Source organism: Virgibacillus halodenitrificans JCM 12304 (assembly GCF_001310895.1).
Taxonomy (GTDB): Bacteria; Bacillota; Bacilli; order Bacillales; family Amphibacillaceae; genus Virgibacillus_Q; species Virgibacillus_Q halodenitrificans.
Genome location: NZ_BAZS01000029.1, coordinates 1 through 56005, shown reverse-complemented (window position 1 = coordinate 56005; position 56005 = coordinate 1). Strand labels below are relative to the sequence as shown.

Annotated in this window: 54 protein-coding genes, 4 pseudogenes and 1 other annotated feature; of the genes and pseudogenes, 16 read left to right on the top strand and 42 right to left on the bottom strand. The window is 37.0% G+C overall.

Going from position 1 to position 56005, the window contains the following annotated elements; translation table 11 throughout:
* Positions 1-122 precede the first annotated feature (122 nt).
* A complete protein-coding gene (gene cshA, locus JCM12304_RS14525) occupies positions 123-1595 on the bottom strand; it encodes a degradosome RNA helicase CshA (protein ID WP_060681180.1) in 1473 nt (490 codons plus the stop codon).
* Positions 1596-2059: 464 nt separating this feature from the next.
* Here cshA and JCM12304_RS14520 point away from each other — a divergent pair, with 464 nt between their 5' ends.
* On the top strand, positions 2060-2974 hold the full coding sequence (locus JCM12304_RS14520) for a DMT family transporter (protein WP_019379226.1): 915 nt from the start codon (positions 2060-2062) through the stop codon (positions 2972-2974).
* Positions 2975-3041: 67 nt separating this feature from the next.
* A complete protein-coding gene (locus JCM12304_RS14515; protein WP_060681178.1) occupies positions 3042-3899 on the top strand; it encodes a DegV family protein in 858 nt (285 codons plus the stop codon).
* A gap of 12 nt (positions 3900-3911) precedes the next feature.
* On the opposite strand, the gene JCM12304_RS14510 is transcribed toward JCM12304_RS14515, so the two are convergent.
* From JCM12304_RS14510 to JCM12304_RS14470, 9 genes are all read right to left on the bottom strand, one after another.
* On the bottom strand, positions 3912-4628 hold the full coding sequence (locus JCM12304_RS14510; RefSeq protein WP_060681176.1) for an alpha/beta hydrolase: 717 nt from the start codon (positions 4626-4628) through the stop codon (positions 3912-3914).
* A gap of 114 nt (positions 4629-4742) precedes the next feature.
* Complete coding sequence (locus tag JCM12304_RS14505; RefSeq protein WP_218185789.1) at positions 4743-5243, bottom strand: YppG family protein; 501 nt, start codon at positions 5241-5243, stop codon at positions 4743-4745.
* Between the two features lie 48 nt (positions 5244-5291).
* Complete coding sequence (locus JCM12304_RS14500; protein ID WP_060681172.1) at positions 5292-5576, bottom strand: glutaredoxin family protein; 285 nt, start codon at positions 5574-5576, stop codon at positions 5292-5294.
* Positions 5577-5724: 148 nt separating this feature from the next.
* Positions 5725-6354, bottom strand: a complete 630-nt coding sequence (locus JCM12304_RS14495; RefSeq protein ID WP_019379231.1) for an SDR family oxidoreductase — start codon at positions 6352-6354, stop codon at positions 5725-5727.
* Between the two features lie 215 nt (positions 6355-6569).
* Entirely contained in the window at positions 6570-7052 is a 483-nt protein-coding gene (locus tag JCM12304_RS14490) for a MarR family winged helix-turn-helix transcriptional regulator (protein ID WP_172675297.1), read from the bottom strand.
* Positions 7053-7476: 424 nt separating this feature from the next.
* Positions 7477-8370, bottom strand: a complete 894-nt coding sequence (locus JCM12304_RS14485; RefSeq protein ID WP_060681170.1) for a YegS/Rv2252/BmrU family lipid kinase — start codon at positions 8368-8370, stop codon at positions 7477-7479.
* 312 nt (positions 8371-8682) lie between these two features.
* Entirely contained in the window at positions 8683-9342 is a 660-nt protein-coding gene (locus JCM12304_RS14480) for a PepSY domain-containing protein (protein ID WP_060681167.1), read from the bottom strand.
* Positions 9343-9433: 91 nt separating this feature from the next.
* Positions 9434-10774, bottom strand: a complete 1341-nt coding sequence (locus tag JCM12304_RS14475; protein ID WP_060681165.1) for a HAMP domain-containing sensor histidine kinase — start codon at positions 10772-10774, stop codon at positions 9434-9436.
* A complete protein-coding gene (locus tag JCM12304_RS14470) occupies positions 10771-11463 on the bottom strand; it encodes a response regulator transcription factor (RefSeq protein ID WP_060681162.1) in 693 nt (230 codons plus the stop codon). The genes JCM12304_RS14475 and JCM12304_RS14470 overlap by 4 nt, the downstream gene beginning before the upstream one ends.
* Before the next feature lie 120 nt (positions 11464-11583).
* On the opposite strand from JCM12304_RS14470, the gene JCM12304_RS14465 reads away from it, so the two are divergent.
* Positions 11584-12216, top strand: a complete 633-nt coding sequence (locus tag JCM12304_RS14465) for a VOC family protein (protein ID WP_019379238.1) — start codon at positions 11584-11586, stop codon at positions 12214-12216.
* Positions 12217-12735: 519 nt separating this feature from the next.
* Here JCM12304_RS14465 and JCM12304_RS14460 read toward each other — a convergent pair.
* From JCM12304_RS14460 to JCM12304_RS14440, 5 genes and pseudogenes are all read right to left on the bottom strand, one after another.
* Entirely contained in the window at positions 12736-13056 is a 321-nt protein-coding gene (locus tag JCM12304_RS14460) for a thioredoxin family protein (protein ID WP_019379240.1), read from the bottom strand.
* Between the two features lie 63 nt (positions 13057-13119).
* Positions 13120-13940 (bottom strand): annotated as a pseudogene (locus JCM12304_RS14455) (DUF368 domain-containing protein).
* Positions 13941-13969: 29 nt separating this feature from the next.
* Entirely contained in the window at positions 13970-15124 is a 1155-nt protein-coding gene (locus JCM12304_RS14450) for a CapA family protein (RefSeq protein WP_060681160.1), read from the bottom strand.
* Between the two features lie 20 nt (positions 15125-15144).
* Positions 15145-16443: a DUF2254 domain-containing protein gene (locus JCM12304_RS14445; protein ID WP_060681158.1), complete on the bottom strand. Its 1299-nt coding sequence runs from the start codon at positions 16441-16443 to the stop codon at positions 15145-15147.
* A gap of 197 nt (positions 16444-16640) precedes the next feature.
* Positions 16641-17789, bottom strand: a complete 1149-nt coding sequence (locus JCM12304_RS14440) for a thiolase family protein (protein ID WP_060681156.1) — start codon at positions 17787-17789, stop codon at positions 16641-16643.
* Positions 17790-17950: 161 nt separating this feature from the next.
* On the opposite strand from JCM12304_RS14440, the gene JCM12304_RS19150 reads away from it, so the two are divergent.
* The 4 genes from JCM12304_RS19150 to JCM12304_RS20420 all read left to right on the top strand — a co-directional run bounded on the left by JCM12304_RS19150 (position 17951) and on the right by JCM12304_RS20420 (position 20639).
* The gene (locus JCM12304_RS19150; RefSeq protein ID WP_019379245.1) at positions 17951-18109 is read left to right on the top strand and encodes a YfhE family protein; all 159 of its coding nucleotides are present in this window, start codon (positions 17951-17953) and stop codon (positions 18107-18109) included.
* A 659-nt stretch (positions 18110-18768) separates the two neighbouring features.
* Positions 18769-19695, top strand: coding sequence for an ABC transporter ATP-binding protein (locus tag JCM12304_RS14435; protein WP_060681154.1), 927 nt, complete (start codon positions 18769-18771; stop codon positions 19693-19695).
* Entirely contained in the window at positions 19688-20380 is a 693-nt protein-coding gene (locus JCM12304_RS14430; RefSeq protein WP_369813173.1) for an ABC transporter permease, read from the top strand. The genes JCM12304_RS14435 and JCM12304_RS14430 overlap by 8 nt, the downstream gene beginning before the upstream one ends.
* The gene (locus JCM12304_RS20420; protein ID WP_369813172.1) at positions 20361-20639 is read left to right on the top strand and encodes a DUF2705 family protein; all 279 of its coding nucleotides are present in this window, start codon (positions 20361-20363) and stop codon (positions 20637-20639) included. The genes JCM12304_RS14430 and JCM12304_RS20420 overlap by 20 nt, the downstream gene beginning before the upstream one ends.
* A 122-nt stretch (positions 20640-20761) precedes the next feature.
* Here the strand turns inward: JCM12304_RS20420 and JCM12304_RS14425 are convergent, their stop codons facing one another.
* Complete coding sequence (locus JCM12304_RS14425) at positions 20762-21493, bottom strand: YqcI/YcgG family protein (protein WP_060681152.1); 732 nt, start codon at positions 21491-21493, stop codon at positions 20762-20764.
* Between the two features lie 125 nt (positions 21494-21618).
* On the opposite strand from JCM12304_RS14425, the gene JCM12304_RS14420 reads away from it, so the two are divergent.
* Positions 21619-22482: a dimethylarginine dimethylaminohydrolase family protein gene (locus JCM12304_RS14420; RefSeq protein WP_060681150.1), complete on the top strand. Its 864-nt coding sequence runs from the start codon at positions 21619-21621 to the stop codon at positions 22480-22482.
* Between the two features lie 97 nt (positions 22483-22579).
* Here the strand turns inward: JCM12304_RS14420 and treR are convergent, their stop codons facing one another.
* From treR to JCM12304_RS14390, 6 genes and pseudogenes are all read right to left on the bottom strand, one after another.
* Positions 22580-23302: a trehalose operon repressor gene (gene treR / locus JCM12304_RS14415; RefSeq protein ID WP_060681148.1), complete on the bottom strand. Its 723-nt coding sequence runs from the start codon at positions 23300-23302 to the stop codon at positions 22580-22582.
* A 12-nt stretch (positions 23303-23314) separates the two neighbouring features.
* A complete protein-coding gene (gene treC, locus JCM12304_RS14410; RefSeq protein WP_060681146.1) occupies positions 23315-24973 on the bottom strand; it encodes an alpha,alpha-phosphotrehalase in 1659 nt (552 codons plus the stop codon).
* A gap of 54 nt (positions 24974-25027) precedes the next feature.
* Positions 25028-26959, bottom strand: coding sequence for a PTS system trehalose-specific EIIBC component (treP, locus tag JCM12304_RS14405; protein ID WP_082388051.1), 1932 nt, complete (start codon positions 26957-26959; stop codon positions 25028-25030).
* A gap of 303 nt (positions 26960-27262) precedes the next feature.
* Positions 27263-29091, bottom strand: a pseudogene (typA, locus tag JCM12304_RS14400) (translational GTPase TypA).
* Between the two features lie 86 nt (positions 29092-29177).
* Positions 29178-30518 carry a sensor histidine kinase gene (locus JCM12304_RS14395; protein ID WP_060681143.1) on the bottom strand — a complete coding sequence of 447 codons (1341 nt, stop codon included), beginning with the start codon at positions 30516-30518 and terminating at the stop codon, positions 29178-29180.
* Positions 30519-31208 (bottom strand): response regulator transcription factor, encoded by a 690-nt coding sequence (locus tag JCM12304_RS14390; RefSeq protein ID WP_019377383.1) that lies wholly within the window; start codon positions 31206-31208, stop codon positions 30519-30521.
* A gap of 173 nt (positions 31209-31381) precedes the next feature.
* Between JCM12304_RS14390 and JCM12304_RS14385 the strand changes: the two genes are divergently transcribed.
* Positions 31382-32656 (top strand): S1C family serine protease, encoded by a 1275-nt coding sequence (locus JCM12304_RS14385; RefSeq protein ID WP_060681142.1) that lies wholly within the window; start codon positions 31382-31384, stop codon positions 32654-32656.
* A 118-nt stretch (positions 32657-32774) separates the two neighbouring features.
* On the opposite strand, the gene JCM12304_RS14380 is transcribed toward JCM12304_RS14385, so the two are convergent.
* From JCM12304_RS14380 to JCM12304_RS14370, 3 genes are all read right to left on the bottom strand, one after another.
* Positions 32775-32981, bottom strand: a complete 207-nt coding sequence (locus JCM12304_RS14380) for a zinc ribbon domain-containing protein (protein ID WP_019377386.1) — start codon at positions 32979-32981, stop codon at positions 32775-32777.
* Positions 32982-33029: 48 nt separating this feature from the next.
* Positions 33030-33707 (bottom strand): TraR/DksA C4-type zinc finger protein, encoded by a 678-nt coding sequence (locus JCM12304_RS14375; protein ID WP_060681182.1) that lies wholly within the window; start codon positions 33705-33707, stop codon positions 33030-33032.
* Between the two features lie 72 nt (positions 33708-33779).
* Positions 33780-34223: a GNAT family N-acetyltransferase gene (locus tag JCM12304_RS14370; protein ID WP_019377388.1), complete on the bottom strand. Its 444-nt coding sequence runs from the start codon at positions 34221-34223 to the stop codon at positions 33780-33782.
* Between the two features lie 94 nt (positions 34224-34317).
* On the opposite strand from JCM12304_RS14370, the pseudogene JCM12304_RS14365 reads away from it, so the two are divergent.
* Positions 34318-35203: pseudogene (locus JCM12304_RS14365) on the top strand (NAD(P)-dependent oxidoreductase).
* 22 nt (positions 35204-35225) lie between these two features.
* Here JCM12304_RS14365 and yxiS read toward each other — a convergent pair.
* The 5 genes from yxiS to JCM12304_RS14340 form a co-directional block, all read right to left on the bottom strand.
* Entirely contained in the window at positions 35226-35543 is a 318-nt protein-coding gene (gene yxiS / locus JCM12304_RS14360; protein ID WP_060681140.1) for a protein YxiS, read from the bottom strand.
* Positions 35544-35545: 2 nt separating this feature from the next.
* Complete coding sequence (locus JCM12304_RS14355) at positions 35546-36229, bottom strand: class I SAM-dependent methyltransferase (RefSeq protein ID WP_060681138.1); 684 nt, start codon at positions 36227-36229, stop codon at positions 35546-35548.
* A gap of 515 nt (positions 36230-36744) precedes the next feature.
* On the bottom strand, positions 36745-36942 hold the full coding sequence (gene cspD, locus JCM12304_RS14350) for a cold-shock protein CspD (protein ID WP_011064983.1): 198 nt from the start codon (positions 36940-36942) through the stop codon (positions 36745-36747).
* A 236-nt stretch (positions 36943-37178) separates the two neighbouring features.
* On the bottom strand, positions 37179-38303 hold the full coding sequence (locus tag JCM12304_RS14345; protein ID WP_060681135.1) for a hypothetical protein: 1125 nt from the start codon (positions 38301-38303) through the stop codon (positions 37179-37181).
* A gap of 24 nt (positions 38304-38327) precedes the next feature.
* A complete protein-coding gene (locus tag JCM12304_RS14340) occupies positions 38328-39506 on the bottom strand; it encodes a hypothetical protein (protein WP_060681134.1) in 1179 nt (392 codons plus the stop codon).
* A 229-nt stretch (positions 39507-39735) separates the two neighbouring features.
* On the opposite strand from JCM12304_RS14340, the gene trhO reads away from it, so the two are divergent.
* Entirely contained in the window at positions 39736-40704 is a 969-nt protein-coding gene (gene trhO, locus JCM12304_RS14335; RefSeq protein WP_019377394.1) for an oxygen-dependent tRNA uridine(34) hydroxylase TrhO, read from the top strand.
* Positions 40705-40813: 109 nt separating this feature from the next.
* Here the strand turns inward: trhO and ald are convergent, their stop codons facing one another.
* Positions 40814-41926, bottom strand: a complete 1113-nt coding sequence (ald, locus tag JCM12304_RS14330) for an alanine dehydrogenase (protein WP_060681131.1) — start codon at positions 41924-41926, stop codon at positions 40814-40816.
* A gap of 118 nt (positions 41927-42044) precedes the next feature.
* The gene (locus JCM12304_RS14325; protein WP_060681129.1) at positions 42045-43283 is read right to left on the bottom strand and encodes a PucR family transcriptional regulator; all 1239 of its coding nucleotides are present in this window, start codon (positions 43281-43283) and stop codon (positions 42045-42047) included.
* Positions 43284-43557: 274 nt separating this feature from the next.
* Here JCM12304_RS14325 and JCM12304_RS14320 point away from each other — a divergent pair, with 274 nt between their 5' ends.
* From JCM12304_RS14320 to JCM12304_RS14310, 3 genes and pseudogenes are all read left to right on the top strand, one after another.
* Positions 43558-44634, top strand: coding sequence for a YkvI family membrane protein (locus JCM12304_RS14320; RefSeq protein ID WP_060681127.1), 1077 nt, complete (start codon positions 43558-43560; stop codon positions 44632-44634).
* 62 nt (positions 44635-44696) lie between these two features.
* The gene (locus JCM12304_RS14315; protein ID WP_060681125.1) at positions 44697-45170 is read left to right on the top strand and encodes a glutathione peroxidase; all 474 of its coding nucleotides are present in this window, start codon (positions 44697-44699) and stop codon (positions 45168-45170) included.
* 136 nt (positions 45171-45306) lie between these two features.
* Positions 45307-46256: pseudogene (locus JCM12304_RS14310) on the top strand (AAA family ATPase).
* Between the two features lie 56 nt (positions 46257-46312).
* Here the strand turns inward: JCM12304_RS14310 and JCM12304_RS14305 are convergent.
* The 10 genes from JCM12304_RS14305 to JCM12304_RS14260 form a co-directional block, all read right to left on the bottom strand.
* Entirely contained in the window at positions 46313-47035 is a 723-nt protein-coding gene (locus JCM12304_RS14305) for an amino acid ABC transporter ATP-binding protein (RefSeq protein WP_060681122.1), read from the bottom strand.
* Positions 47028-47687 carry an amino acid ABC transporter permease gene (locus JCM12304_RS14300; protein ID WP_060681120.1) on the bottom strand — a complete coding sequence of 220 codons (660 nt, stop codon included), beginning with the start codon at positions 47685-47687 and terminating at the stop codon, positions 47028-47030. Before JCM12304_RS14300 ends, JCM12304_RS14305 begins: the two co-directional genes overlap by 8 nt.
* Before the next feature lie 31 nt (positions 47688-47718).
* Entirely contained in the window at positions 47719-48498 is a 780-nt protein-coding gene (locus tag JCM12304_RS14295) for a substrate-binding periplasmic protein (protein ID WP_060681118.1), read from the bottom strand.
* A 22-nt stretch (positions 48499-48520) separates the two neighbouring features.
* The gene (locus JCM12304_RS14290; protein WP_060681116.1) at positions 48521-49690 is read right to left on the bottom strand and encodes a M20 family metallopeptidase; all 1170 of its coding nucleotides are present in this window, start codon (positions 49688-49690) and stop codon (positions 48521-48523) included.
* Positions 49691-50178: 488 nt separating this feature from the next.
* Positions 50179-51618, bottom strand: a complete 1440-nt coding sequence (gene proS, locus JCM12304_RS14285) for a proline--tRNA ligase (RefSeq protein WP_060681114.1) — start codon at positions 51616-51618, stop codon at positions 50179-50181.
* 68 nt (positions 51619-51686) lie between these two features.
* Positions 51687-51903, bottom strand: a binding site (T-box leader).
* Positions 51904-51948: 45 nt separating this feature from the next.
* Complete coding sequence (locus JCM12304_RS14280) at positions 51949-52377, bottom strand: GNAT family N-acetyltransferase (RefSeq protein ID WP_060681112.1); 429 nt, start codon at positions 52375-52377, stop codon at positions 51949-51951.
* Between the two features lie 119 nt (positions 52378-52496).
* Positions 52497-53048 carry a cysteine hydrolase family protein gene (locus JCM12304_RS14275; protein WP_019377406.1) on the bottom strand — a complete coding sequence of 184 codons (552 nt, stop codon included), beginning with the start codon at positions 53046-53048 and terminating at the stop codon, positions 52497-52499.
* A gap of 91 nt (positions 53049-53139) precedes the next feature.
* Positions 53140-53970: a bifunctional hydroxymethylpyrimidine kinase/phosphomethylpyrimidine kinase gene (gene thiD, locus JCM12304_RS14270; RefSeq protein WP_019377407.1), complete on the bottom strand. Its 831-nt coding sequence runs from the start codon at positions 53968-53970 to the stop codon at positions 53140-53142.
* A gap of 29 nt (positions 53971-53999) precedes the next feature.
* Complete coding sequence (locus tag JCM12304_RS14265; RefSeq protein ID WP_019377408.1) at positions 54000-54497, bottom strand: DUF456 domain-containing protein; 498 nt, start codon at positions 54495-54497, stop codon at positions 54000-54002.
* Between the two features lie 2 nt (positions 54498-54499).
* Positions 54500-55117 (bottom strand): glycerol-3-phosphate acyltransferase, encoded by a 618-nt coding sequence (locus JCM12304_RS14260; RefSeq protein WP_019377409.1) that lies wholly within the window; start codon positions 55115-55117, stop codon positions 54500-54502.
* Between the two features lie 109 nt (positions 55118-55226).
* Between JCM12304_RS14260 and JCM12304_RS20150 the strand changes: the two genes are divergently transcribed.
* Both JCM12304_RS20150 and JCM12304_RS14255 read left to right on the top strand, forming a co-directional pair.
* Entirely contained in the window at positions 55227-55373 is a 147-nt protein-coding gene (locus tag JCM12304_RS20150) for a hypothetical protein (protein WP_256200842.1), read from the top strand.
* Positions 55346-55795, top strand: a complete 450-nt coding sequence (locus JCM12304_RS14255; protein WP_369813174.1) for a M15 family metallopeptidase — start codon at positions 55346-55348, stop codon at positions 55793-55795. Before JCM12304_RS20150 ends, JCM12304_RS14255 begins: the two co-directional genes overlap by 28 nt.
* Positions 55796-56005 lie beyond the last annotated feature (210 nt).

Here is a 56005-nt window from a genome sequence, read left to right as displayed (position 1 = left end):
CACCTACTAATCGCAATTCCATACAATTTCCTGCGTGGTTAAAAATGGATTACTTAAAGGAAACTCAGTTGTTCAAGTTTTTCTCTTCACGAAAAAAAGCTCCCACACGGGGAGCTTTTTAATTAATCATTGTTTCTGCGCTTTTGAAAATTTCCTTTGCGGTTTCTTCCACCTTGGTGACGTCCGCCTTGGTTACGTCCACCTTGCCCGCGTTTTCCTTGGAAACGTTTATTATTTGAGCGACGATTGTCTCTTGAGTTTTGTGCTTTTTTCACGCTAATTGGTGCTACAGAGGAAATTTTAACAGGTGTATCCCTGCGTTCCTTTGTAAGTAGTTTTAGCGCAGCAGCTATAACCGTAACAGAATCATTATCCTCCAATAGTTCAGTCGCAGTTTCATGATAGGCTTTTAAATCCTGCTTTTCAATAGTTGACAAAATCTTGTCTACAGTTACTTGCTGTTGACCTTGTTGAGCATCCTTATTGGTAGGAGGCATGAGACGCTTCATTTTGCTTTTAGTCGTCTTTTCAATTAAGTGAAGATGTGCCATTTCTCTAGGTGTAATAAATGAAATAGCTTCACCTGTCTTCCCTGCTCTACCTGTTCGACCAATACGGTGTACGTAGCTCTCAGGGTCTTGAGGGATATCAAAATTATATACGTGAGTAACGCCTGAGATATCCAAACCACGAGCTGCCACATCAGTTGCTACAAGTACATCGACACGTCCACCTTTAAATTTATTTAGTACAGACATGCGCTTACCTTGTGTTAAATCACCATGGATTCCTTCTGCGCGATATCCTCTTGCCTGTAGTCCTTCTGTAATTTCATCTACGCGCTTCTTTGTTCTACTAAAAACAATAGCAAGTTCTGGTGAATTTATATCCAAATGATTGTTTAGTGTATCGAACTTAAATTTTTCAGGAATCTCTACAAAATATTGATCAATATTTTCTACAGTCATTTCTTTCGCTTTAACTTTAATCTCTTTCGGATCCTTCATCAAGTTAGTAGCAATATCGCGAATTTCTTTTGGCATTGTTGCTGAGAATAGCAATGTTTGTCTTTCTTCCGGAATTCCTTTTAAAATGTCACGGATATCATCAATGAATCCCATATTAAGCATTTCATCTGCTTCATCCAATATAGCTGTTTGTACCATATCAATTTTTATAGTTCTTCTGCGCATATGGTCAAGTAGTCGACCAGGAGTCGCTACAACTATTTGCGGACCATCTTTTAATGCGCGAATTTGTCGGTCCATATGCTGACCGCCGTAGACTGCCAATGCTCTGATCCCTTTAAACTTAGCAAGACGGTTTACTTCTTCTGCAACCTGAATTGCTAATTCACGAGTCGGCGCTACAACCAAACCTTGAATCTTTCTTTGCTTTGGATCAATTTTTTCAATCATTGGGATACCGAATGCAGCTGTTTTCCCTGTTCCAGTCTGCGCTTGTCCAATCACATCATTCCCTTGCATTGCTAGTGGAATTGTCTCTGATTGGATCGGAGTTGCTTCCTCAAATCCCATTTTTTCTAGTGCTTTCATGATTGGGGCTGATACCCCTAGTTCTTTAAATGCTGTCACCTATTCCTCTACTCCTTTTTAAATATATTTGTTTATTTAGAGGCCTTGGAATTTTCTCATATGATAGGAAAATATAAATTTCGGCTCTTTCGATTCTGTGCAGAAAAGGCCAAATCGTTCAGCTAAAGTACCTGTCTAACAAACAAAGTACCTTTGGCTTCCCATACTTTAGTCTTTAAATATCGTTTCCCACTTTCCCTTTAAATAAAACAAAGGGAATGGACATATATAAAGTAATTTAGATCTCAATATACCTATATTCTCGTTTAAAGTATACTTATTTTTATACTTCCCTAAAGTACAAAAAAGGCTTCACCAATTAGTGGTAAGAGGCTCCATCAAAAACTCATGCATGTTACATCATATCATACATTTTAGTAGGATACTAATTACAAAAATGATTTTTTACTTTTACCGTGATAGAATAGATAAGATTACAAGAATTTTTTATGAGGAGGTTTATTATGCGTCGCCCTCCATTTAACCCATACGCTGCGGTTGTCATTGGAGTAATTTCTGTCTCCACGTCTGCCGTTTTGGTAAAATTGGCTGACCAAGCACCTGCTGCTATTATAGCTAATTACCGATTATTGTTTGCCGTGTTACTAATGGCTCCAATTATATTAATTAAATACAAAAGTGAATTCAGGCTAATTTCTAAAAAAGATTGGATATCATCCATTTTTGCAGGGGTTTTTTTGGCGTTTCATTTTATTTTGTGGTTTGAATCATTAAACTATACCTCTGTTGCCAGTTCAGTGGTCCTTGTCACTCTACAGCCCATTTTTGCATTTTTAGGGACTTATTTCTTTTTTAAAGAACGTTTTTCTCCAGGGGCTGTTATTAGTATGGTTATCGCCTTACTTGGGAGCGTCATCATAAGCTGGGGAGATTTTAAAATTAGTGGTCTGGCTTTATTCGGTGACATTCTTGCATTATTGGGTGCTATTACAGTTACAGCATACTTTTTACTAGGGCAAAGAGTCAGAAGGAACGTCTCATTAATGACATATACTTTTGTTGTGTATGGAGTTAGTTCTCTGACCCTGATAATTTATAATATCCTATTGCAAAATTCATTTACTGGTTATCCTGTTGATCATTGGTGGATTTTTATTGTCTTAGCCATTTTCCCTACATTTCTTGGGCATACCTTATTTAATTGGGCATTAAAGTGGTTAAGCACTTCGACGATATCTATGGGGATTGTGTTTGAACCTGTAGGAGCTTCTATTTTAGCCTTTTTCATTCTTGGAGAGGTTATAACATGGGCTCAATTCCTTGGTGGATCCATTGTTATTTTCGGCTTGTTCTTATTTATACTTAGCACTTCCCGAAAACCGAAAGTTACAATATCCCAGAAGGAGCAAAATCAATAGAAACAATGGGCAATTCTTAGAATTGTTGGTATACTAAAAATAAATCATAAAAGGAAATGGTGATGGCATGGACGTGCAATTAATGACAGACAGCGGTGCAGATATACCTGAAAAACTGAGTAATGATTTTGATATAAAAGTAGTCCCACTTTATTTGCATTTCAGTGATGGACAATACAAAAGCGGAGTAGATATGGATACTCCAGCATTTTATCAAAAAGTAGCGGAACTAAACGAACTTCCACGCTCAGCTGCACCAAGCCCACATGATTTTTATCATGCATATAAGAAGGTGGATCCTACAGTTCCAATTCTGATGTTAAGCCTCACAAAGGGATTAAGTAGCACTTTCGAAAATGCAGTTACGGGTAAAGACATGTTACTTGAAGAAGAACCCGAACGGAAGATTGAAGTAATAAATACAAAAACAGCTTCTTGTGGAATTGCTCTTCTACTTGGTGAAGCTCATGCCAAAATTAATGAAAATTATTCATTTGAACAGCTTGTAGAGCACATGAAAATTCGCTCAGAACAGACTACCACTTTATTCGTATTGAAAACACTTGAGAACCTTGTTATGGGTGGTAGACTGGATAAAGTCAAAGGAACAATTGCCAAGACCTTAAATATTAAATTACTTATGAAGGCAAATGAAGAAGTTGGAGACATTGAGGTCACGGAGAAAGTACGTGGTGATAAAAAGTCAATAAGAAGATTTATTGATCAAATTGGTGAATATACTAAAAATGTTGAAGACAAGATTATTTCTATGACGCATTGTAATGCAGAGGATCGGGCAAAAACTGTGCTCGAAGAAATCCGAAAGAAATATCCCTTTAAAGATGCTTATTTAACCGAATGCGGACCATTAATATCTACTTACGGTGGTGAAGGAGCATTAGTTATTTCCTTTTTTAAAGACTAAACAAGGTCTGCCTTACTGTGGCAGACCCTGTTTTGTATTTACACTCTTTATTAAAAATTGATGCACCATCTGATTTAATGTATCTTTATCTTCCCCAAGACAAATTAAATGGCGGGATCGTTCAAAAAATACTACCTCTTTTCGTGATGAAGTGATTTTCTTATCCAAATAATATGCAGTCTTATATGGAACCATTCCATCCTGCTGGCCCTGGGCAATCAAAACAGGTGTCTCTACTTTCTTTAAAAAGCGTCTGGTAAATCTGACGAGCTTTAAGAATTCAATGTTTGCTTTTAAGGGGACAGCCCCAATTTTTTTCTTATAATGCTGATACAGCTTGTTGTTATTTAATTCTCCTTTAAATCCATCTGCAATTACATCCGTTAAATCCAATGTGATTTGTTTGAACGACAAATATTTTCCTGATGTAGCAAGTAGAACCAGCTTTTCCACTTTATACTTAGCCGCGAGATAAGCAGCTATCATTCCCCCCATGGAAAAACCAATAATATAAATTTCATTGTACTTTGCTTGTAATTGGACAAATGAAGCCTCTGCCGCTTTAATCCATTTCTTATGGGAGGCATCTGTTAAATTCAGTTTCTTCCCATGTCCTGGCAGTGTCGGAACTTCTACATGCCAATTTGTATTTTTTGTTAGATAACTTGCTAAAGGTTCAACTTCATATGGTCCACCTGTAAATCCATGAATAATGAGACATCCAATCATACGAATTCTCCTCATAACCTTTATACCTTATCTTATTCCCTTGAACTAACATTCCTATGAGCTATATTACTATTTCCATCACTTTCCTAAAGCTAAATAGGTCACATGTAAATTTTACCTGAAATTCTTAATAAAAGTGCCGAATTGTTTCACTATAGGGGAAACTTGATGATAAGTATTTGCCAATTGTCCTACGGTCGAGAGCATTTTATCAAGGTCCATTTGCCCCTCATTATCCTGAAAATAATTCAGTAAACCATTTCCCTGCTGCATACCTGGTGCATTGTTCATATTGGGTGGACCTCCTGGCATACCTGATGCACTGTTCATATTGGGTGTATATCCCGACATACCTGATGCATTGTTTATATTAGGTGGAGCTGTTGTCATAGGTGATGGCCAATTTGGTGGTTGCTGAGGCTTTGCATACATGTCAAAGGGTGACTGCGGAAATTCCTGACCATAATATGGCGACTGGGGATAAAATTGAGAGTTTTGCGTGTCAGTGTATGGCGGGAACGGGTAGTCATATGGTGATTCAACCCGATGATATGGATTAAAGTTCATCTGATAATTCATACAAACACACCCCTTTACTAATCCTTCTACTACCAAGATATGCGTAGTAAACAGCTACTGTGATTCTATTTTTTGCAATTTCAATTATTGACTTGAATACGTCTTACTATGATTCAAGTCAGCATCCGCAAGACCTAATGAACTTCTGATTTTCTCCTTTTGAAAGCCTAATATTGCATATGGCTCCTTACCGATATACGTAGCAGGTGTCCCATATACCCCTTTTTCCTGAAGTTCCTTCTTATAATTACCATTCTCAGTTACGTTTCTTACTTCGTATGGTACATTCCATTCATCAAGTTGTTTCATTAATTTATTACAATCTTCATTTTCTTCACTAATATAAATAAGCACACTTTTCTCTGTCATTGTCGCCACCTCCCACTAGTTACTGATTGTCTAATTTTTAACTACCCCCTTTTTATTCTTTCTAAACTTTTTGTGTTAAATATATTACAATTATATTACAAGCAAAAACTCCAGTTCTCATTAGAGATATACTGGAGTTTTCATTTTTTTAATATGCAAGTACATCAGATAGAGGAGTAGATCCTTCAATTAAATTAAAAATTTTATTTTCTGCTCGTGGAGCTGATAAAAGATAAACAAGAACGGATGCAACATCAGCTCTCGGCACGCTCCCTCTTTCAGGAGAGCCTTCATGAACATTTACCTTCCCTGATGCAGGTTCATCCGTAAGTCGACCTGGGCGCAGGATAGTATAATTTAATCCTGAGGTTTTTAAATGTTCATCTGCACGATGCTTTGCATAAAGATAGTGCTTAATTTGCTCAGCCTGCTTAGGTTGATCTGCTCCCATAGAACTTAGCATAACAAATCTGTTTACTCCATGCTTTTTAGCAAGATCTGCTGCTTCAATAGCGCCTTCTTGATCAATAATAATTGTTTTATCTGCTCCTGTTTTAGGGCCGGAACCAGCAGCAAAAATTACAGCTTCTGTATTATAAAAGGCTTTCTCAAAATCCTTTTCCAAATCCGCCAAAACTGTTTCTACATTTTTCTCTTCAAAATACGGAATCTGATCGGTATCTCTAACCATTGCCACAGGCTGATGGTCTGACTCCTTCAATCTGTCAACGACGTGTTTCCCTACAGCTCCATTTGCTCCAATTACTAATACTCTCACTTTTAATACCTCCTTAAAAGTAACCACTCCTTCATTCTATTTCCTAAAAAAATAGAAGCAAAACATTTATCCTTAAGATAAACATCCTGCTTCCCATGGTCCGCAAGCATACCGACTAGCTTGCGATATATTATAATAGAGCTGAGACATCCCATATCCCACTATTATTTTAACCTACATTATGACCCTCCGCTGTGATATACATCACATCAAGATTATAATTTGCGTATGGATGTACCAAGCCTTTTCAAAAGATCAATTGCAGTTGCTTTTTCTTCTTCATTTAAAACACTCATCAATTCATCAATTCTACCCCAATGCTCAGGAAAAATCCGATCAAGTAAGTTTTTCCCCTTCTCCGCAATAACCGCATAAGTTACACGCCGATCGTTTGGACAAGGCTGTCTATATAAATATTCCTTTCTCTCTAATTTATTTATCACGTAGGTAATGCTTCCACTTGTTAACAGGATTTTCTGTCCTATTTTTTGCAATGGTTGTTCTCCCCGATGGTATAGTAATTCCAATACAGCAAAATCAGTAAGATTTAGTCCTTTGGATTGGATGTCCTGCTCTACTTGTTCCATAATTGCCTGATAGGCTTTAGATAGAACTACAAATAACCTTAAGGAAAGATCCTCCTTTTTTTCTTCCAACGTGCTCTCTGGCTTCAACGTTATAACCTTCTTTCCGTTCATAAAATCCTTAGAATTGTTATCACCTTTTACTTAACTATAGCACCCACAAAGGAAGATTGGAATAGAGGCTTGGAAGAAATTACTGTTCACTTCTTTCTCTAGGAGGCTTTTCCCTTCCACAACAAAAGCAACCACTTATTCCAAAGTTATATGGAGCAGTTCCACATTGAAGATTGGATGCTTTTATGTAGTGTGCTATATTAGCTGCACATAAGGCGCTCATTTTAGTTTCACTTTCATAACAATACTAGCTAGTTTTCAAAGAATATTTCTCCCCTTCATGGTAACATATGTTCGATTAATTAGCACATGTAAGTACATGTGCTCCATGTAGTAAGTTTATTCTGTTGTTCCTTCTGTGTATCTTACACACCTGTAAAATACCTTTCACAGCCATGGAGGAGAGTAGCTTTATCTTATAAGGTTATAAATTGCCAATTATTCTAATATGTCCTGCAAGTGTAGTAATATCCGCAGGTGTAGATGTATATAATTCTCCGTCCATGTCTATTTTTTTCGGTTTATTTGTTTTTATCTTCAACTCATTTACAGCAAAGTGGCTAAGCTCTTGAAAGTCTTCTGCATCCATACGTGGATTATTCATCGCTAACAATTCACGAAAAGATGCAAAATTAGAGTTTTCAATAATTAAGACATTCATCTTTCCATCCATTGGAGATAAAGTACCTACAGGGATTTCTTGTGTTCCAATATAGTTACCGTTTAACACAAAAATTAATACAGCCTCTCCATTAAACTCTCCCTCGTTCGTAGTTATTGTATAGGAAAATGACTCAGCTTGACTGAATGTTTTTACAGTGCTTAAAAAATAGCTAAGTACCCCAAGATTCTTCTTTTGCGTTTCGTCAATATTTTGGGAGGTCTCTGCAACAAGGCCGATTCCCCAAAAATTAAGGAAATAATTATCATTTGATTTTCCAATATCAATATCTATAACGCTTCCATTAACTATAGCATTAGCAGCTGCCTTTAAGTTTTGAGGTATTCCTAATGTTCTGCAAAAATCATTTGAGGTCCCGCCTGGAAGTATCGCGATAATTGGTCTTTTATCTAACGGAGCAATACTATTAATACAGGTGTGGATGGTGCCATCTCCACCTAAAATAATTAACAGATCAATTTTCTCAGCGTATTCTACACACACCCTCCGTGCTTCTTCCAAGGTTTCGGTCTGTAGTATAGTTAACTCTTTAATCGCCTGGCTTAATACAGGTACAGTTAAGGACAGTTTTCGCTCTATATCCTTTTTTCCGGCATTACCATTGTACAAAAATAGAGCTTTGTTATATGTAATCATTTTCTTGTCACCTCAATTTAATTCCTCCTATCCTACTATTCCCCAGCGCTCCCAATTGAAAACACCTAAACAGCCTATTTCATACCTCGAATACTAAATAGTTATGTAATATGATAACCTATATTTTGGGTCCTATTGGAGAGGAAGAGATAGAAATTTTACCCTGTAAAGCAGTAGAGCGAAAGTATCAGCCGATGTATACTAAAGGTTGTATTTTGAAGGCAAAAAATCCGAACTAAATTCATTATTAACTGAATCAGTTCGGATTTATATTAAAAAAAGGGTATTTTAACTCAACAACTTTTTACTTTTTTAGTTATCACGATCTATTGATAGGCCAAGAACTTCACCTGTGTAAGCATCAATATCCACATCGGCTTCATCTTCACCGTTTTCTATTTCAATCTCATAAATCATTCGATCATCATCTTCATCTAGCTCCATGCTAACAATAGTTCCTGCAAATGCATCCAACGCTATTTTTTCAGCTTTTTTCATTCCGATCAGACCATTGGACTGCTTATTTTTTTCTTTTTCTACAGGCTGCTTATCATCATTTTTCTGCTCTTTACTATCATGAGCCTGCTTATTTTCTTGAGCATGCTGTTGCTCCTTCGTGCTTTCTTGTTTTTCCTTATCCCCATCAGAAGCTTCTGTTTTCTTTTCACTTACACTTTCTTTATCCGATGTGTCTTTCTCTCTTATTTTCAACACTTCACCTGTGTTAGCGTCCAGCTTCAGGTCATATTCCCGGTTTTCATTCTCAACTTCCACCTCATAAAAAATCTTATCGAAGTTTTTTTCTAGCTCTATATCTGTAATGGTGCCTGGATATTGATCTGCTACCATTGTTTTAATATCATCAGTTGAAATTTTCGGTTCCGTTTGTGAGGCATCCGAATGATAAATACCTAAACCGAGAAAAGTTGCACCAGTAAGTGCTCCTGCAACAACAGCTATTTTACTTTTCATTTCAATCTCCTCCTTATTGTTACCATCATTATATCCAACTGAAATGAAAGTCTTATGTGAAATAAATTAGAAATTGATGAGAGTGTTCATTTTAACTAATTGGTAGCTGTATTGTAAAAACAGTTCTCCTGCCTAGAATACTTTCTACAGTTAAATTCCCTCTATGTGCTGTAATTATCGCTTTTGCTATTGGCAAACCGAGTCCTGTTCCTCCTGTTTCTCTGCTTCTGGCTTTATCAATTCTATAAAAACGATCAAACACCCTTTTTTGATCTTTTTCTGATATACCCTGGCCAAAGTCTTCCACTTGAAGAAGAATATTTTCATCTTTTTCACAAACCTTAACATGAATCGTGCTATCACTATATTTTATAGCATTATCAATTAAAATATAAATGACCTGCTTCAGTTGATCAACATTTCCATACACTGTTAATGCCTCGCCATCCTGTGAAAACTGGATATCACGGTCGTATGCTCCTTGGAAGGTTTGAATAACTGAAGAGGTTAAAGCAGCCAGTTCTACTTGTTCATAGTTAACCTCACTCTTGTTTTTAGCTAATAATAACATTTGCTCCACAAGACGCTGCATACGATCAACCTCTGAATCAATTGCTTCAATCGATTCTTTCCATAGGTCAGGATTATCCTTGCCCCGCCGCTCCAACAACTGTGCGTAACTTTTCACAATAGAAATTGGTGTTTTTAATTCATGTGAGGCATCAGAAACAAAGACTTCCTGTTTATCAAAGTTTTCTTTTAAGTGGTCGATCATATCATTAAACGTTTGCTCCATCTCATATAGCTCATCTTTACTTCTATTTTCAGTGTCAATTTTTTTCCACTCTTCTTCCCGCATATTTTCCTTCATTGTCTCAATAAGATCTTTAATCGGATTTAATAAAAATCTGCCAAGAACATTTCCAGCAAAAATCGTTGGGATAAGAATGATTAAAGAAGCAATGGCTAATACAAAAAATAAAACCTGCATGGTCTCATGAAGAGAAACCAACCGATTAGAAACTTGAAGGGTAACAATATCTCCATTTTTCCAAATAATAGGTTTGGAAACAATCGCAGTTTTTACACCATTTTTTTGTGAAACAATTTGATGTTTTTCTTTAATCGTATAGATTGGTTCAAAATTTGCATACTTCTCATCTTTTGTATGCTCGCCGATTACTTTGTCATCCTTCTTAACTAAACGAATCATTCCATGAGCAGGTAAAAAAGCTCTATAAAACTCATCGGTAACTTCTCCATTACTATTATTTAGCGCTTCTGCAATGGTATTTGTATGTTCAACCAATTGATTTAATTCTTTCTCTGCTGAAATTGTATTGAATAAAAAGTATATCGATGTATTAACGAGAAGAATCAGAAGAAGCATAAAAATACTCGAAAACAACTGGATCTTTATTCGAAGCTTCATGCTACCGTATCCTTAATACTATATCCAACACCACGTATCGTTTGAATGTAGGTAGTCTCATGTCCTTTATCTATTTTTTGTCTTAAATACCGAATATAAACATCAACTACGTTTGTATCACCAAAATAATCGAATCCCCATACATGCTCAATCAGCTGCTCTCTAGTAAGAACGATATTTTTATTTTTCACTAAGCATACAAGCAGATCAAACTCTCTTGGTGTTAGATCAATATTTCTACCCCCTCTAGTTACTTCATGTGCCTCAATATCTATTTTTAAGTCTCCTATATCTAAACTTTGGTTTTTTACTTTTTCATTCGATGGCTTACGAAGGTTTGCACGTATTCGGGCAAGTAATTCTTCAATCTGAAAAGGCTTGGTAATATAATCGTTTGCTCCAAGGTCCAATCCACTTACTTTGTCATGCACTTCATCACGTGCGGTTAGTAAAATAATTGGGGTACAGTCGTCTGTTCTTCTAACCCTTCTTAAAACCTCAAGTCCGCTTAATTCCGGAAGCATAATATCCAGTAATACCAAATCCCATTCTTGTTCTTCCATTCTTTGAAGTGCATCTTTCCCACTATCGGCAATTTCTGTATTATAATTCTCGTAGGATAACTCCACCTCAAGAACTCTGCTTAATTTGCGTTCATCTTCCACAATTAAAATCTTTGGCTTCCCCATTTTATCCACCTGCTTTTTATGTCTTCTTATCTGTACTATATCAAACTTTATATAAAAGGTATTAGCGTTTCTTTTTTCTTATTACTATAATAGAGGAAAATGAAAGGGAGTTGGAAGGATATGCTTGGAATTGATCATATCGTCATTGCTGCAAAGGATCCTGCTCAATCGGCTCAATTATTTGGGGAAACTTATAATTGCAAGATCGTTAAGGGTGGAAGACACGAAAACTGGGGAACCTTTAACTACCTAGCGTATTTCCGAAATGATTGCTATATAGAATGGCTGGGTATCTTTAATGAGGAGATTGCGGATCAATCAGACAATCCCTTAATTAAACAACTCGTTGTGGCTTTTGAGGAAAACAGAGAAGGGCCAATTCAATATGCTCTCCGTACAGAACAGATGGATCCACTTATTGAGAGGTTAACTAAGTTGGACTATTCCTTCGCTGGTCCTATTGCTGGCGAACGCGAGAAGCCGGACGGTACCAATTTGCAGTGGCGCATGTTGTTTCCGGAATCAGAGAGCGTCTTTCCCTTTATAATTGAATGGGGAAAGCAGAAAAATATACCGAACGACCGTGAATATATTAACAATACTACTATACAAGAAATACAAGATGGCTTAATTGATTTGGAGGAGTTTGAGAAAATCACTGACATATCTGTAGAAGGGAACAATATCCCCTTACGTAATGGCAAACTAACGATTACCTCCAATAATAAACTTGACTTCACTTTACAAGACTAGAATAATACCTTGGAACAATCATTATTCCATATAACTTATTGGCTGCACAGTTGGAGAGAACTGCGTACTAGTATTGGGACAATCAGCAGCGGAGCGGAGGTTATCCGCCGGAGAGCAATTTAATCGGCAGCAGAGCGAAATTATCAGCCGGAGAGCAATTTAATCGGCAGCAGAGCGAAACTATCAGCCGGAGAACAATTTAATCGGCAGCAGAGCGAGATAATCCGCCGGAGAACAAACTAATCGGCAGCAGAGCGAGATAATCCGCCGGAGAACAAACTAATCGGCAGCAGAGCGAGATAATCCGCCGGAAAATGAATTATGGCTGGAAAGCAAAGAAGTTTGCCCTAAATATTCAGGGATTAGCTATATTGGATTTTTTTAAAACGGGAATTTGTATCCCTACCAAATTACTTCGCAGCTTATCCATTTTGAGAACTAGTGTGTCCACCCTTAGGTTATCTTTTTGCATAAAAATAGCGGCTCCTCCTTCTAGGGGGAGGGCCGCTATTTTGTTTATTAACCTAATTGCTGATGCAAGAATTCTGTTACAGATTCAGGTGTTTTAGTATAGGCACTATGTTGATGTGCCTTCTTTTCACCATTTTGGAAGATTAAAATACTTGGAATCCCCATTACCTCATACTTTTGAGCAATTCCCTCAACTTCATCACTGTTAATCTGATACCATTTATAATTTTGAAACTCTTCCATTACTTCCCCAATAAACATGTCCATTCGTTTGCAGTCAGGACACCAATCTGCAAAAAACTTAATAATTACAGGTTCTTCACTCTTTATAATTTCATTAAAATTTTCTGCTGTTTTTATATGCTCCATTCTTTACACTCCTTACTCATCTATTACTTTTATTTTAAACATTTTCACACGGTTTGTCTTTTTCTATGCTTCATCCTTATATTCGACCTTACCGAGAATGTAGCTGCAAAAAGGCCTGCACCGAAAGCAACAATACTTAATAAAAGCAAATTAGTCGTTGATGGCCATCCAGGAAATACAACAACAATGGAACCAATAACTAAACCGATAATTAAAGCAAACGTTCCTGTTCTGTAATTAGTCAGGAAATAGTTTATAATTTTACTCATTACAACAATACCAAGTAAAATCCCTACACCTGTTACAGCAATAATATCTAAATGCATATTGCTTATGGCACCGATCACTGTTGGATACACCCCAAGAATTAAAAGCATGAACGATCCACTAATCCCGGGAAGAATCATTGCACTACTTGCAACAAATCCGGAAAAGAAAAGTAAAATATAATCAGAAGGCTGTAGTTTTGTCATGACTCCAACCTCACCAGCATTTAAAAACACCATGGAGCCCACTATAACAGCGCCAATTACAAGTAAAATCACATGATTCATCTTAAAGGAGTGCTTTGCATCTGCCTTATGAAACAAATAAGGTAATACCCCAATAATCAACCCCAAAAAGAAGAATTGTGTAGGGCCCGGAAAGTGTTCAAATAACCATTCGATTAATTTACTTAAAAGTAAGATTGCTGTCCCAACACCAATTGCTAAAGGAACCAAAAAGCCTAACTGTTTTTTCCAGTTTTTACTTAACACCCCATTAACTGAAGCAATCAACCTGTCGTAAATTCCAAGCAATACTGCTATCGTTCCTCCACTAACTCCTGGAATTACATCACTTGCTCCCATTAACATGCCACGATAAATATTTTTCCATTCCATTCTATTTCCTCCTGATTTGACTAGTATGCTCACTGTTCCGGAAATTGAAGCTCTTCCATCCACCGTGTCATATGATCCTTAATCTCGTTATAATGCTTTTTCGCATCAGGTAAATCCGTTTCCTTAAGCTGATACATTGGGACTACCTTGTAGTCTGATTCATTCGTAAACGTTACAAATGTCGGTAGAAATTGTGGGTTACTAATTTTCACTTTAGCCTCTTCACCCTTCTTCTCTTCCTTTGTAAGAGTTAACGTTAGTACTCCACCAATTCTTCGGTAAAATTCGTCCTGACCAGATAAAAAGTTTCCTAAGGAATAAATAACAAAACTCCTTTTTCCACCTTTCCCCTCCATCCACTCAACAGGTTGTAAAACATGGGGATGATGGCCTAGAATGATGTCTGCCCCTTGATCGGTAGCAAATTGAACTAAATCTTTTTGTCTCTCATTAGGTAACCTTTCATACTCATCTCCAAAATGAAGGCTCAGCACAACGACATCTGCTTGCTTTTCTGCTTCAGCTATTTCTGTTGCTATTTGTTGCTCGTCTATTTGATTGACTAAATAATCCTTGTTTTCCGGTTCTGTTATCCCGTTTGTACCATAGGTATATGCCAGAAAAGCTAAGGATATATCCTCATTTGTCTCATAGATTCGTAGTTTTTCTTGGTCTGCTTTGCTTTCATAAGCCCCAGTATACATCATATCTTTTTCTTTCCAATAGTTAATGGCATTGTGGATTGCTTCTTCACCATGGTCAAGGGTATGGTTATTTGCAAGCGAAACGACATCCACGCCTGCTTTCTTTAATGCCTCACCAATTTCGTATGGACTATTAAATCTTGGATAACCCGATAAGCCAATTTCTTCCCCACCAACCATTGTTTCTTGATTAGCAAATGTAACAGACGAAGCTTTTAAATAACTGTCCACACGATCTAACATAGGCATAAAATTAAATGTATCTTTTACTCTCGCATCATCATATACCCGGTCATGAATCAAGATATCTCCAACAGCAGACAACGTAATTTGTTTATTCATCTTATCTTTTTCTGAAAGATAGGTATCTTTCTTTTTGTGATTTTCAACCTGAGTATCTGGATTACTTCCTTGGCATCCTGCTAAAAACAACATCAGCAGTAATACCACTGGAAAATATATTGATTTTTTAATAGCCATCTCTTATGTCCCCACAATTTTTACGTAGTTTTTTCCATGTTACAACATGCTTTAAATTTATCATAGATATGACTTAAGTGATTACGATCCATTTCATGCAAACAATCCCAGTTAATCCCCTCAATAATGTAAAAATGAAAATCCCAAATCTTTCGTTTTATGTTTAAATCACTTACTAATGCCAAATTATATAATACTTCAATCAGACTATAAAGTATAGACACATCGTCTTTACCATAATTCATGATTTGGTAAAAACTTTTATATAGATAGTCTTCAAATTTTTTTGGGGTACGCATAATACGTAATTGACCTTCTTGGTCAGAAAAATAATTGATTTCTTTATAATGTCGTCCTATATCCGCTAGTGCTGTTCCGATACGATTAATACAATTAATTGCCGTGTGGGGATCATTCATTGCTGGTGAAATAGCTTTCAGCGAAATTTCCACGAGTTTTTGTAACATAAATTCCGCATCCTGGATATCTGTCCTCTCTTGGCCAACGACAAGCAAATGATTGATTTCTTTTTTATTAATCTTCTTATCCACTTGATACACATGCATGATAGGATATCCTTCTGGAAGAAAATCACCCGTATTTACCTGAACCTCAATGACACAATCTTTCTTTATTGCCCATTTTATGAGTTCTGTCCATTCTACATGTTGAACATATCCTGGGTTCATTGCGTATATCGTTTCCATATTGGTTTGCTTTATTTTTTTAATTTCCTCGGAATCCCACTTTTCATTTTCCGGGAAGTGACTTTCCTTAAACGTATCACGAATTACTCTTGTAGCATCTTTTCTTAATTTGCCCACAAGGTTATTCACCTGTAGCCACCTTGCAGAATGGTGAATGAAATAAATAAAGAATGCCAACGAGGTAATCGCAATAAATACCATAAAAATTGGTCCTAAAAAAGTATTTTCTTTTCCAGCCAATACTAAATTTAATAATGCATATATAAAACCAAAACAATAAACGCCAAGCACGTGATGTGTCATTTTGCTCCGCATAAAATCCTGAAGTGTTCTAGGTGAAAACTGTGTGGAGTATGTAGTTAAAACAACCATTATTACAGAAAAACTTATTGTAGTCATTGTTAAAATGGCAGTAACTAACGAACCATACAATTCCTTTGCTATGCCAGAGTTTGTTAACAGTATGGAGGGCAGGCTATCTTTGAAGCTGCCTATAATCCACTTATCAGCAAACATACTTCCTATCACAAGGAGAATAGAGGTAATACCATATAATAATGGAACAAACCAATAACTTCCTCTCACTTTCATCCAAAACTTTTTCTGGTACATGTTTATTTCTCCCTTTATATTTATTTAATTTTATCTATATGTACCCTAAAAGGATTAAAACAACGCAAAAAAAAGCCGTGGAAGGCTTTTTAAAACAGGAAATTTATTATTTGTTTATATAGGCAATGTCCTTATGAGACAGCTTGTACGGTCATATATTTATTAAGCTATATCATATTCTACAAAATTTTTTTCGCTTACTTTATTCTTTCAATAATAGTTGCATTTGCCATCCCCATTCCTTCACATATAGCAAGAAGTCCATACCTTCCTTTTATCCTTTCCAATTCATGTAGTAGAGAAACGAGTAATTTGGTGCCAGTTGCGCCAAGTGGATGACCAAGTGCAATTGCGCCACCGTTAACGTTAAGTTTAGAGATATCTGCCTGCATATCCTTAAGCCAAGCAAGTGGGACTGGTGCAAATGCCTCGTTTACTTCATATCGATCGATGTCCTGTATATCAAGCCCTGCTTTATCCAGTGCTTTTTTTGTTGCCGCAATGGGTCCTGTTAGCATTAATGTTGGGTCAGATCCTACAACCGTACGTGTAATAATTCTAGCTTTTGGCTTTACGCCTAATTTGTCTGCTTTTTCCTTAGACATTAGTAATACGGCACTGGCACCATCACTCATCTGACTTGCATTTCCAGCAGTAATTTTCCCATCCTCTTTAAACACAGGATTTAAACCAGCCAAGGCTTCTAATGTGGTTCCCTTTCTTGGCCCCTCATCCTGCTCTAAAATCGACTCACCCTCTTCTGTTTGTATCCCAACCGGAACAATTTCTCTATTATAGTATCCACTCTCTATAGCCTGTAAAGCATTTTTATGACTTCGCAAAGCAAATTCATCCAGATCCCTTCTCGATAAATTCCATTGCTCAGCTATTTTTTCCGCTGAAATACCTTGGTTAACAATTTCATATTTATCCGTAAGCTTTTTACTTGGTTTAATGCTTCCCATATTAGAAAACATAGGAGATCTTGACATACTTTCAATGCCACCAGCGATTACAACATCCATATCTCCTGATGCAATGGCTTGGGCTCCAAAGTGAACCGCCTGCTGACTCGAGCCACATTGACGATCAATGGTTACGCCTGGCACTTGAACAGGGAACCCAGCAATTAAGGATGCGGTACGAGCGACATTGCCTCCCTGTTCGTTAATTTGAGTAACACACCCCAGAATAACATCTTCCACAAATTCCTTACTGACGCCACTACGATTTACCAGTTCTTTTAGAACGATAGCAGCAAGCTCGTCTGAACGGTAGTTAGCAAATAAACCTTTTCTTTTCCCTACAGCCGTACGACAGCCCTCTATAATAACAACTTCTCTCATTTCCTCACCTCATAAGTAGTTGACATTTTATTCCCAATTATCTAAATTATACCCTTAATAGCATGTAAGCGAAAGACTTTAATAACAGATGTTTTAATTTAATTTAGACGGGAAAAGACATGTATAGAACAATAATATCCACAAAGAAAGGGTAGTTTATAATGAAGAATACTCAATATCAGCCAACAAAAAATAAACAACTCTCCGATGCACAGGAGGTACACTACGCAAAAGATTTTAAGCAAGCTGATATGGCAGGTGGTTACAGAAAACCTCGTGTAAAACAGGCGAAGAAAGAAAATCCTGATTTAATTAAATAACAATTTAAAGATTGCTTATGGAACATAAATTAATGTTTCATAAGCTTTTTTAATTCGTTTCTAAAATGTATGTTGTGGTTATTGAGTCAAAAAATAGATAAACTGCGACGTAATTTGTGGAGAATGAAGTAATTCATTTTACAGAGGAAGCACCCATTGATTTGCGTTTCAGGCGGACGCTTTCACACCTCCGGGTACAAGCGCGACATCTGTTCGTAACCTCACAGTGTCTTCTTTGCCGCCCGGCATGGCCTCAGCCGCTTCCTCCGCTCCAATCAATTGGTATGTGCTATTGATTAATTTGAGGTATTGAATAAGTAGCTCTTATCTTTAATAGCTTTGAGATATACACCTTAGCGAAGGGGAAATATGGAGACTCCTGCGGGAGGAGAGGCCTCGATGAGACCCCGGAATGCGATAGCATGAGGAGGCTCATCAGCCGCCCGCGGAAAGCGGAATATTTCCCCGTAGCGGTGATTTAGGCAGCCTCTATATTCTTAGTTAGTTCGCAGTTTCCTCCAACTATGAATGAACAAAATACGTTTGTACCCAAACATTTGCAGCAGAAGCTTTAATAGTAAGTTCCACTCCATTCATTTGAAACTTTTTAAATGACGATATCGTACAAGGTAATAATCAGAAAATGGGAGGGTTACTATATGTCAGAAGCAGCAATGGAATTAATTAATCTGGAAAAAAAGATCGGCAAGAATCATATTATTAAAGACCTGTCTTTTACCATTCATAAAGGAGAAGTATTTGGATTAATTGGACCTAATGGAGCTGGTAAAACGACAACGATACGTATGATGGTCGGATTAATGAAACCAACCGATGGCGACATACATATACTTGGAAATAGTATCAAAAGTAATTTTAAAGAGGCGATCAGAGAAGTAGGCGCCATTGTTGAAAATCCAGAGATGTACCCCTTTATGACTGGATGGCAAAATCTAATGCACTATGCTCGGATGACCCCGGGCATAACAAAAGAACGAATTAAGGAAGTTATTAAACTCGTTGGGCTGGAGAAACCGATAAACGAAAAAGTAAAAAAATACTCTTTAGGTATGCGGCAACGATTAGGTATTGCTCAGGCACTTTTGCATAGTCCATCTATACTCATCTTGGACGAGCCTACAAACGGACTGGATCCGGCTGGAATTAGGGAAATTCGTCAATACATTAGAAATCTTGCAGAGAAAGAAAATGTAGCTGTGATTATTTCAAGTCATTTGCTTTCAGAAATTGAACTGATGTGTGACAAGATAGGCGTTATAAAAAATGGACAGCTCGTAGCAATTCAGGAAGTAAATGAACCTGTTGAAACAGAGCAGGTAAAATTAATAGAAGTAAACCTGGAAGCAGAACCAATTGAAAAAGCAGCAAGCATCCTTAGAAATAAGTACGAATTCAAACCAGAACATAAGGGTAATATCCTCTCCTTTGAAACAGACAGAAAAGATGTACCTTCTATTATAAAAAAATTGGTAGAACAAGATATTTTAATTTATCAGGTAAATGTAACTAAAACAAAGCTGGAAGATAAATTCTTTGATTTGATTGGAGAGAATATCATTGAGTAATTTTTTCAAGTTGGTAAGCAATGAATTAATTAAAACATATATACAAAAATCAACCTGGGTCATGTATATTATTCTGGTGGGCATCATTATCGGCCTGGCTGCACTAACGATGAGTTTTGAAGAGACTGGAGACAAATACGACCAAGATAATTGGCGAGAAATGTTACAACAAGAAAATAAAGACTTACAAAGCGAGATGAAAGAAGAAGAGTTTATGGAAGGTATGAACACATCACTCATTGCCAAAAACAACTATTATCTTGAAAATGACATTCAGCCTGAGGGGTATGGAGCGCTGCAATTTGTAATGGAGAATCAGTTGTTACTTTCATTAGTCAGCTTGCTTACAATTATAGTTGCGGCAGGCATTGTGGCAAATGAGTACCGTTGGGGAACAATAAAACTTCTTTTAATTCGCCCTATATCCCGAACGAAGATTTTACTTTCAAAATATATCTCAGTTTTACTTTTTGCTTTCATTACACTATTATTCGTTTTACTATTCTCATGGGTTGTTGGAGCCATCTTCTTTGGTGTTAACGGATTAAACCCACACATCGTACTAGAAAAGAGTAATGGTTTTGCCTATGTTCCTGTTTTAGGAGAAATAGCTTCAGGCTATGGTTATAAACTAATTAACTTGTTTATGATGCTACATTTGCTTCATGATATCAACTATTTTTAAAAATAGTGCATTAGCAATAGGTACAGCTATCTTCCTGATGATGGCAGGAAATCAAATTGTATTGTTTTTCGCAGAACGCGAGTGGGCAAAGTACATCCTTTTTGCCAACACAGATTTAAGTCAATATACCAACCAGAATTCGCCTTGGATTGAAGGTATGACGCTCGGTTTTTCAATTACTATGTTACTTATTTATTATGTTATTTTTCTTCTTTTGTCATGGGTCTTCTTTACGAAAAGAGATGTAGCAGGAAGTTAGCCTTTACGCTTTGGGAAAGAAGATAAAAATTTACGATAAACTTAAAGAGAGACTGCAATATTCGAGTCTCTCTTTCTATTATCATCATATTTTTATTTACTTCAACCGCTGACAGCAAAAAGTTATTTATGCTGAAATGGGCATTTTCCTTTAATAGGTTCAATGTCATCACCTATAAAATATTGCTTCCACTCCCTGTGCTCCGGATTCCCATAATGACTAATGTTCGGGTGCTTTGGCAAGCCATCCCATTTTTCAACCCTTTCTCTCACCTTCTCCCTGGACATTGCTCCCCCTTTTGAAGTACCCTCCAGCTTTTCAAAGATTCTTCTTGGTTGGAATCCAATAACTAAGCTATTTCCAAGGTCACGCGTCTTACGCTGCTTATAGGCAGGAGCATTACCAAATGCAAAGTAAGGCTCTCCTGCGAAACTAAATGCCCAAAGTGGATGATCTGGATCTTTTGGATAGTCTGCCGGCCAATCGTGCTCATCATTGTTATGCAAATACTGCAATACCTTCCAAAAATAGTCCCTATAATATTCAACACTTTTTTCTTCTTTCTCCGGCTCAACGAATAGAAAAAAGCCATGGCGAATTAATCTTTTCTGATTATCAAACAAGCGGTTAAACGCTTGGAGTGCTTTTGGTAATGCCGACCAATCATTATGTGTGATATAGCCATATCTAAGCTCACCGCGCTTTTGTCCAGACATACCAAAATAGCAGGGAAAAGTAGGATCAGTAACGACTTCTTCGAAATTCCTATATTCTTCCAGTAGCCAACCAGGTAGGCTATTATCTGTATTGAAATCCTCTTTTGTTAATAAATGATTGGTATTTGTATTTTCCATTGTGCACGTTCCTCCTTGTCATTCTCTCTCCGTTTCCCTTTAGAGTTTGTAAATAAACAAAGGGAGGGGTTTGTAATTTATATTTAAGGGAAAAGCTAAATAGAATATATGATGGAGGATAGAATATGAAGAACTTAATTGATAAAAAGAATACACCACAGAAATTAAATTGTGATACAGAGTATGAACGGTTATATAGTGTCATCGTTGCACCTCCAGCGTATATGGAAATTAAGCATGCTATAAATAAAACTCAAGAGCATTATTTACAAGATAATATAGATAAGAAAAAAGCCATGGAACAGCATGACAGGTTTGTAGAAATCCTCAGTGACAATGGTTGTGAAGTCATCCAGCTTGAACCTCAAAAAGGTTTAAATGAGCAGGTTTTCACTCGGGATATCGGCTTTGTTATTGGAGAAACCTTTGTTGTTTCTAATATGAAGGAAAAGATAAGAAAACGTGAGACCAATGTACTTACAGATCGGTTAGAAAAATTAGGTATCACCTATACGAGTATAGATCAAGGCTGCATAGAAGGCGGAGATATACTCGTGGATAAAAATACAATCTGGGTTGGTAAAAGTGGAAGAACAAACGAAAAAGCTATAGATCAATTAAGTCAAAAGTTACCTAATTACGTTGTAAACACTGTCTCTCTACGTGATGATATTTTGCATTTGGATTGTGTATTTACCATACTGAATGATGATTATGCCCTTGTATATTCAGAAGCCATTGATGAGGATTCATATAATAGCTTAAAGAATAAGTTCACTCTTATTGAGACTACGACTAAAGAACAATTTAATATGGGCCCTAATGTGCTTCCCATTGGACAAAATAAAATCATTAGTCTTCCTGAAAATAAACGTTTAAACAGAAAAATGAAACAAGCAGGCTTCCAGGTTATTGAGGTTGAGTTTTCTGAGATAATCAAATCTGGAGGATCATTTCGCTGTTGTACCCTCCCAGTTAAAAGAGGATAATAATTCTGGCATAATTAAATTCAATATCATTTTGCTTCATAAAAAAGGATTAGCTTAAAATAACAGCTAATCCTTACTTGATTTTTGACTATAGTTATCAATTTTCCCCTTTTATTCTTCTTGCAAAATCAACAAAGCGAAATTTATCGGGTCGATGGCGAGATTCGGTATATTGAAAAAGAGTAGCATCCTCAAGATAAACAGAGCTGCGAATTACTACAACATTGGAGAAACCGTCCAAATCCAGTAATTCTTGATCTTCTTTTGTAGGTTCCTCCACCACAATTTCTTTATGAGCAAAACTAATAGAGAGGCTACAATCATTTTCCAAATAGTTATAGATCGAATCCTCACAGATTTCTTTTGTTAATGTCGGGACCCATGCATCATTAAAATAATCCTTATCCAAAATAACTTTTTCATCTGCTATTTCTCTTGTTCGTACTACTTCCCAAACTTTTTGTTTAGAAGTTATGGAAAGTTTTTCTCGAATCATAAGATCTGGATAACTATGATTTAAGGCAATTACATAGGTTTTAGCATGAAGCTGCAGTTGGTTAGCCAGTTCCCTGAAACTAACAATTCCTGAAACAGGAAAATCCAGTTTATTGATACCAATTACAACGGACCCTTTCCCACGCACTTTTTGAATATAACCGTTCTGGGCCAATAAATTTAATGATTTTCTTATTGTTTCTCGAGACGTATTATACATACTTCGTAATTCATTCTCCGAAGGGAGCATCGTAGAAGTTGGCCAAACGTTCGTTTGAATCTTCTTAACTAAGTCATGATAAATTATTAGATATTTCTTCTGCATTTCTGTACCTCTTTATTTTATATAATAGACAATGGATTCATAAGGCCTTAACCTCATTCTCTCGGGGTTTTTCAAGGAATCTTCATAATTGGATAGTAAAATTTCCACGTTTTCACCTGTAGATAACTCTATTTCCCAATCTACTTCTTTTTTATAGAAATTGCTTATTACTAACAGTCTCTCCCCGTTCCACTTTCTAGTATAAGCAAACAAATCAGGATCACTCGGTTTTAGTATTTGGAAGTCTCCATACGTAATAATATCATATTTCTTTCTCAGTTCAATTAAACGTTGATAATGATAAAATACAGAGTCTTTATCTTCCAATGCCTCTTCCTGATTAACTTTCTTGTGATTATCAGCAATGGGTATCCAAGGTTCACCTGAAGTGAAACCAGCGTTTGGAGCGGAAGACCATTGCATAGGTGTCCGTGCGTTATCACGTGATTTCCGTTGCAATATAGCCATTATTTCCTGCTCTGATTTCCCTTCCTCCTTCATTAGGTTATAGGCGTTATGAGATTCTACATCTCTATACTGTCTGATTGATGAAAAACTTGGATTGGTCATCCCTATTTCTTCACCCTGATAAATATACGGCGTACCCTGCATCATATGCAAAGTAGTTGCCAGCATTTTTGCAGAGGTTACCCGGTACTCATGGTCATCCCCAAACCGAGAAACTGCTCTAGGCTGGTCATGATTACACCAGAATAAGGCATTCCATCCTCCGCCTTCATACATACCTACCTGCCACTTTGACAATATCTCTTTTAATTGCAGAAAATCAAATGGGGCAATTGTCCATTTTTCACCATTAGGATAATCTACCTTTAAATGATGGAATTGGAAAGTCATATCCAATTCTTGACGTTCGGGTTTGGTATATAAAATACAATTATCAAGTGTGGTGGAAGACATTTCCCCAACTGTCATCATATTATAAGGACCGAGGACTTCCTGATGCATCTCATGCAAATATTCATGAATACGAGGTCCATCTGTGTAAAACTTTCTTCCATCGCCCACCGCATCGTTTGGGAAATCCTGATTTTTGGAAACAAGATTTATGACATCAAGACGGAAACCATCAATTCCCTTCTCTGCCCAGAATTGAATCATTTTATATATTTTTTCTCGCAGCTCTTTATTCTCCCAGTTCAAATCTGCTTGTGTTACATCAAATAAATGGAGATAGTATTGATTTGTCGTTTCATCATATTGCCATGCTGGCCCTCCAAATTTGGATTGCCAATTATTTGGCGGACCACCATTAACAGGATCTTTCCAGATATAAAAGTCACGATATGAATTTTCTTTTGACTTTGCAGCCTGTTTAAACCAATTATGTTCTGTTGAAGTATGATTAATTACCAAGTCCATAATCAGCTTTATATTTCGCTTATGTGCTTCATTTAACAGCTCTTCAAAATCCTCCATTGTTCCATACATGGGGTCAATGGAAAAATAGTCACTAATATCATATCCGTTATCTTTTTGGGGAGATTGGTAAACTGGTGTTAACCAAATCACATCAATGCCCAGTGTTTGTAAGTAATCAAGGCGCTTGATAATTCCTTGAAGATCGCCAATTCCATTTCCTGTTGTATCCTGGAAGCTCTTTGGATAGATTTGATAAACAACTGCTCTCTTCCACCAAGCTTCGTTCATAATAACACCTCATTCTTTTCATTTAACACTTTGTTATACAAGCAAAATCTAATTTTAATGTATGTTAAGTTTGCGCTTTGCAATTATATACGTAATTGTAAACGGTACGATAAACACTATCGCCATTCCTATGGCAAAGCTGAGCCATCCGCTAGGTACGATGGAAAATATACCAGGAACTCCTCCAACGCCTATGGAGGTCGCTAAGACATGATTCATCGTAATATATGCACCAGCAATAGATGAACCAATTACTGCTGCTATAAATGGATACTTGAATCGAAGGTTTACTCCAAACATAGCAGGCTCTGTAATACCAAGCCATGCAGAGATACCAGAAGTGCCAGCCAGGCCTCTTAGTTTTTCATCTTTCGCCACTAACATTACAGCAAAAGCAGCTGCACCTTGGGCAATATTAGATAAAGCTAGGATTGGCCATAGAAAGGTTGTATCCGTGCTGCCAATAAGCTGCAGATCGACTGCAAGAAATGTGTGATGCATCCCAGTAATTACAAGTGGTGCATAAAGCGCTCCATATACTAGTCCACCAAGTATTGCGTAGTTGTCAAAGATAGCGACAAGACCATCTGTGATCCAATTTCCTATCGTAAACGTAATAGGGCCAATAATTAAAAACGTTAAAAATCCTGTTATCAACAATGCTACCGGAGCTACAATAAGTAACTGCAGAGAATCCATTACCCTTTTTCTTAAGAATATCTCTATCTTAGCAAGAAGCCATGAGGCAAATAACACTGGCAGCACTTGCCCTTGATAACCAATTTTATCAATCTCAAGTCCAAATAAATTCCAGGTTGGTACACCGCCTTCTTTTAGTGCATCACCGTATGCCCAAGCATTTAATAAATCAGGATGTACTAATATTAATCCAAGTACAATGCCTAATAGTTCATTACCCCCAAAACGTTTAACTGCTGACCAACCAATTAATCCGGGCAAAAACACAAAGGCCGTATTGGCAATAATGTTAATCATGTTAGCTAAGTCAGCCCACTGTGGGTACATCTCAATTAAAGGAGGAGCTTCTTGACCAAATATACCTGGGTTAACAAGTATATTATTTATCCCCATCAGCAAACCAGCGGTAACAATTGCTGGCAATATAGGTATGAATATATCTGCTAATACTTTAATTCCGCGTTGAAGCGGATTTTGCTTCTGTCCTCCAGCTGCTTTTACTTCTTCTTTGGAGGCTTCACTAATACCAGTAGCCTCCACCATTGCTGCATATACTTTATCTACCGTTCCTTGACCAATTACTACTTGGAATTGACCATTAGTAGAGAATTTCCCTTTGACAATGTCCATGTTATCCAGGGACTTATGATCAATCTTGCTTTCATCCTTCAAAGCGAAACGTAAACGGGTAACACAATGTGTGGCTGCATGGATATTTTCTAAACCACCTACTGCTGCTACGATCTCTTCCGCTTCTTTCCCGTAAGGCATCGATTTTGTTGGCCCTTCTGGTTCTACATGTTTCTCTTTATTTGTGTTTTTCATACTAATTTTAAATAACACTGTTTCGCCTGCTATTGCCATTTGTTCGTTGCTTATTTGAAATTGCTCAAGTTCAGAAGAATTAGTAATGATCACAGGTGTAATAGCACTCGCAGCTTTTTCTTTAATAAAGCTTAGATCAAAGGTAAGAAGCTTGTCCCCTACTTTTACCTTGTCCCCCTGTTGAACATGTGCTTCAAAACCCTCGCCATTCAAAGCCACTGTTTCTAAACCAATATGAATTAAAATCTCTACCCCTGTATGACTTAAAATACCTATTGCATGCTTGGAAGGGAATACTTGAATGATTTCACCTTCAACAGGCGAAACTACTTCCCCGGCTTCGGGTAAAATCGCCAATCCTTCTCCCATCATTTTTTCTGAAAAGGTAGGATCTGGAACTTCTTCTAATGCTATAACTCTACCACTCAGTGGTGCAATAATATAATTACCCTCTTGACTCATTTAAACGACCTCCTTTGTATAAAAAGTGATTCAACTTGTATATACAAGTAACTTAAATTTATTATAACTTGTATATACAAGTTATGCAAGTGCTTACATTTAAATTTATTTTTCAGGTTCTATGCACAGAGGGGATACAAACGTTATCTCGTACATTCAAAGCAGGAGATAAATGCGAACTAGTGGAGGAAACAATCTTCTCCAGAAAAAGCTAATCAGCAGCAGCAAAAGTATTGTACGCCAAAACAGAAAAAAGCCGGTAGCACACCTCGTGTGCTACCGGCTAGAAATAAAAGCTCAGTTTTAGCTTGTTTTTGATTTTTTAGAAGCTTTTTCTCTTTCACTTTTATTAAGGATCTTTTTCCTCAAACGAACTGATTCTGGAGTTACCTCACAATATTCATCATCATTCAGGTATTCAATCGCTTCTTCCAATGACATAGAACGCGTCTTTTTAATAGTAGCTGTTTGATCCTTTGTTGATGAACGAACGTTGGTTAAATGTTTTTCTTTCGTAATATTAACCGTCAAATCATTCTCGCGGTTATGTTCCCCAACAATCATACCAGCGTATATTTCAGTACCTGGTTCTACAAAGATTACTCCACGGTCTTCCAGCTGCATGATGCCATATGTCGATGCCTTTCCATTTTCCAACCCTACTAGAACACCTTGACGACGACCGCCAACCTGACCTTTAATTAAAGGCTCGTAGGCATCAAATGAATGGTTGATAATTCCATACCCACGCGTCTGAGACATGAACTCGGTAGAATAACCGATCAGCCACGTGAAGGGACTTTAAATTCAAGACGAACTTGGCCATTTCCTTGGTTAACCATATCGAGCATTTCACCTTTACGTGCTCCAAGAGACTCCATAATTGGGCCAGTATACTCTTCAGGTACGTCAACCTGTACACGTTCAACGGGTTCGCATTTTACTCCATCAATTTCTTTTATGATTACTTGAGGCTTTGATAATTGAAGCTCGTAACCTTCTCGTCTCATGTTTTCAATCAAAATAGACAGGTGGAGTTCTCCGCGCCCTGATACAATCCATGCGTCTGGTGATTCTGTCGGTTCTACCCGCAGACTGACATCTGTTTCTAATTGCTTTAATAATCTCTCTTCTATTTTACGTGAAGTAATGTATTTACCTTCACGTCCAGCAAAAGGACTGTTATTTACAACAAAGGTCATCTGTAATGTAGGCTCATCAATCCGTAACCACGGTAAAGCTTCCGGGTGATTTTGCGGACAAATGGTTTCTCCGATATTAATATCATCCATACCAGCAATTGCCACAATATCCCCAGCTTTTGCTTCTTGAATTTCAATTCGCTTCAAGCCTATAAAGCCAAACAACTTACTTATACGGAAAGACTTTTGGGTGCCATCCTCTTTCATTACAACTACTTGTTGGCCAACACTGATTTTCCCCCGGAAGACCCTTCCTACTCCAATCCGACCTACATAATCATTATAATCCAATAATGTAATTTGGAATTGCAGTGGTTCTTCCTGATTATCTACAGGAGCAGGGATGTGTTCCATAATTGTAGTAAATACAGGATCCATCGTCTCTTCTTGTTCATCTGGTTCAAATCCAGAAGTTCCATTTAAAGCAGAAGCATAAACAACAGGGAATTCCAACTGTTCATCATCTGCACCAAGCTCAATAAATAAATCCAAAACCTCATCTATTACTTCATTCGGCCGAGCATTTGGTCTGTCAATTTTATTCAAAACTACCATCGGAGTTAATTTCTGTTCCAGGGCCTTCTTTAATACAAAGCGGGTTTGGGGCATAGTACCTTCATAAGCATCAACAACTAATGCTACTCCGTCCACCATTTTCATAATCCGTTCCACTTCACCACCAAAGTCAGCATGGCCTGGTGTATCTAATATATTAATAGCTGTATCTTTATATTTTATAGCTGTATTTTTAGCCAAAATGGTAATTCCACGTTCTCTTTCAATATCACCCGAGTCCATCGCTCGTTCATTTACTTGTTCGTTCTCACGAAATGTCCCAGAGTATTTCAACAATTGATCCACAAGTGTTGTTTTACCATGGTCTACGTGTGCGATAATAGCGATATTACGAATATCTTCTCTTAATTGCATAAAAAGTACGCTCCTCTTGTATAACGGGATGTGTAACTATAAAATTATACCACATTTTTTATAAATTAAAAGTATTTTGTCGTTACTTATCTAATTCCCGGGAAAAGTAATAATAAACTTCGCTCCTCCAAGGTAGATTTATCAACTGTGATCTTACCACCTGATCGTTCTATAATTGCCCTTGAAATCGCAAGACCCAACCCAGTTTCTCCATTCTTACCTTTTACAAAACGATGAAATATATGTGGCATCATTTCATCTGAAATCCCTTCTCCATCATCTTCTACAGTTATATAAGTAGCTCCATTCTGTTTAAATATCTGAAGGGAAATTTTAGTTTTGGCATGACGAATACCATTAACAATTAAATTTAATATGGCGCGCAGTAATTTTTCTTCATCTGCAATGAAATGGCAGTTATCTTCCGCTTGATGAGTAAAATGAATACCTCTTTCATTGACCAAAGGTAAAGCACGATCTACAATTTGCTTCAAGAATGTCTCTCCAGTTATTTTTTCTGGTTGATAAACATCCGGTTCGCTATCCAACTTTGCCAATAGTATCATCTCATTTATAATCAGCTTCAGTCTTTTCACCTCTGTAACCATTACTTCAAGGCCATTTTCTTTGTCTCCCTCATCAAATATCCCATCCTTAATCCCTTCCGCATAACCTTGAATTGTCATAAGGGGTGTTTTCAACTCATGACTCGCATTCTGAAAAAAGGTTTGTTGTGACTTCATATAATTTTTCAGTTCTTCAGCCATTTCAAAGACACTTTCTTCCACTTCTTTAATTTCACCACTCGCCTCTACTCTTTCAAGATCATCAAATTTTCTTTTCTCTACTTTCTTCAGTTGTACTTTCAACATTGTCAGAGGAGTAACCAGCTTTTTGGTTAAAAAGTAACTAAGAAGCACGGCAGCAATTCCACCGATCATAAATACAATGAACAGCCGGAAAACAAAGTTTTGCTGCACAGCCTGTAAATCATTCATCGGAGTCAATAGAATAAGCTCCAAGCCACTATTTGCCGGGTAAACTACTATTCTGGAGGTTACATATTTATTATTTTCAAACTCCCATAATGCTTCCTTGTTATCCGCGAAATTATTATTATTAAAAAAGCCCTGGGCTACGCTATTTGGCATGGTGGAGTAAAAAACAGCATTATTTTTCCGATCATATAGAAATAGTTGGAGATCTTGATCGTCCAAGAACCGACTAAATTTCTCAAGACTCTCTCTATCCCCGTAATTTTCTTCATTCAGAACCTCTATCAAAATTTCCCCTTTTTGTTTTAACTGCCTTTGTTCGTCCTGAATTAAAATATCGAGAATAAGTGAATAAATGAAATAACCTGTAACAGCCATAATTACGAGAAGTAACGCTGTAAATGCAGCATTAAGTTGATATTGAAGTTTCATTTATGTTTCCTCTCCATACCTTAGTCGGTAGCCAAATCCCCACACTGTTTCCAGAGGTAGATCAGGTAATTTTTTTCTAAGCCTTTTCACTAAATCATCCACTGCCCGATCACTTCCAAAATAATCATCACCCCAAATTTTTATTAATAACTCCTCACGGGAAAAAGCACGGTTAACATTTTCCACTAGTAATAGAAGCATATCAAATTCTTTTGTAGTCACTTCATATTCCTCGCCCTTATAAAAAATCCTTCGTTCTTCCTTATTTATTAATAATTGGTCAATCTTTACCTTTTCCTGTGTGGGCTCTTCATTATTGTTTTTCAAAAATGCTCGTTTAAATAATCTTTTCACTCTTGCCACCAATTCTCTTGGACTGAATGGCTTAGTTAAATAATCATCTCCACCTAATTCCAAGCCTAAAATTTTGTCGATCTCTTCATCTTTGGCAGAAATAATAATAATAGGAACTTCACTTTCATTCCTTATTTTCTTACAAAATTCATACCCATCCATTCCAGGCAGCATAATATCTAGTATCCACATATCTGGTGGATACGTCTCCCATATTTCCCAAGCAGCTTCTGCAGTATCGGAAATAATTACATCATAACCTTCTTTTTTTAAATAGGCGGATACGATATTTTGAATGTTTACATCATCTTCCACAACACCAATACGATTTCCCATAGTTTTGTCACCTTTTCCCACGTGTTTAGTTAATTTCATTTTACATAAGATAAAAAGAGGATGCCACTGAACACCAATTATAATTTACATATTTATTCCACATTTCAGCCAAATAATTTCCAAACGGAACAGGTAAGATAAAAATACAAATTATTTAACAAAGGGTGATTTAGATGGATTACAATAATAATAATTTTTCAGATGAAAATAAAGAAACACCTGCAGAACCAACTCCCGAAGTGAATGAATCTGAACAGCAGGAAGAAGAGTTTTCAACGGACAAGCCTAAAAAAGAAAAGAAGTCAGGATCTAAAACAGGCTTGCATTTCTTTCTTGGCGGTTTAGCCGGAGGATTAATTGCTGTAGTTTTAATTGCAGTACTGCTGTTCTCAAACATTCTCCCCCTAGCTAGTACAGCAGACGAAAATACTTCTTCTGACAGTAGCACAGCCAACGTTGTCAAAACAATGGCATCTGATGATGCTGAGGTGTCTTCTAACATTGATGAAACGTCTAAAGCAGTGGTTGGTGTTGCTAACCTGCAACAGCAAAGTGTTTGGGCAGGAAGCCAAGAAGCTGGAACTGGGTCAGGCATTGTTTATAAGAAGGAAGATGGGAAGGCTTATGTTGTAACAAATCATCATGTTGTAGAGGGTGCAGAGCAAGTAGATATTATTTTAAATGATGATGAAAGGTTAAATGCTAAAGTTTTAGGATCGGATGCTTTAACTGATTTAGCCATTTTACAAGTTGATGGGGATAAAGTCACCACGGTAGCGGATCTTGGTACCTCCAAAAATTTAAAAGTTGGTGAGACCGTATTAGCAATTGGTAATCCTCTTGGTATGGAATTCGCAAATACACTTACAAAAGGAATTATTAGTGGGTTAGATCGATCTGTCAGTATGGACACAAATGGTGATCAGCAACCAGATTGGGTAACAGAAGTTATTCAGACAGATGCCGCGATTAATCCAGGCAATAGTGGAGGCGCACTTGTAAATGCAAAGGGACAAGTTATTGGAATTAATTCTATGAAGATTGCCCAAAATGCAGTTGAAGGAATAGGGTTTGCTATCCCTATCGATGCCGCATTACCAGTCATGGAACAACTGGAGGAAAACGGTGAAATAGAACGTCCTTTAATAGGGATAAGCACTGCTTCCCTAAATCAAGTTCCTCCACAATACAGAAGTGAAATTAAGCTTCCAGAAGAGGTAGAAGGCGGTATGGTTGTAGCAAATGTTCAGGAAGGTTCTCCAGCAGCTAAAGCGGGTTTACAACAATTTGATGTTATAACCGAAATTAATGGCAATAAAATTACTACTCTTCTTGAGTTACGAAAGTTTCTCTATTCAGATGCTTCCATAGGTGAAGAAGTACAGGTGAAATTCTACCGAGATGGGAAGTTGGAAAAGACCGAAGTTACGTTAACTGCGAAAGAATAAATACCTGGATGAGTAAAATAAATTAAAAGCTGAGCCTGCAAAGAAATTTGCAGGCTCAGCTTTTTTAGCTTTACAATAATCATCAATATAGAAAACTGTATAGCCATTCAAACCTTCTTTAACCAAAGAATAAATCTAAAATATTGCTTCCTGTTGAGCTGTTTTTGTTATAGAACTCCGAATATCCACAGTTCTCGCAAAACACTACCGTAAACTGATTATGCTGCACATCAAACATTTTTGATAAACCTGTTCCAGACATGGAGACGTCTTTTGTATCAGCATCTGTGCTTCCACATTTAATACATCCTTTATTCTCACTCATATAGCTCACCTCATTAAGTAATACGGGCAGAATGGAGACAGGTTTCAATTAATATTCACTTTCATACTCATCTTCATACTTATTATGGTTAGGTGTTACTCCTGTAAATTTGCCATCAATGTCTGAAGAGAGAAAGTTCTCCAAGTCTTCTACAGCACCTTTATTTTCTTCGTTATTCGGATACATATCATCATAATCATCTTGATTGCCATAAAAATCTGAAGGTGTTTCTGATGTACCATATTGACTTACTTCCTGCCAGCTATCCTCAGCGTCATAGCCTACCTGTTCTTCATTAGAAACCTCATTTGGGTTAATATTTGGGCTGAATACTTCTTCTTCAACCGTCCTGTGTGATTCAAAAATATTATTGCTCGCATGTTCTATACATTTATCCGCTGTAGGAACTGCCTGTAAACGTTCATACGGAATATCTGCACCACATGTTGCACAAATTCCGTATGTTCCATCTTCAATAGCATGTAAAGCAGCATTAATTTCCTCTAATTCCGTTTCGGCATGCTCATTAAGCGCTGTATCTTTCTCTCTCTCATACAACTCGGTACCCATATCTGCGGGATGGTTATCATAATTTGAAAGCTCACCAACCGACTCCTTAGATAACTCCAACGTTTTCCCAAAATGATCCTGTACATGTTTTATAAGTTCATTTTGTCTAATCAATAAAGCCTTTTTGCATTGAACTAATTGCTCATTGGTGATCATCATGATCATCCTCCAATTTTAAATTAATTATGTACACATACTATGTGCAAAAACACTTGGAGCAATTCGATTTTACCCCTCCCAAATCATGTCAATGTGTGGAATGTTGTCATCCAAATATACTTCGGATATTTTCTTAAAACCAAGTTGATTATAAAAATTTTCCAAATGAGCTTGAGCCTGAATTTTTATCTTTCTCTCCTGCCATTCATTATTAATATAGTCTATTGCTTTTTGCATTATTTGTGTTGCATAACCTTTACCTCTAAATTCTTTCACTACGAGCACTCTCCCTATGGAAACTTCCTTGTACTTTGTATTTGCAGGGAGGATTCTTACATAAGCTGCAATTTGCTCATTTATTTTCAGAAAGCAATGCATGGACTGCTGATCATAATCATCCAATTCTGGATACGCACACTCCTGCTCTACTACAAATATATCTACTCTCGCTTTCATCAATTCATATAATTCTTCATTAGTTAAGTCACTAAACCCTTTCAAACACCATTCCATCGTAACCCTCCATTACTTTTTATTATGTGATAAAAGGATTAAGAACCCTTTTGTAGAAATAATAGTATAAGTTGGCTGAAAAGGGGAGGATAATATGACTTTAACAGAAAAAAAGATCGGTTTTATCGGCACGGGAGTTATGGGGAAAAGTATGGCATTAAATTTGCAACGAGCGGGTTATTTGATAAATATCTATACACGCACAAAAGAGAAGGCAAATGACCTAATTGATCACGGAGCAGTTTGGAAAGAATCCATAAAAGATCTAACAGTTGCCAGTGATATTATTATAACAATGGTTGGATATCCTTCTGATGTGGAGGAGGTCTACTTTGGTGAAAACGGGATTCTCGAACACGCAAAAGCTGGATCCTGTTTAATTGATATGACAACCTCTAAACCTTCGCTGGCAATAAATATTTTTCAACAAGCCAAGGCTAAAAGTATACAACGCACTAGATGCACCTGTGTCTGGAGGAGATATAGGCGCTCAGAAAGGGACGCTTGCCATCATGGTAGGTGGTGAGGAAGATGCATATGAAGCGCTATTACCTCTTTTCAAAACCCTAGGGGAAAATATTATTCTTCAAGGTCCCGCTGGGGCTGGGCAACACACAAAACTAGCTAACCAAATCACCATCGCCTCTAATATGATCGGCGTATGTGAAGCAATTATCTTTGCTAAAAAAGCAGGGCTTGATCCTTCACGTGTCCTTGAGAGCATTACAACTGGGGCAGCAGGAAGCTGGTCTTTGTCTAATTTAGGCCCAAGAATGATACGTGGTGACTTTGATCCCGGCTTTTACGTCAAACATTTTATTAAGGATATGACAATAGCATTGGAGTCAGCAAAGGAAATGGGTTTGGATACTCCTGGCCTCTCCCTATCCCTACAACTGTACAAGGAACTCGCAGAAAATGGTGATGGTGACAGCGGGACTCAAGCCCTCATTAAAATTTTTGAAAAGCAAAACTTGTGATCTTAACGCAAGAGCCGCATCTTTATCTATTACGCGGCTCTTGTTTTTCAATCTTTTCTATTTCCCTTTGGACAATAAAAGCCAGGTCATTGTTTCCAAACAATTGAAGTACATTCATTAACATATCTGAGGAAATCTCATCTGATTCCTCTTTGGTAACAGTTAATTCAATAGCTTCCGCTAATGCATTATTATTTTCTTGGTATGGATATGCTTCCATATATAAAGATATAGGGTCCAGTTCATGGTTTATACACCATTGTGCATAAATAAGAATCATCATTTTTTCGTCATTCTGGTAGTTATTAATTATCTGTTGCTCTTTTTCATTTCCGTTCATTATTAATCACCTGCTTTTCGTAAGATGAAAACCCACATAAAGGTTAGCGTTTGCTTTAATTCAAGTGAAAGATTTGCATAATTTTGTTCTTTCACCCCTTCTTTATAAACGCCAAAACCATCGATATACTCCAAGCCCTTATCTTGCGCAATCCTCAGAAACTCCCATGGCATCATTGTATTACAAATAGCATTCTCTCCATATAGACGAGGAAAGCTATTTTCTCTGGGGCCAGCTGTCGGGCCTAAAATTCCAACACATAAATAACCATCTTTTTTGACGACTCTCATCATTTCATTTAAAGCACTTACTGGGTATTCTGTCCACTCCAACACATTAATACCAATTGCACCATGAAAGGTATTAGCTGCAAAGGGTAATTGATTTATATCTGCCTGATAAAAGTCTGCTCTATTCTTATTGTTTTGTTTTGCTAATTCAATCATCTCTTTTGATATATCTGCACCCGTTACTTCATATCCGGCTTGTGTTAATTTAAATGATCCATAACCATCCCCACAGCCAACATCAAGCAAAGTATGCTCTTTAGGTATGTATTTCTTAATAAAACCAATAATATCTTTTCTGCTCCCACTGTCCCACATTTTCTTGCTTCTTGCATTCCAGAAAGCAGCTCGCTGATTCCATTGCATTTCAGCTTCTTTTTCCCAATCAAATGATTTCATATTGGTTTCCCTCTCCTTTCATCCGCTCGTTCATTTTAAAATGTAAAAGTATTAAGTAGTAATAATTCCTTATTCCTGGCTTGTCTAATCTTTGAGGTTCTATCGCAAATGTTGGGGTAAGACCATTATCTCGTACATTCATAGTTGGAGACAAATGGGAGAACAAATTAATCGACTGCAGAGCATAATTATCTGCCGGAGAACAAATTATTCGGCTGCAGAACAAGATTATCCGCCGGAGAGCAAATTAATCAGCAGTAGAACAAGATTATCCGCTGGAGGGCAAATTATTCGGCTGCAGAGCGAGATTATCCGCCGAAGAGCAAATTAATCGGCTGCAGACATTAACAAATTAGCTATAGTGTGTTCATTATAAATTATTTTCCGAAATGGGGGTTTGTAGCCATATCAAGTTAGTCCGCATTCATCTATCCTGCGAATCATTGGATAATACAAGCACATATAATAAAAAAGGTTTATCTCATAAATGAGATAAACCTTTTGATAATCATCTATTATAGACGAACAACGTTAGCTGCTTGTGGTCCGCGGTTACCTTCTACGATTTCAAATTCAACGTCTTGACCTTCTTCAAGCGTTTTGAAGCCGTCAGCTTGGATAGCTGAGAAATGTACGAATACATCGTCTCCGTCTTCGCGCTCGATGAAACCAAAGCCTTTTTCTGCGTTAAACCATTTTACTTTACCAGTCATTAAAATGACCTCCTTATACAAATATCGTGCAAAGTAATTGAATCATAAATACTTTTACAACGCTTTGTTAAAGAGATCGTAAAGTATTATTCAAACTTCAATTTCCTTTTGCTTTCTTAACTTTAACCTTTTTACAGAAAAAATGCAAGTAATTTAGAATTTATTTTCTCTTTGTATTTTCACATTTTATTCACCGAAAAAACAAAAGGCTGATCCATACAAAAAATTAAAGAAAACTAGTCATTTTTCGGTTCAACTTCCTTATATCTTCTTTTTTGCCGATATCCATAAGTAATATCCCTAACCAGTTCCTCATTTTCCAGTCCAGCACCAATTGCACCAGCTATGGTTGATATGGAGGTACCTAGCCAGGCCAGCCTTATATATTGTAACATGGTAAAATCACCTTCCCTATTAACAGCAGAGTTATATGCTTCAGGTGGCACAATTACAATTACAGCAGCCAGGAACAATAAAAATAAAAATGCATAATACGTTAAGACAGAAAGGAGCAGTGTTATCAATGTTGTCTGATTATATAAATGCCTGAGGTGTGGTTGACGTTGACTCGATGGCCTCTCCCACAAATGATGTGCATTAATAATCCAAATGACCATTAAGCTGATTGCAGCAAAAGATAAGACAGTTAATCTGAGGGTACTTAGAATATCACTTAAATTCCAGAGCGTTGTGAAAATCAACCCGAATGCACCTGTTGAGAAAGCAATAGCAATTACTTTTTTAAACGATGACATAATACTCCATGGTCGGTTTGCTTGTGTCATACCCATCAGTAAACGTAACTGTCCATTTATTCTTGGAATTACTATATAACGAACTTCTATATCCTTGTGCTCATTTTTAGGAGAGATTCGTTTCACTTTTGTAAGTGGAAATTGACGTTGGAGCATATCGCCAGTAAACAGCTTTTTCACTTTATGGTCATTATTTTCCAATCGAGAGCCATTATACAATTCATTCATAATTTGAATAACGGCTTTTCTCATTCTCTTTTTCATGGGCAACCATCCAAATGAAGGAACAGATATTTGAGCAATATAATGCTTTTTACTTATGTCCGCTGCTACGATATTCTTGCCCTCAAATATCGGTAAATCAGTCAAACAAATAGCATATCCCCAATCCTTCCCATTCCGCAGTTCTGCAGCCTTTTCAATAATTTCATCAACATTTTCAGCTGATCCTGTAAGAGGATCTACTACCATTTCCACTTCCCATGTAACACTATCGTCAATTTGCCTTTCAAAGGCTTCAGGTAATTTTTCTACATAGCGATTCGCTATTTCAGCAGGTAGCTCGGGAGCTGCAATTAGGCCTACCTTAACTTTTTCTTTATCCATTCAACCCCTCCTCTCTTCCTTATGTTAAGATTGCTCAGCTTCTTCTTTATTATCGTATTCCTGTCCTACTTCATAATAACGTTGCTGTTGTCGAAAGGAATACGTTATATTTCTGATTTTGTCCTCTTTCTCTAAACCGGCACCAATTGCACCAGCAAGCGTTCCAAGTGAAGTAACTAACCAAACTAAGTTTAAATAATATTTAAATGTAGGTTCCTCATCCAGTCCCGTCCATGCTTGAAACAATTCTGGCGGAACAAAAATAGAGATGGCAATGGAAAACATCATAAATAATACAATGTAATTAATAATAACAATAGAGCTTAATGTACTGAAGGTTGTCCAATTGTATAGATCTCGCCATCGTTTCTTACCACGATCTGATGGTTTCTCCCACAAATTTTGAGAAAAAATAACCCACATAACCATACCCATGATAGCTATAATAGTTAAAATGATTAATCTTACTGGGGTATATACAATGCTCAGCTGCCATGGTGTAGGAAAAATGGAAATATAAGAACCTGTAGCAAAAGATAAAGTTATCATTTTATTAAAAGAAAACAATGCCTTCCATGGTCGATTTGCAAATGTCATACCTAATAACACTCGCAAATAACCAGTAAATCTCGATTTTATGAAGTAACGAAGATCTACAACGTCATCTTTTGATGTTGCTTTCATCCTGCCTATTTGAGAGAGAGAAAACTGATGTGTTAATTTATTTTTGTTTTTATTTTTACTTTTTGAAGGTTGCTCTTTCACTGCCAGCTTGGCTTGAGGCGATTCCGTTTGAGATTCTTCTACATACAATTCTTGCATCATCTGCATGAGGGTTTTTCGAATTCTCCTTCTCATGGGCATCAATCCAAATGTAGGAACAGAGATTTGTGCTACCCGATCCTTTAAACTAGCATTAGCAACAACTAAGTATTTCCCAAAAAAGATAGGGAGATCAGTCAGGCAAATAGCGTAGTCCCACTCATTCTCTTCTTTTATATTGTCTGCTTTCTCTAAAACTTCTTTTGTATTTTCAGCGACTCCAACCAATGAATCGATGGTCATTTCAACCTTCCAGGATACATCTTTATCAATTTTTTCGGAAAGTAGTTCCGGTAGCTCTTTTATAAGGTCACTAGCAATTTCAGCTGGTAGATCAGGCGCTGAAATAAGCCCTAGCTTAATTGTATTAATTTTTCTCACCTCCACCCTCTATATATATTAAATCCCTATAGGGTTCTTTGCTTTGGTATTTTACCCGTTTTGAGTGAACAAAAACATGTCTGCCTTTTAAATGAGTAGTAGTGGCGTATTTAGATCAGCTTGAAAATTAGCTTATTCCTTGGTAAAATAGTTTCTTGCAAGATTATAATTTAATAGTGACTACCAAACATTTATATCTTGCAAATATGAATGACAGGTGGTAAATAAAATGGAAAAAACGAATTATCGGGTTTTGTTGTACTATAACTATGTGCATATTGAGGATCCAGAGGCCTATGCCGCAGAGCATCTTCAATTTTGCAAGGACTTGGAACTAAAAGGAAGAATCCTTGTTGCTCAAGAAGGAATAAATGGTACAGTTTCCGGGACAATTGAGCAAACAAATAAATACATGGAAGCAATGAAAAACGATCCACGTTTTGCTGACATGGTATTTAAAATTGATGAGCATGAAGGGCATGCATTTAAGAAAATGCATGTGCGTCCTCGAAAGGAATTAGTAACACTTCGTCTGGAAGATGATATTAACCCATTGCAAACAACTGGGAATTACCTTTCTCCAAAGGAATTCTATGAGGCAATGCAAGATGAAGATACTGTAGTGATTGATGCTCGAAATGATTATGAATATGAACTAGGGCATTTTCGCGGAGCAATTAAGCCAGATATTAAAACTTTCCGTGAGTTACCGGATTGGATTAAAGAAAATAAAGAAAAAATTGAAGGCAAAAAAGTGCTTACCTATTGTACTGGCGGCATCCGTTGTGAAAAATTCTCCGGGTGGTTAAAAGAAGAGGGTTTTGAAGATGTGAACCAATTACATGGTGGAATTGTAACATATGGTAAAGACCCTGAAGTACAAGGAGAGTTATGGGATGGAAAGTGCTACGTCTTTGATGAACGAATCTCTGTTCCAGTAAATCAAAAAGAACATGTTGTAGTCGGCGTGGACTATTTTGATGGAAAACCTTGTGAGCGCTATGTAAACTGTGCAAATCCTGAGTGTAATAAACAAATTCTCTGCTCTGAAGAAAACGAGCATAAATATATGAGAGGTTGTACACATGAATGTCGTGTCAGCCCACGTAATATGTACGTAAAAGAATACAACTTGTCAGAAGAAGATATTGACCAAAGACTTCAGTTGCTGGGTGAATCCAGGAAACAAGAAGCATAATAAGATACGAAAAGAGCTCCAGGATAACTCCTGGAGCTCTTTTTCATGGATAAAATGTTACAACATTTAACCATAACTATAGATTATTTAATGCTAATTCAGCCACTTATTAAAGTGCTGCATCTACGTCTGTATAGTCGTAACCAAATTCATCAGCAACTGCTTTAAATGTTACTTTTCCATTAACCACGTTCACTCCTGTTTTAATTGGAGCATTCTCTCTTATTGCTTTTTCTGCACCTTTAGAGGCTATTTGGATGGCATATGGAATAGTTACGTTTGTCAGAGCAATTGTTGACGTACGTGGCACGGCACCAGGCATATTTGCAACAGCATAGTGAAGAACACCATGTTTTTCATAAATTGGATCATCATGTGTTGTAATATGATCGACTGTTTCAAAATTACCACCTTGGTCAATTGCCACATCTACAATTACAGATCCAGGTTGCATTGCTTTAACCATATCTTCTGTTACTAATTTTGGTGCTTTAGCTCCTGGAATTAGCACAGATCCGATTACAAGGTCAGATTTCTTTACTGCTTCTGCAATATTATATGGATTTGACATTAATGTTTGTACACTTGAACCAAAGATATCTTCCAATTGACGTAAACGATTTGGGTTTAAATCAATAATTGTAACATTGGCTCCTAGGCCATTAGCTACTTTAGCAGCATTGGTACCAACCATACCGCCACCGATTACTGTAACATTAGCTCTGCTAACTCCCGGCACCCCACTTAATAGAATTCCTTTACCGCCCTTTGACTTTTCAAGGAATTGAGCACCAATCTGAGCAGCCATTCTGCCAGCTACTTCACTCATTGGAGAAAGAAGTGGCAATGTATTATTAACAGTAATTGTCTCATAGGCAATTGCTGTTACTTCATTCTCTACTAATGCTTTTGTTAATGATTCTTCTGCTGCTAAATGTAAATAAGTAAATAGAATTAGACCTTTACGGAAATAACCGTATTCAGACTCTAAAGGTTCTTTTACTTTCATAATCATATCAGCTTTAGCCCAGACATCTAAAGCGTTTTCAATAATCTCAGCTCCAGCTTCCTTGTACTCTTCATTAGTAAAGTTACTACCCTCTCCAGCATTAGTTTCAATGATGACCTGATGGCCTGCTTTTACAATAGCTACTACCCCTGCTGGTGTCATGGCAACTCGGTTTTCGTTGTTCTTTATTTCTTTAGGAACCCCTATAATCATGTTTGTTTCCTCCCTATTTTCCATTTAGATTTATTATATAACTTGATTTATTAAAACGCTTTAGTCAGTATACAAAATATAACCAATAGTATTTGTGTAATTCCACATATAATTACTCTCACATTTCCAATAGCTTCAAATCCAAAAATAACGTAACTTTTTGATTAGGATCCTTCAAATCTATATCCGTTAGTTCAGTAATTCGCTTTAGACGATAATTTAACGTGTTTGTATGAACATGAATCACGTTGGCTGCTTTATACACATTACTATCACAATTTAAAAAGGCTTTCAAGGTTTTAAGTAATTCAGTATTATGGTTTGCATCATATTGTTTTAATGTTCTAATTACATCATTTTTATAATTTGTCTGCTTCCGAATTTCTTTTAATTCATCTATGAATTGGTATACTCCCAGTTCGTTATATCCGAATACTTTTTCCAACTGGTTTGGGAATTGACTTTTAGCATTAAGTACTCTTTCTGCCTGATTATAGCTGTCCTTAATATATTTTGGTGATTCAAATATGAGCCCAAAGGCAGCTGATATATTATGATGAAGCTTTAACCGTTCTTCTATTTTGGCAGTAAAATTACTGACATATTCTTTTAAAATTTTGTTAGAATCTTTGATGGACGGAAATCTTACTAATAGGATAAACTGATTTTGGTCGAAAACTTTACATACCACCTCAACCCCTCGAAGAGTTTCTGTTAGATAGAAGGAATGTTTTTCAATTTCCTCTGTCACTTCCTCCTCAAACTCAATCATCGCTATAGCAACATATCCATTGAGGTAAAGACCATATTTTTGCGCTTGCTGTTCAATTTCTGTTGGATCTTTAAGATGGCCGGTAAGCAATTGCCAAAAGAATTCCTTATAGCTTTCCTCCATCCGCTGTTTCTTGATCTGGAGCTTGAGTAATTTTTTCTGAACAGCTTTAGCAGCCTCCGTGAGCATCATGTAATTCTCTTCTGTTATTTCTCTCCCATTGGTATGTGCCCATATAAAGCCTAATATCTCATTATTTTTGCTGACAGAGATTGCTATACGATCGCCTAGGCCAACTTCTGGTATTGCAGGTATTTTAACTGGTTTATCATCTTTAAATAGTTTTGACATAAACCCTTTTTTCCATAAACTATTTATCACCTTTTCAGGTACTTTTCTTTGAATAATCGTATTCACACGAACATTGTCTACGCTATCTTCATGTGAACTATACGAGATAATATGATGATTCGAATCTTCAATCGTTATGGGACAGTTCATTATTTCTGCAATTCGATCCGCCAGCCCTTCCAAGGAATCAAAATTCAATTGAAAAAGCCCCGAATGATTAACCGCGTGTGACATCTTGCTTCCTCCGATCTTGTACTTTAGGAAGAGTATTTTTTAATATTTATTACCCTTCAAGAATACCACATAATTAGTATGTTTTAGTGACATTAAACAAACTTTCTTCCTTTATTTTTACAAAATGAACAAATAAAATTGATTGATTATTTGTTAAAATAAATGTAATCGTCACCATTTTTCAACGAATTTCGACATTTTAAACTCTTTTGTTCTACAACTGTTTAATATTTTGGTATGATCAGTTACAGACTTGTATTTGGGGGAAAGTAGTATGAAAAAAATATTAAAAATTGGTAGCGCTTTTATTGGAATAATCGTTGGGGCTGGCTTTGCTTCTGGGCAGGAAGTTTTGCAGTACTTTACGAGTTTTGGCTTAATTGGCACCTTAGGAGCCATTGTCGCCACCGCATTATTTGCCTATCTTGGTATGACACTTACTAGATTAGGAAGTCGTTTACAAACAACTTCCCATAAAGATGCGATTTATGAGGTCAGTTTCCATCCATGGTTAGCACTTATTGTTGACTACATTATTATTTTCACCTTATTTGGCGTGGGAGTTGTAATGGTTGCTGGTGCTGGTTCCATTTTTGACCAACAGTTTGGTTTGCCTGCATTTATGGGGACCTTGCTGATGACTATTTTAGTTTTATTAACAGCGATGTTAAACGTGGATCGGGTAGTTAATGTTATTGGTAGTATTACGCCATTTCTAATTATCAGTGTTATCATCGTCTCTGTTTATAGCCTTCTTACGATGGATGCCACCTTTACTGATTTAAATCCAATTGCAAAGGAACAGACTTCTACCTTGCCGAATTGGTTTATTGCTGGAATCAACTATGTGTCCTTTAATATTGCAGTTGGTGCATCTATGTCTCTTGTTATGGGAGGGGCAGAAAAAGATGAACGAGCTGCCAAACTCGGTGGATTAGTTGGTGGCCTGGGTCTGGGACTTCTTATTGTGCTAAGTCATCTTGCCATCTTTTCAAAGGTCGATGTTGTTGCAGAATATGACATGCCTATGCTACAAATCGTCAATGAACTATCTCCGTTTCTTGGTACGTTTTATTCAGTGATTTTATTCGGAATGATTTTTAATACTGGGATTAGTATGTTTTTTGCATTCGGTGCGAGATTCACAGAAATTGGCACAAGCAAATTCAAGTTATTTATTACGATAACATTGATTATTGGCTTTATTGCCAGCTTTGCCGGTTTTACAGATCTTGTTGCCTTCTTCTATCCGCTAATTGGCTATTTAGGTCTTTTCTTAATTTTAGCACTCGTCACCGCTTCCTTTAAGATGCCAACAGGGAAGAAGAACAGGCTAACAGATCATGAATAGTTTTCCTTTTTTGACGGGAGAGATCCTTATTGCTATTCTTTGAGTAAAGGAGGCCGCTTGATATGAATGTTTATGACTTTTCAGCTAAGACTTTGCTAGGTGAAGAAAAATCCCTGTCAGATTATAAGGGAAAAGTACTTTTGATTGTCAATACAGCAAGTGAATGTGGCTTTACGCCCCAATTTGAAGGGCTGCAACAATTATACGACAAATACAAAGAACAAGGTTTAGACATTCTGGGTTTTCCTTGTAATCAATTTAATAACCAGGACCCAGGTTCAAACGAAGAGATTTCAGAGTTTTGTCAGCGGAACTATGGAGTCACCTTTCAAATGTTTAGTAAAGTCGATGTAAAAGGAGAGCAAGCCCATCCTTTATTTTCATACTTAACAGAAGAAGCAAAGGGTATGCTGACGAAGCAAATTAAATGGAACTTCACAAAGTTTCTTATTGATAGAAATGGAAATGTCATTAAACGATTTGCACCTCAAACCAAGCCAGAAAGCTTGGAACAGGATATTGAAGAGCTACTATAACTGATAGAAATCCATCAGGCAGCACATAACGTCTCCCTGATGGATTTTTTCTATTTTAAAAATTTCGACTTGCTAATCACACTATTATTTGTGCTAATATTAAAATAACACCTGCACTAGGAAGGGAGCCTTAACTTTGGAAGCATTACATAAAATCAAAAAAGCAAAAGAAGCATTAAACAACGTGATTTTAGGACAGGAAGAGGCTGTAGATCTAGTATTTATTACACTCCTTAGTGGGGGTCATATTTTATTAGAGAGTGTCCCAGGCTCCGGAAAGACAAAACTAGCAAATGCTTTAGCTAAGTTAATCAAAGGTAATTTTAGACGTATTCAATTTACACCGGATGTTCTTCCAAGCGATGTCACTGGCATTCAATTTTTCAATCCAAAAACACAGGAATTTGAAATGCGAATGGGGCCTGTTGACACAAATATTTTATTGGCAGATGAGATAAACCGTGCTACCCCACGAACTCAATCCAGCCTTTTGGAGGTCATGGAAGAAAATCAGACAACAATTGATGGGGAGACAATTCAGCTTACACCGCCTTTTTTCGTTATTGCCAGTCAGAATCCAATTGAATCAAACCAAGGAACCTTTCCGCTACCAGAAGCTCAGTTGGATCGCTTTATGATGATGGTTAAAATGGATTACCCTTCCTACAACAATGAGAAACAGATACTAAAAAATCAGCGTTTAACTGATCCGATAAACGATCTGTCACCTCACGTGACGAAGGAAGACATTATTGCACTACAAAAAGAAGTCCGTAAAATAGAAATAACAGATATAGTTATGGATTATTTATTAGAGCTAGTCAGAAAAACCCGTGAACATGAGGACATCGAAATTGGCGTAAGTTCCAGGGCCGCCTTAGCTTAATGCGTGCTTCTCAAAGTAAGGCATTACTGGAAGGAAAAGATTATGTCACCCCTCAGGATATTAAATTGCTCGCCCCTCATTTATTTGAACATCGAATTAATCTTAGTATGGAAGGTTCTCTTCGCTATAACAAGGAAGACATTATCCAACAGCTAATTGAATCAGTCCCTGTTCCTGTAGAAATGGGGCATATGAAATAAATTTATTTTTTTGCACGCAAAAAACACATCGGGAATAGGACGTTCCCGATGTGTTTTTATAATATTTTTTCGAGGAAATTTTGTGCCCGCACTGTTTGTGGCTTTGCAAAAAACGATTCTGGTTTGCCCTCTTCCACAAGCATACCATTATCAAGAAATAACACTCGATCCGCTACTTCCTTTGCAAAATTCATTTCATGTGTAACAATGACCATCGTCATTCCACTATCTGCCAGATCCTTCATCACATCCAATACTTCTTTTACCATTTCAGGATCAAGTGCGGAGGTAGGTTCATCAAACAGCATGATGTCCGGCTCCATTGCTAATGCTCTTGCAATAGCAACACGCTGCTTTTGTCCTCCTGACAAACGATTTGGATAAGCAGTCTCTTTATCAGTTAAACCGACCTTAGCAATTAAGCTTTTTCCGATTTCATCCGCTTCTGTTTTTTTCATGTTTTTTACTTTTTTTGGTGCATACGTAACATTCTCCAATACAGTCATATGAGGAAACAGATGAAAGTGCTGAAATACCATTCCTATATTCTTTCTAATCTCCAGCTTATTTACTTTTAATGATGTAATCATCGTTTCATTAATACAAATATCTCCTGCTGTTGGCTGTTCCAAAAGGTTTAAACATCTTAAAAAGGTTGACTTACCAGATCCAGAAGGCCCGATGACTGCAACTACTTCGCCCTGTTTTATAGTTGTTGATATATTTTTTAATACTGCATTTTCTCCAAATGACTTAGAAACATTATCTACCTTAATCACTGTATCTCATCCTCCGTTCTACTACTTTGCCGAGTTGTGTAAGCACAAAGACCATTAGCCAGTAGATCACACCTGCAAACAACAGAGGTTCAAAATTACGATAAATATCAGCACCTACAATTTGTGCACGGCGCATGATATCAAGGTAGCCAATAACCGATACAATGGCAGATTCCTTTGTTAATGTGATGAACTCGTTCATTAATGCTGGTAAAATATTTTTAATTGCCTGGGGTAAAATGATGTTTACCATCATTGATTTATATGGTACTCCCAGCGCTTGTGCTGCCTCTGTTTGTCCTTTATCTACTGCCATAATACCTGCACGTATAATTTCTGAAACATATGCAGCTGAGTTTAGTCCAAACGCCAGGATGGCTGATGAAAATGGTTCAATATCATATCCTGTCAATTGAGGTACAGCAAAATAAAAAATCATTAATTGTAGAATTAATGGTGTCCCCCGGAAGATTGATGTATAAATATCAGCAATAACCTTTAATACTGGTATCTTAGTAATCTTGCATAATGCCAATAATGTACCTATAATAAATCCAATCACAATTGAAGCACTAACAAATTTTAATGTAACCCATATTCCCTCTAGCATAAAAGGAATATAAGGCACGATCTGGCTAAAGTCCAAATTCATGCCTTACCACCTCTTTCTCTCTATGTTGTTTTTATTGTTCGTTCAACCATTTATCTTTCAGCTTTTGCAGTTCTCCGTTTTCTTCAAACTTCTTTAACGCCTTGTTCACATCTTCTACAAGATCACTGTCTTTTGGAAATGCGATACCCATCCCAGGAGAACTCGTTGTTGGATCATCAAAGCCTTGTAGATCCTGCTCCTTGATATACCCTTTTGCAACAGATTTATCCATATAAGCTACATCAATACGATTGGAGTTAAGCTCCTGGATCATTGTGCCAGCGTCATCTACTTTTTTAACTGTAAAGCCATATTCTTCACTTAATGCATCGGCACCTTCTTCTTGTATGGTCCCAAGCTGCACACCTATCGTTTTTCCCTTCAAGCTCTCAAGATCTTTAAAAGCGTTTGTTGGTTTAAATATAAACATTTCGCCTGACCGGTTGTATTCCGAAGAGAATTCAACATTTTGTCTTCGCTTTTCAGTTGCACTCATTCCAGCCATAACCATGTCCACTCTTCCAGATTGTAAAGCACCGACTAATCCATCAAATTTCATATCTTCAATCTCCAGCTCATACCCTAATTCCTTTGCTACCATATGGGCTAAATCAATATCAAAACCTTCGTAATTGCCCGCTGTATCACGTGACTCAAATGGGGGGAAATCTGCTGAAGTTGCCATCTTTAATATTTTTTTGTCTTCTGTATTTTGATTATTCCCTTCAGAATTTGCTTCACTTTTCCCACATGCTGCCAATATAGTGATAACTAATACCAATAAAGTGAGTGTACCTATTATTTTTTTCAATTTATATTCTCCTCTTTTCTCTTTACACAAGTTGATGAATCTTATTAAATTCGTGTTGAATTTCCTCAAATAACGATGGATCTGTCAATATATCATATCCTGTCTCAGCCAGGCCCAATACACCTTCTGCCAATGTTTGATGTCCTTCTGCTGTAATCGTTTGGTCAGCAAATTCTACTGTATGTCCTACTAATCCAGGCTTATTTAAACTAATATATGGATGAATTGCAGGAACGACTTGGCTTACATTTCCCATATCAATCGAACCATAGCTCATCTTTGCAGACTGAATTGGCTGCTCACTTATATTTTTTAAATTAGCTGTAAAAGCTTTTGATAAAGTTTGGTTTGTTTTCATATTGTCATAGCTTAATTCATAATTCGAAATATCTAGTGTAGCTCCTGTCATTAATGCTGCTCCATTTGCTATATTAATTACTTTCGCAACAACTTCATCCAAGCAGCTTCGTTCCTTAGATCGCACATAAAATTGTGCAACTGCTTTGTCAGGAACTACATTAGCAGCTTGTCCGCCTTCAGAGATAATACCGTGTATACGTACATCCTCGGGTAAGTGCTCCCTTAGTGCGTTAATGCCGTTGAACAATTGAATAACACTGTCTAAAGCATTAATTCCCTTTTCAGGTGACGCGGCAGCATGAGAGGTTTTACCCTTGTAGGCAAATTGTATAGCATCCATAGCCAGTGAATCGCCACTTTCATAGGATTGATCGGAAGGATGTACCATCATCGCCACATCGATAGAGTCAAAAATTCCTTTTTCACTCATCGGCACTTTAGCTCCGTTTGTTTCCTCAGCAGGAGTGCCTAATACCACAATTCTTCCTCCTATTTCATTTAATAGTTTACTTAAAATAATACCCGCGCCTACACTCATCGTCCCTATTAGATTATGACCACATCCATGTCCCACTTCAGGCAATGCATCATATTCAGCTAAATATGCAATAACAGGGCCAGGTTTACCACTGTTAAATTCAGCTTTAAATGCAGTTTTTCTATCTACTATATTTTTCTCAATATGAAAGTTATGTTGTTCAAGATATTCCGTTAAAAGCTTCATTGAATTGTATTCCTGATCACCGATCTCAGGGTTTTTATAGAGTTGATCACTCATATTACATAACTCGCCTATAATATTACTCAATTCCTTCTTTAACTGGCTCTTCATGATGTATCCTCCAATATGTATAATTATTAATGAATATGTATATTTATACCACGGATATTATATTTATGCAATAGTTTTTTTATAAGCTGTATGGAAAAACGTTATAGGATAAAGAGGAATGATGAAAAGTTAAAAATTTACTAACAAAAATTGCAGTGGTCATAAATTAATTCAGATTATAGATATACTGCGAAGTAATTTGCTACTTGGTAAGACTGCAAACTCCCATTTTAAAAAAATTCAATATAGCTAATCCCTAACTATCTAAGGCAATTTTATTTACTCTCCGGTGGATTAATTCACTCTACTGCCGATTAATTTGCTCTACTGCCGATTAATTTGCTCTCCGGCGGATTAATTCATTCTACTGCTGATTAATTTTGTTCTCCGGAAGATTATCTCGCTCTGCTGCAGCCCTAACTTTATGTGTGTGCACAAAAAAACAAGCACGTCTTATGTGCTTGTTTTTCCATTTTTCGCTATACGTATTAGTATGCTTTTGCCCAATATACTAATTCTTTTGCTTCCTTACCACAACATACACAGGTATCTGAAACTTTCTCCTGTTCGAATGGGATACAACGAGAAGTTGCTGTCGTTTCCTCTTTTATCTTTTCTTCACATGCTGTATCTCCACACCACATAGCTTTAATAAAGCCTGGGTTTTCTTCCAATGCTGCTTTGAACTCGTCCATGTTTTTTGCTACAGAAGTCTTTTCTTCTCGGTGTGCTTTTGCTTTTTCATATAAGTTTTGCTGTATCTCTTCTAGCAATACAGGAAGGCGGTCTTGTAATTCAGCTAGTGCAATAAATTCTTTTTCCCCTGTATCCCTACGCACAAGTACTACTTGGTTCTTTTCAATATCTTTTGGTCCCATTTCAATACGAACAGGGAATCCCTTCATTTCTGTTTCATTGAACTTCCATCCAGGAGTTTTATCACTCGCATCTATATCTACACGTACAAGATTCTTCAGTTGATCACGTAGTTCATATGCTTTATCCAATACGCCTTCTTTATGCTGGGCAATTGGTACGATCATAGCTTGGATTGGTGCTATTCTTGGAGGAATAACTAAACCACGGTTATCACCATGCACCATGATTAGCGCACCCATTATACGGGTAGAAAGCCCCCATGAAGTTTGATGCACATATTGACTTTTTCCATTTTCATCAAGATACGTAATATCAAATGCTTCTGCAAAGCCAGAACCAAAGTGATGGGATGTACCAGATTGCAATGCCTTACCGTCATGCATCATACTCTCGATTGTTAAGGTATACTTTGCGCCTGCAAATTTTTCTTTATCTGTTTTCCGCCCCTTCAGTACAGGAATAGCCAAGTACTTCTCTACAAGGTCAGCATAAATACCAAGCATTCTGTCTGTTTCTTCTGCAGCATCTTGGTCAGTAGCATGCGCTGTATGACCTTCCTGCCAATGGAACTCAGAAGAGCGAAGGAATGGGCGAGTTGTTTTTTCCCAACGGACTACATTACCCCACTGATTATACAATTTCGGCAAGTCACGATAGGAATGGATATTATTTGAATAATAATCACAGAAAAGAACTTCTGAGGTTGGACGTACAGCAATTCTCTCTGTCAGCTCCTCTTCTCCCCCATGCGTTACCCAAGCAACTTCAGGTGCAAACCCTTCTACATGGTCTTTTTCCTTTTGTAAAAGGCTCTCTGGGATAAATAATGGAAAGGCTACATTAGAATGACCAGTTTCTTTAAATTTTTTATCTAATTCATCCTTAATATTTTCCCAAATTGCATATCCATATGGTTTAATAATCATTGTTCCACGAACTTGACCATACTCCACTAATTCCGCTTGTTTCACTACATCTGTGTACCACTGTGCGAAATCTTCCTCCATCGCTGTCACTTTTTCAACAAACTGCTTATTTTTTTTACCCAAGCTGAACACCTCTTTATATAAATTTATAATTTAATTAACAAATCGGAACACAAAAAATCCTCCATCCGAAAAGGGACCGAGGTCTGGTGGTACCACCCTTGTTTACAGGAAATACTGTACACTTAAATTGGTAACGGTCATAGACCGCGCACATCTTACAGCAACAAGGCTTTAACGATGGCGAACTCAGAGGCAGGTTCCCACTTATGTCTTTAGAAATTTCCAGCAGCCATTTCCTCTCTTGAAAAGACAATAAATTATACTAATCCTCTTCTACGTTTCATATATATTTCTAAATATAAAGCTATGCACATGGAAAGTCAAGCACTCTTAATAAAAGGCTTTTTCGTAAAGAGAGAACTGATCTCCCGCTTCCCCCACATGGCCCATAAATTGAAATCCAGCTCGCTGATAGAATTTATTTAATACAGGGTTATTTCCTATACAATCTAATCGTATATAGCTATTATTCACTTGGTATGAATTAATCATCCATTCAAGCGTTCGTTTACCAATTTGCTTATGATGATGTTCTTGATGTACAGCAAAACGATGCAAATAAAAGGCCTTATCTTCACGCTTTCCCCACATTTCAATATCCCACGGATTTTGATTAGGAGAAAAATTGAATACAGCTACTATATCAGTATTCTTATTTTCTACTATATAAGTGATATCCTCCACAATGTCTTCCATAATTTCGTTAATTTCAACATCATTATGCAGGTGCTCCCATTGATTTATATTCTTCTCATTCAACCAACTGGCAGCATTTCGTAAAATTTGAAATACTTCCTTAGCATCATCTTTTATTGCCTTTCTTACAGTATATTGATCAAAAGTATAAGAGCTGAATATTGAACTCAGTTTTCTCCCCCTTAGCGTATTTGCGCACCCAGCGTGTTTTCAAAATGGCTAAGAGCCCATTCGTGTCCAGCTTGATTAAAGCTTGCTACTGCATCTTTATGAATAACAATTTGAAAGCCTTTATTATAAGCATCTACAGCAGTATGAAGAATACAAATATCTGTACAAACACCTACAAGGTGAACTTCCTCGATGCCTCTTTCTCTTAACCTGATTTCAAGATCCGTTCCAGCAAATGCACTATACCTGGTTTTATCAAAATAATAAATATTATCTTTTTCTTTATGGGTTTCAAAGACCTCCGCTAAGGCCCCGAAAAGATTCCGACCGGAAGTACCGATAATATTATGTGGTGGAAATAGATGTGCTTCTGGATGCAAAACATCTCCTTCAACATGTGCATCTATCGCAAATACTACATACTCGCCTCTCTCAATAAATTGTTTAGTTAGAGAAACTATTGTATTCTCAATTTCCTGTCCAGGCAATCCACAAGTAAGTTTTCCTTCATCCGCAACAAAATCTACCGTATAATCCACATTTATTAAAGCTTGCTTTCCCATCTTGCTTCCTCCAGTCTATTTTCATCTCCGCTTTATAGAATAGGTGCATATCAGCTATAAAATTATTTACTTTACCTATTTATTTCGTAACTCAAACATAAGTTACTTTAATTTTATGAGCTTGCTTGTATTTCCTCTCTGCAGCATGATAAGTCGGCCCAACAAGTTCTGTATATGAAAAACCATGTTCAATCGCTGTAGTAACAAAGCTTTTCGCCAACTCAACTGCATCTGAAACCTGCTTTCCCTTTGCCATATGTGCAGCAATGGCAGCAGAATATGTACAACCTGCACCGCTGGTATTCACCGTATCAATTCGCGGGGCTTCGTAAACAATCAGCTCTTCACCATTGAACAGCACATCCACCGCCGGACCAGAAAGCCTTCCACCTTTAACTAACACATATTCAGAGCCCAATGCATGTAAATCGATCGCCGCCTGCTTTAAATCTTCTACTGTAGTAATTTCTCTATTTTGAAGTAAAATAGAAGCTTCCGGTATATTTGGTGTAATAATTGTTGCCATCGGAATTAGCTTTTCTTTTAATGCATCAATCGCATCATCTTCCAATAATTTGGAGTCCAGCTTCCCTACCATAACTGGATCTACAATGATATTTTCAATTCGAGAGTGCTTTATCAATTCTACCGTTTTTTCAATTACTGCTTTGGAAAACAGCATACCTGTCTTTAGCCCGTCAGCTCCCACTTGATGCATAGCCGTAGCAAATTGAGCTTCAATTGCTTCAATTGTTTGTGGGTGCACATTTTTATTCGTTTCCGGATGTTTGCCGACAATTGCTGTTATGACACTCATCCCATACACGTCTAATTCCTGAAATGTTTTTAGATCCGCTTGAATCCCTGCACTTCCTCCTGCAGCTGATCCAGCAATCGTTAACACTCGCGCTGGATAATTCATTATGTAAAACCCTTTCTATATATTACTAGTTACAACAATACTACGATAAAAAACCAGATTATCATAATCATTTGAATAACTATTTTGGCTAATGCTCCCCCCAAAAATCCCAACAAGGAACCGATAGAGGCACGAATCGCCTCGCCGACTGTTTTACTTTGCAGTATTTCAATAAAAAATACGACTAAAAAAGGCAAAATGATGATTCCAAAAGGAGGAATAATAAAAGAGCCAAAAATTACCGCGACTGCTGCTCCTCGTTCTCCCCATTTACTACCACCGAAACGCTTCACAAAATAGCTGTTAGCAATAATATCCGCTAAAATCAATACAACTGTAAAAATACTCATCCCAATCCAAAATGCCGCATTCAACTGTTCTGAATTAATTAAGAATTGGTATAATAAAAATCCTCCCCAGAGAACCAATACAGACGGGATGATTGGGAAAACAATCCCTATAAAACTTAAAATAAATAATGCAATTATTAAAACCCAAATGATAATATCCAGTGTCCCTACCCCCAAAGTTACTTTTTACCAAACATACTTGATAGTTTGGTTTCTTCTTTTCTTATTATACGTTTGTAGTTTTCCATATGTTTCATAATACTTAAAAGAGTTAAGAGGATAACAATCATTGTAGGTTCTACGCCAAAGAAAATAAAGGTTGTAGTTAAGAAAGATAGATACATAAATAGAACACCTATAACAAGGTAATCTGTAGCAAAGGTAAAAATAAGTAAGATTCCAATACCTATCAGAGCGATTTTCCAATCAATCGCTAACAAAACACCTACAACGGATGCCGTACCCTTTCCCCCACTAAACTTCATAGTTATCGGGTAATTATGACCCACTACAACAAAAAAAGCTGTAAGATAGATTAAAAGCGTCTGCCTTTCTCCTGTAACACCATATTCATTAAGGATAAATAACATAAGTAAAATGGCTAATGTAGCTTTAAAAATATCAATAATTGCAACAAGTATTCCATACTTCCACCCAAGTAATATGGTTGTATTAGAAGCGCCAGAATTCTTTACACCGGAATTCTTAATATCTACCTTTTTAAGTTTGCTAACGATCTGGGAACCATGTAGACACCCAAAAAAGTAGCCAATGAACCCAGCTATAAGCATATACATCTCAACACCCCTTTTCACCTATTATATCGCAATTAACTTTCTATAAGAATATGCTATAAAAATTTGTTAGAATAAGATTATATTAAACAACAAGAGGAGTACCTTATGAATGAAAAGTCTACTTCGAATTTTGCTGACATGGTTAGTAATTATTTTATTTATAGTCACTGTATTTATTATATATAACACAAAGGAAGAGAAATATATAAATAATGGTGAAGATGCCCTATTCCCGAATCCCTTCACCCCACAGTAGATAAACAGCTGAATAAACTTCTAGAGCAATCAAAAGGAAAGAATATTGATATCGTCATTACAGCAGGACTGCGATCTAAAGAGGAGCAAAACCAGCTCTATAAAAAAGGGCGCTCAAAAGAAGGAAATATTGTAACACATGCCAAAGCTGGGGAGTCATATCACAATTATGGATTGGCTGTAGATTATGCCGTACGCAACAAAAAAGGGGAAATTATATGGGATATGAACTACGATGGCAACGGAAATGGAAGATCTGATTGGATAGAAGTAGCAGAGCTTGCGAAAGATCTTGGTTTTGAATGGGGTGGAGATTGGAGCGGTTTTAAGGACTATCCTCACTTACAGATGACATTCGGCCTGAGCATAGCACAGTTGCAAGAAGGACTTCGACCAAAAACGGAAGAGGAACAGCAAGATTAATTAATGGGAATCTTCCTTATGCTTATAGCTATTCCATCTATTCCAGTAATGAAAATGATCCAAGGTTTACCAAAAAATTGGTTCTACTGCAAATATTGAGGTACAAACGTATTTTGTTCCTTCATAGTTGGAGGAAACTGCGACGTAGTGCAAAATAATCCGCTGGAGAGAAAATTAATCAGCTGCAGAGCGGAGTAATCCGCCGGAGAG

Bases quoted from the DNA above. Each gene is read 5' to 3' on its own strand.
- yxiS (WP_060681140.1), bottom strand. From the start codon at position 35,543: ATGAACGGAAATGAAAAAGAGCAACAGATAATTAATAACTACCAGAAT.
- JCM12304_RS14435 (WP_060681154.1), top strand. From the start codon at position 18,769: ATGTCAGAAGCAGCAATGGAATTAATTAATCTGGAAAAAAAGATCGGC.
- treP (WP_082388051.1), bottom strand. From the start codon at position 26,959: ATGAGTCAAGAGGGTAATTATATTATTGCACCACTGAGTGGTAGAGTT.
- JCM12304_RS14465 (WP_019379238.1), top strand. From the start codon at position 11,584: ATGCTTGGAATTGATCATATCGTCATTGCTGCAAAGGATCCTGCTCAA.
- JCM12304_RS14510 (WP_060681176.1), bottom strand. From the start codon at position 4,628: ATGATTGGATGTCTCATTATTCATGGATTTACAGGTGGACCATATGAA.
- JCM12304_RS20150 (WP_256200842.1), top strand. From the start codon at position 55,227: ATGAAAAGTCTACTTCGAATTTTGCTGACATGGTTAGTAATTATTTTA.
- JCM12304_RS14320 (WP_060681127.1), top strand. From the start codon at position 43,558: ATGAAAAAAATATTAAAAATTGGTAGCGCTTTTATTGGAATAATCGTT.
- JCM12304_RS14325 (WP_060681129.1), bottom strand. From the start codon at position 43,283: ATGTCACACGCGGTTAATCATTCGGGGCTTTTTCAATTGAATTTTGAT.
- JCM12304_RS14345 (WP_060681135.1), bottom strand. From the start codon at position 38,303: ATGGATAAAGAAAAAGTTAAGGTAGGCCTAATTGCAGCTCCCGAGCTA.
- JCM12304_RS14515 (WP_060681178.1), top strand. From the start codon at position 3,042: ATGGACGTGCAATTAATGACAGACAGCGGTGCAGATATACCTGAAAAA.
- JCM12304_RS14450 (WP_060681160.1), bottom strand. From the start codon at position 15,124: ATGGCTATTAAAAAATCAATATATTTTCCAGTGGTATTACTGCTGATG.
- JCM12304_RS14380 (WP_019377386.1), bottom strand. From the start codon at position 32,981: ATGAGTGAGAATAAAGGATGTATTAAATGTGGAAGCACAGATGCTGAT.
- JCM12304_RS14395 (WP_060681143.1), bottom strand. From the start codon at position 30,518: ATGAAACTTCAATATCAACTTAATGCTGCATTTACAGCGTTACTTCTC.
- thiD (WP_019377407.1), bottom strand. From the start codon at position 53,970: ATGAATTATCCAGCGCGAGTGTTAACGATTGCTGGATCAGCTGCAGGA.
- JCM12304_RS14290 (WP_060681116.1), bottom strand. From the start codon at position 49,690: ATGAAGAGCCAGTTAAAGAAGGAATTGAGTAATATTATAGGCGAGTTA.
- JCM12304_RS14475 (WP_060681165.1), bottom strand. From the start codon at position 10,774: ATGAAGCTTCGAATAAAGATCCAGTTGTTTTCGAGTATTTTTATGCTT.
- JCM12304_RS14500 (WP_060681172.1), bottom strand. From the start codon at position 5,576: ATGACAGAGAAAAGTGTGCTTATTTATATTAGTGAAGAAAATGAAGAT.
- JCM12304_RS14385 (WP_060681142.1), top strand. From the start codon at position 31,382: ATGGATTACAATAATAATAATTTTTCAGATGAAAATAAAGAAACACCT.
- JCM12304_RS14355 (WP_060681138.1), bottom strand. From the start codon at position 36,229: ATGAAATCATTTGATTGGGAAAAAGAAGCTGAAATGCAATGGAATCAG.
- JCM12304_RS14390 (WP_019377383.1), bottom strand. From the start codon at position 31,208: ATGGGAAATCGTATTGGTGTTGTGGAAGATGATGTAAACATTCAAAAT.
- JCM12304_RS14490 (WP_172675297.1), bottom strand. From the start codon at position 7,052: ATGAACGGAAAGAAGGTTATAACGTTGAAGCCAGAGAGCACGTTGGAA.
- JCM12304_RS14300 (WP_060681120.1), bottom strand. From the start codon at position 47,687: ATGAATTTGGACTTTAGCCAGATCGTGCCTTATATTCCTTTTATGCTA.
- JCM12304_RS14375 (WP_060681182.1), bottom strand. From the start codon at position 33,707: ATGATCACCAATGAGCAATTAGTTCAATGCAAAAAGGCTTTATTGATT.
- JCM12304_RS14520 (WP_019379226.1), top strand. From the start codon at position 2,060: ATGCGTCGCCCTCCATTTAACCCATACGCTGCGGTTGTCATTGGAGTA.
- JCM12304_RS14470 (WP_060681162.1), bottom strand. From the start codon at position 11,463: ATGGGGAAGCCAAAGATTTTAATTGTGGAAGATGAACGCAAATTAAGC.
- JCM12304_RS14460 (WP_019379240.1), bottom strand. From the start codon at position 13,056: ATGGAGCATATAAAAACAGCAGAAAATTTTAATGAAATTATAAAGAGT.
- JCM12304_RS20420 (WP_369813172.1), top strand. From the start codon at position 20,361: ATGATATCAACTATTTTTAAAAATAGTGCATTAGCAATAGGTACAGCT.
- JCM12304_RS14315 (WP_060681125.1), top strand. From the start codon at position 44,697: ATGAATGTTTATGACTTTTCAGCTAAGACTTTGCTAGGTGAAGAAAAA.
- JCM12304_RS14485 (WP_060681170.1), bottom strand. From the start codon at position 8,370: ATGATTACATATAACAAAGCTCTATTTTTGTACAATGGTAATGCCGGA.
- JCM12304_RS14260 (WP_019377409.1), bottom strand. From the start codon at position 55,117: ATGTATATGCTTATAGCTGGGTTCATTGGCTACTTTTTTGGGTGTCTA.
- JCM12304_RS14275 (WP_019377406.1), bottom strand. From the start codon at position 53,048: ATGGGAAAGCAAGCTTTAATAAATGTGGATTATACGGTAGATTTTGTT.
- JCM12304_RS14445 (WP_060681158.1), bottom strand. From the start codon at position 16,443: ATGTACCAGAAAAAGTTTTGGATGAAAGTGAGAGGAAGTTATTGGTTT.
- JCM12304_RS14370 (WP_019377388.1), bottom strand. From the start codon at position 34,223: ATGGAATGGTGTTTGAAAGGGTTTAGTGACTTAACTAATGAAGAATTA.
- JCM12304_RS14440 (WP_060681156.1), bottom strand. From the start codon at position 17,789: ATGAGAGAAGTTGTTATTATAGAGGGCTGTCGTACGGCTGTAGGGAAA.
- treC (WP_060681146.1), bottom strand. From the start codon at position 24,973: ATGAACGAAGCTTGGTGGAAGAGAGCAGTTGTTTATCAAATCTATCCA.
- trhO (WP_019377394.1), top strand. From the start codon at position 39,736: ATGGAAAAAACGAATTATCGGGTTTTGTTGTACTATAACTATGTGCAT.
- JCM12304_RS14420 (WP_060681150.1), top strand. From the start codon at position 21,619: ATGAAGAACTTAATTGATAAAAAGAATACACCACAGAAATTAAATTGT.
- cspD (WP_011064983.1), bottom strand. From the start codon at position 36,942: ATGACTGGTAAAGTAAAATGGTTTAACGCAGAAAAAGGCTTTGGTTTC.
- treR (WP_060681148.1), bottom strand. From the start codon at position 23,302: ATGCAGAAGAAATATCTAATAATTTATCATGACTTAGTTAAGAAGATT.
- JCM12304_RS14480 (WP_060681167.1), bottom strand. From the start codon at position 9,342: ATGAAAAGTAAAATAGCTGTTGTTGCAGGAGCACTTACTGGTGCAACT.
- JCM12304_RS14425 (WP_060681152.1), bottom strand. From the start codon at position 21,493: ATGGAAAATACAAATACCAATCATTTATTAACAAAAGAGGATTTCAAT.
- ald (WP_060681131.1), bottom strand. From the start codon at position 41,926: ATGATTATAGGGGTTCCTAAAGAAATAAAGAACAACGAAAACCGAGTT.
- JCM12304_RS19150 (WP_019379245.1), top strand. From the start codon at position 17,951: ATGAAGAATACTCAATATCAGCCAACAAAAAATAAACAACTCTCCGAT.